This is a genomic window from Parasphingomonas halimpatiens, from assembly GCF_036663795.1.
Classification (GTDB): domain Bacteria; phylum Pseudomonadota; class Alphaproteobacteria; order Sphingomonadales; family Sphingomonadaceae; genus Sphingomonas.
In genome coordinates this window covers 1-41,043 of the sequence record NZ_JAXOJP010000035.1, presented here as the reverse complement: position 1 = coordinate 41,043, position 41,043 = coordinate 1, and the positions used below count along the sequence as shown (strand labels likewise).

Sequence of the window (41,043 nt, the reverse complement as noted above, 5' to 3'; positions counted from 1 at the left end):
CCTATGTTGCCGGCGGGCGGTATCAGTCCAGGCCATCTGCTTCTCCTATCGTCTCGACAACGACGGTGAATCACAACCTACTGATATCGCTCAACCACTTTCCGCTCGGGCTCTTAGCAGAATCGCGATTGTCGGACTGCGCAACGCCACTCCGACCACGGCCCCGATCGCTGCGCCTGCCGTAACAATAATAGCTGTTTTCGCTCCCATTCGTTGCTCCACGCATTTCCCAGGATCATGCACCGCTTATAAGATATCGCTCTCAGCCTGTCGTGTGCGCAGTGCGTCTGGGGCGCCGCCCTTCGGAAAAAGTGCGGCCGGCGGGCGCCGCCCTTGCCAGCTAATCAACCCGGCTGGCTCAATCGCTGATCGACACCGACACCGGCGATCGGGATACGTAGCGCCCTTACAAGCGACGGGGCCGTCCCGATGACGGCCGAATGGCAAATCAGCGCTAGGCCGCCGTCGCACGCCGCCAGTCGACCGTTCGCAAAGCCTGCGGGATCGAGGGTGGACGCTCGTCGCGGCGTCATGCGAGTATGTTGACCGCGCGCGCAGCGACCAGTGCGATGGTCAGCAGAGATACGAACGATTCCGCCATCATCAGAATCTTGGCGCGGGGCGTCAGAGGCATTGTGTCGGTCGGGGAAAATGCCGTGGCGTTGGTGAACGAGAGAAACAGATAGTCAACAAATCCGGGTGACCAATTGCCCGCAAACTTGGCCAGCGTCATTTGCGGGAACAGGAAATCGTCCATTTCCTTGCGGGTCACGCCGCGCGCGGCAGGCCCGCCCCGATCGATGCTCCAGAACCAGAGCGCGAAGATGATCACATTGGTCGCCCAGATGTTGACCGCGTCCAGCAATAGCGTCTGTCCCGACTCACCGGAATGTCCGGCGAGCAGCGCCTTGAGCAGCAGCACGAGCGCCCAGAAGTTCATCAAGGTAATGATCGCCGTCATCACAACGGCGAAGAGACGGATTACGCGGCGTTGACGCGCGATGCTGCGCCAATGATGGTCGGTCGTTGCATCCCGCGCCTGGCCCTGGGTCCAGGCGGTTGCAATGGACAGGGGCGCGAGCAGCGCGAGTTCGAGCGCTGGAGCGAGCCATTGCGGACCAAGCGTGACCTTGTTGATGATCAAAAGCTGCAGCCCAATGATGATCGCCACAGATCCTCGCGCAAGCCAGAAATCGTACCGATGGGTGTGAATTGTGTTGAGTTTCGTACTCATCCTCGGGCAGTCCAGATCAGCCGTGCGTCGCCGCCCGCAAGTCGAACCGTACCGGTGGAAATCTCAAGCGATGGCGCGACGGTCCCGATTGTCGCTGGGGCGTCCCCGAGCACCTGGGCATTTTTCATCGCATTGCTCCAGCCAAATGACACCCGCTAGCGCCAACCAGAGCGTTTACCCTGAAAGCGCCCGCAAAGCGATGGCCGCCCTTCCTTCTCCCATGGCAAATCACTTGGCGTTCGTATTGTAAAGAGTGGTGCTAGCGCCAGTAGCGGGATGGTGCGAACAAGTGCTATTCCGGTCCGCCAATCTTGGCGCTCGGCTTTGAGTCTGCCTGCGCCACTGAATAGCCCGGCAGGTGGTCAGCGGCATTTCCTGTGCGGTCCGCATTGGTCGTCAGCGGGCGGCTATGCCTTATGTTCGGGCCCAAGGGAGGTTCGCGCGTCGTCAACGCCCTATATCGGCGTACAGCATTGCGGCAGCGCCTAACATGACGCCGACGGAGCTGAGACTGAGGATCAATCCGCACCACCGCATCGCCCGTTCGCGCACTGCGCTTGTCTCGCCAGTCCCCCTCATGCGTCCGTGCTACCAGTTGGCTGGCTTGCATTCCAGTTGGATCTGCGCCGAACCGCCACTCGTGGGCGCGCGGATTACGCGGGCCGCAGCGGCTACCGGAGCGTTTGCCTCAGGCCGTGCCAGTCGCGTCCGGGGACCCTGCCGAATGCCGTTACTGCGTCAGGCGAGCGCTCGCCACGGCCTTCTGGAACAGCGTGCCGAGCGCGGTCGAGATGTCGCCGTCGGTCGTCACCTGGTAGAACAGGCCCGGCGAGGCGCAGGCGGTCAACGCCGGCGTGATCAGGTCGGTGGGCGAGAGATAGGGCGTCCGCACATTGGCGATCGACCAGCTGTCCGATGCCGAAGCCGGCAGATATTGCGTGTCGAGGATGGCGATGCGGATGCCGCGATTCTTGATCGCGGTGCACTGGCTGGTCGGGATCGGGCCGATATAGCGCGACCCCCCGCTGAGTTCATCGCGCATGCCGTCGGTGATGATGAACAGCATCGCCTGTGGTGTGTCGCCGCTGTTGTTGGTGCCGAGTCCCGAGACGAGCGGGAGCGTCGCCGATGCGCCGGTAAAGGCGGCGGTATAGTTCGAGCCGGTGTCGTTGTCGCCGACGCCGCAGACGCGACTGTTGTTGGTGCAATAGGTCACCACCTGCGCGTCGCTCACATGCGCGCTGACGTTCGACAGGTTGCTATCGACGCTGTAGCCATTGATCGGCACGGTCGGCCAGAGCTGGCGATAGGTATAGTCGAAGTCCGACAGGCCCATGCGATAGATCGCGTGGTTGTTCTGCGCGGTGGTGGTGGCGAGCGTCGTGAGGTCCTGCACCGCACCCGCGACGAGATCGGTCCGCAGCACGATGTTGGCGTTGCGGGCGACCTGATAATAATCCCAGTAGACGCCGTTGACCCGCGGCGTGCCGCCGGGGTCGCTCGCCGAGGTGCTGCTCTGGTGGCAGGCAAAGGCGCAGCCATTCGTCGCCGCGGTCATCGAGGCAAGCCCGGCGCTGGTCGCGGGCAGGAGCATCGACGGCGACGTGTCGATCATGACGTAGAAGTCGATGTTCGGCGCGACGGCCGAATAGGCGGTCGAGCTGCCGTGGATCGCCAGCGTCGTGAGGCCGAGGATGCCACCGAACGCGTTCTGCGAACTGGCGTGATAGGTCACCGTCGCAGTGCGGCTATAGCTTGCGGTGGTCGCGCTGCTCGACGCCGAGCAGGTCGAGGTCGTGCCGGTGCCGGTCGGCGTCGCGCTGTCGGTGACGGTGATCGCCAGCTGCGCCGGATCGTTGGCGTTGATCGTCAGCCCGGACAGGCCGGTCGACTGGCCGACGAACATGTTCTTCGCAGTCGAGCAGGCGGCGTTGCTCGACTGGTTCATCATCGGCCGCGTCACCGCCGCCAGCGCGGCGGCGTCGGCAGCGGCATTGAGCTTGGTCTGCAACCGCATCGCGCGGCTATAGTCGATCGCCATGCCGGCGGAGAAGGTCAGCGGGATGATCGACAGGCCGACGATCATCAGCACGTTGCCGCGCCTGTCGCGGCGCAGCGCGCCGACGAGCGTGCGGGTGCCGCGCCACAAGCGAAGGGGACTCGCGAGCTGGGTCATGTCATCGTCACCGCAGAGGAAATGCGCGGGCGCATATAGATGGTGTCGCCAAGGCTCAGTGGACCGACCACGCCGAACGACATCGCCGGGACATAGGCATAGGTCACCTCTGCGACGATCGCATAGGTGCCGTTGGTGACCAGATTGGCATTGGCGGTGAAGGTCGCGCCGACCGTATGCGGCGTGACGGCACCGGTCGCCTGGCTCCACACGATCCGCGTCACGCCATTGGTGTCGGTGTAGAGTTCGGAAACGATGATCGTCGCCTTGCTCGTGTCATAGGGTGCCATGATCTGCGCCGAGGCGTTGAGGATCGTCGCCTCGGAGGCGCTGGTCACCGTGGCATATTGCGAGGTGAGATCGGCGACCGAGCGCGCGGTGATCGTCACCTTGCGGTTGCAGCCGACCGCATCCGACACCTGATAGGTACCGAGATAGAGCAGGATGAGAAACGGCGCGGTGAGCGCGAATTCGACCAGCGCGATCCCGCGCTGCTCGCGCCGCAGGCGTTTGAGCGCCCGCACGAGGCTCACGAAAAGGGCTCCGTCTTGGCGACCGAGGTCGCCATCAACAGCCGCTGGCCATTGCCAAGCGTGGCGAGGTTGAAACCGAGCGGGCCGGTCGGCACCTTCCAGATATACATCAGCCGGATGACGACGATGTCGCCAGCATTGCCCGGTGTATAGGCGAAGCTGTTCGAGACATTGCCGTGGCTGTCGAAGGTGATCGTCGGCGCACCCGTGTTGATCGCGCTGAACGAACTCGCACTCCGCACGTCGACCATGAGATTGGCGCAGCTCATGAACGGAGGCAGCGCGTTGCACGCTGCTTGCTTGAACTGGGTCGCGGTATAGCCGCCGCTCTGCGCCTGGCCGGTCATCAGCACGCGCGCGGTCGCCTCGGTCGCGGTTTCGAGCCCCTCCTGCGCGAAATAGACGGTGCTGGTGACGAGGATCGCCATGAGCAGCGCCATCAGCGGCGCGGCGACAAAGGCAAATTCGAGGATCGTGGCGCCGCGCTGGTCGGCGACAAGTGCGCGCACGGAGCGCCATGGACGATATCGCGCGTTGGTCTCCCTGCGATCTGCGTTCTGCCCTCTCATCGCCCTTCAATAGGGCGGCCTGGCTAAATGATAGTTAAAGGCCTAAAGTTTCCATGGCGTTATTTGTAACGCGTTTAGCATTAAATTGTCATGAAATATTTAATAATTGATCTTGGCGATGTAATAATATGACATTTCAATAGCATCCAGTGGCCGCAAAGGCGGTCGTGCCATGCATAATAATTTCAGTTGCGGCGCCTCAGCCAAAATAATAAGGTGCTTTCTTCGGCGTATTTCAGCGACATCGCGCGCCGTTTGTCGATTGAGCCAGAAAAGGAGGCTACCGGGAGAGCCGCAGATGGGGTGACAACATTACTACGTTGGGAAACATATCTCTTAATCGAAATCAAATGTCCCTGTCGATAGCAGGTTATTATATATACTTGACTGACATGGAATTTGACGTTCTCGATGAACTAATAATTAATTCTCCAAATGCGGTCTCAAAGACGAGGCTAGCCAGCTCGCTCTATGTTGGAAGGGCTCAACCAGTATCAAAGACAATCGAAACGGTTATTTGGCGGCTGCGTAAGAAGCTTGCTTTTTCGTGCAATGGCGCCGCGTCCATTGCGACAGATCATTTTGGTGCCGGATACAAGCTGATCGTCTCCGAAGGCTCCAACCTCGACGGCCCACTTGATCAGTCCGATCACCTCCCGCGAAGCTGACCGCCCGCTACAGCGCCGTCGGAGCGTGCGCGTCGGGTCAGCTCCGCTAGCCACCTGTCGCTTGAACTTCAACTGGCCCCGGCTTTTGGAACTGCTCGGTTGAGGCGCTAGGTCGCCAAGGCCTCCATCGTCGAAGATTGGCACCAACGGGCCCGAACGCAATCCGGCTGACGGGCGCCACAAGGTTGCCCGCACGGGTGGAGTGTGGCCATTCACAAAAGAGCTCGTTCTGCCATCGCCTTCTTGAGCATCGCGAAGCAAGGCTCGGTAATGCCGATATCTCCGTTAGGCAGGCGCGTGACGCCAACCTGAAATTTGCGTCATGTTTCCCTGGTGACAGGAGCGGTTCAGGAAACGAGGTGTTCTTGGTGTCGAGGAGATTGCTCGCCGATGCGTATCCACTCAGCGCCCAGTCTGATCCTGGCGACGATCGCGTCCCCCGCGCTGGCGGCCGCACCCGGCGTGAGCGAGGTAGCGTGGGCGAACCGATTGACCTGGGGCGTTTCCGCTGCCCCGATCGAGGGCGCCGCACCCGGTAGCGACCAATGGCTCACTGCGCAGCTCAAGCGCCCGGACGACGCGCTGCCGCCCGGCCCGGCGGCACAGATCGCGGCGATGCAGATCAGTCAACGACAGATAGCCGAGTTGGTCGTCAATGGTGACGCCGCGATCCGCTACGCCAACAAGCTCCCGGACACTGCGCAGAGGGATGCCGCGCGCAAGGCCTACCAGCAATATATGACCAATCTCGCGACTGAGGCGGCGACGCGGTCGTTGCTGCGCGACATCTATGCCCGGGACCAGCTGCGCGAACAGATGACGTGGTTCTGGTTCAACCATTTCAACGTCCAGACGCAGAAGCGCGATATCCGTGCGATGGTCGGCGACTATGAAGACCGGCTTCGCGATCACGCGCTGGGCAGGTTTCGCGATCTGCTCGAAGCGACGCTGCGCCATCCCGCGATGCTCCGCTATCTCGACAACGATCAGAACACGGCGAACCATATCAACGAGAATTACGCCCGCGAGATCATGGAACTGCATTCAATGGGGGTCGGCTCGGGCTATTCTCAACAGGATGTGCAGCAACTTGCGCGGATACTGACCGGGGTCGGCGTGGATCTCAATCACGACGCGCCGAAGCTCAGCCCGGAACGTCAGTCGCTCTACATCCGCGCCGGCCTGTTCGAGTTCAATCCCGACCGGCACGACTTCGGCGACAAGCAGTTCCTGGGTCATGCGATCAAGGGCAGTGGTTTCGGCGAGGTCGAGCAGGCACTCGACCTGATCGCCCGGTCACCCGCGACCGCACATCACGTCTCCGCGCAGATCGCCACCTATTTCATGGGCGATACGCCGCCCGCAGCGCTGATCGATCACATGTCCGCGACGTGGCAGCGGAGCGATGGCGATATGGCCGCAGTCCTGCGGACGATGATTCGCGCACCCGAATTTCGCCAGTCGCTCGGCGGGGCCTTCAAGGATCCGGTGCATTATGCGGTATCGGCCGTACGCGTGATGTACGGCAATCAGGAGATCGTGAACGTCCAGCCGATCCTTGGCTGGCTCAACCGCATGGGAGAGGGCCTCTTCGCGCGCGAAACGCCCGACGGTTACCCGATGGGGTCTGCAGGCTGGGTCGGGCCCGGACAGATGTCGGTGCGGTTCGAGATTGCGCGCCAGATCGGCGGTGGCGCTGCCGGCCTGTTCAGGGCTCCGATCCCGCCAACGGGCGCCAGCATGGCCACCGGTCTCGCGATGGCGGCCGACATGCCTTCGACGATGAACACCGCAAACCCCGGGCCGAGCGTGACGCCGGCAGCTGCCGCACCCCCCGTTCCGGCGCCTCCGCTGCCGCGGTTGCAGAAGGCTGCCTATTACACCGCGATCGCCGCGCTGCTGAACGACCAGACGCGATCCGCGCTGAGCCAGGCGACATCGCCGCAGGATTGGAACGCGCTGTTCCTGTCCTCGCCCGAGTTCATGCGCCGCTGATGTGAACGGAGAAGCTCCATGATTCCCAATCGCCGCGAACTGCTCGCGGGTGCCGCCGCTCTGGCACCGCTCGTCATCGCCGGGCGAGCGTTTGCCGCGCCGCTGGCGGGAAGCCGTTTGCTCGTGGTGTTTCTGCGTGGCGCCTATGATGCGGCCAACATTATTGCTCCGACCGGAAGCGATTTCTATCATCTGTCGCGCCCCACGATCGCGCTCGGCAAGCCGGACCCGACGGACCCGAATGCCCCCCTCGCGCTCGATGCCGATTGGAGCCTGCACCCAGCGCTCAGGGACTCGATCTTTCCGCTGTGGGAGAAGAAGCAGGTCGCTTTCGTGCCGTTCGTCGGGACCGACGATATGAGCCGCAGCCATTTCGAGACCCAGGACACGATTGAACTCGGCCAGTCCATCGGCGCGCACCGTGACTACAATTCGGGTTTCATGGCGCGCCTCGCGACCGCGCTCGGACAGGACAACCCGATCTCGTTCACCGATCAGGTGCCGCTGTGCTTTCGCGGCGGGGCAATGGTTCCCAACGTCTCGCTTAACGCGGTCGGCTCGAGGCCGGCAGTGCCGTCTCGCGATGCCGCCTTGATCTCCGCCATGTACAAGGGCCAGCATATCGGTGCGAGCGACCTCGGCAGCGCCGTTGTCGAGGGTTTCCAGGTCCGCAACGCGGTGTTCAAGACGGTCGCGCAGGAGATGAAGGAAGCCGGCCGCGGTGCGGTGAGTCCCAAGGGCTTCGAACTTTCAGCGCGACGCATCGGGCGCTTGATGCGCGATCAGTTCAATCTCGCCTTCGTGGATGTCGGGGGTTGGGATACGCACGTCAATCAGGGCGGCGCACAGGGCTATCTTGCGAACCATATCGGCGAGCTTGGGCGCGGCCTGGCGGGCTTGGCGGACGAGATCGGGCCAGATGCGTGGCGCAACACCATCGCCGTGGTCGTATCCGAATTCGGGAGAACGTTCCATGAGAATGGCGACAGGGGCACCGATCACGGACACGGCAGCATCTACTGGGTCCTCGGCGGCGGCGTGAACGGCGGACGCATCGCGGGGCCACAGGTCGCACTGTCGCGAGCGTCGCTGAATCAGGGCCGAGACCTACCGGTCCTGACCGACTATCGATCGATGATCGGTGGGCTCGCGGCGCGGCAGTTCGGCTTGGGCGCTGATCGTCTTTCCAGCGTGTTTCCGAACGCCAAGCCAGCGGATCTGTCACTGGTCTGACGGGGCGACAATCGCGGCGTCCCTTTGGAAACCGGACTCAATGCCGGCCGAAGTCGTGCCGCTACGAAAGCGCGAATCAACCTTCAAGATTGAGTGAACGCCCGCCACGATGCCGAATATTCCAAATTCTGAACCTTTGTCGGCTTCACGCGTCAAACGATCGGACCAATCTTCGGTTGTCCGGGAGGGGGAAGCCTCAGGTGGAAACGCCGCAGATATTGTCATTCGTCATCATCGCGGGCGCGATCGTGACGTTCGCGTCGGGCAGGTTTCGCTACGATCTCGTATCGCTGGTCGCCCTGCTGATCGCGATCGCCGTCGGCATCGTGCCCATCAAGAGTGCCTTTTCGGGCTTTACCAGCGATGTCGTCGTCATCATCGCTTCTGCCCTGATCGTCAGCGCTGCGGTCGCCCGATCAGGCCTGCTCGAAGCGGCGTTGACGCCAAGACTGTCACGGCTCAAGTCGTTGCCCCTGGAGGTGCCGGCACTGGCCGGCGCCACAGCTTTGTTGTCGATCATCACCAAGAATGTCGGCGCGCTGACCATCCTGATGCCGACGGCAATCAAACTCGGCCGCTCCGAAGGAAGTTCTGCATCGGCTCTGCTGATGCCAATGTCGTTCATGTCGTTGCTCGGCGGGCTCGTCACGCTGGTCGGCACGTCGACCAACATCATCGTCAGCCAGGTCAGGCAAGACACGCTCGGCAAGCCATTCGGCATGTTCGACTTCGCGCCGGTCGGGCTGGGCCTCACTGCGCTTGGCTTTATCGTCGTCAGTTTCGGCTGGCGCTTGCTTCCGCGCAATCGCCAGGGTCGTGAAAAACTCGAAGAGAGTACGGCAGGCGCTGCCTATGCTACAGAAGCGATCGTTCCGGACGAGCTCCCGAAGGAACTCAGGACCGTCGGCGCCCTCGACCTCGCAAAGGACAGGGTCGAACTCGTTGCGATCGTCCGCAAGAATGGCCGACGTGTGAAGGGGCGCGGTCGGAGCCTCCTCGTACCCGGCGAAATTCTGGTGCTCGAAGGCGACGACGAGGCGCTTGCCAGCCTGTTCGACCGGCTGCCACTGCGACAGGCTCGCTCCGAAAAGGAGATCGAGAAGGACAAGCCCTATGAGGAAGTCAGGTCCATCGAGGCCGTCATCCAGCCAGGTTCACCGCTGGTCGGCACAACGGCGCAGACCCTCCGGCTGCAGGATGAGTTCGGTGTAAAGCTGCTTGCCATCAGTCGCCGCAACGAGCGGATCACGCAGCGTCCTCGCGCGGTGACATTGCGCGCAGGAGACGTCCTGATCCTGCAGGCGGGCGAGCACGCCTTTCCCGACTTCTTTCGCACGCTTTCCTTGCTGCCGCTCGCAGAACGGGCGGTGAAACTCGGCAATTCGCGCCAGCGCTACGGCCCGATCGCCATCCTGTTCACGGCGATCCTGTTGATCGCCTTCAACGTCGTCCCTGTCGTCGCCGGCTTCTTCGGCGCTGCCGTTGTTATCGTAATGATCGGCGCTCTGCCCATGCGCGAAGCATATGCGGCACTTGAGCCGGAAGTACTCATCCTGATCGGTGCGCTCACGCCGATAAGCGAGGCGGTCCAGCATACCGGCGGCACGGCGTTGATCGCCGCTGGACTGTCGCACATGCTGGTCGGGCTATCTCCGCTGCTCGTCCTGGGCGCGCTGCTCGTCATGGCGATGGCCTGCTCCCCGTTCCTGCATAATGCGCCGACCGTCCTCGTCCTGGGCCCGATCGGCGTGCTCGTTGCCAGGCAGCTCCATCTCAACCCGGATCCGTTTCTCATGGCGGTAGCGACCGGGGCGGGATGTGATTTCCTCACGCCGATCGGCCATCAGTGCAATACGCTTGTGATGGGTCCAGGCGGCTATCGGTTCGGTGACTATTGGCGGCTTGGCCTGCCACTCTCGATATTGGTCATCACCGTCGGTGTGCCGCTGATCGCATTCGTCTGGCCGCTCTCAAACTAACGCCTTTTTGCTGCGGTTCACACCCATAATGTCATCATGAACGCGACGCAGGGCGAAGACGGCGCTTGGCGCAGCCTTGAGCCGCGCGCCATCTATCAGCTTCAGAAACAGATCGGCGCGATCTGCCGCCAGGAACTGGCGCTGAAGGTGCGCGAGCTGGGCTACGATATCGATGCGGCCAAGGACTCGATGTTCGAGATCAAGGGCGTGTCCGGCGACGTCATCGCTGCGTTCAGCACGCGCAGTGCCGAGATCGAAGCGGCGCTGGGCGAGCGCGGCACATCGCGCGACGCGGCCAGCGCCGCCGAGAAGCAGATCGCCGCGCTCGATACCCGACAGGCGAAGGTTGCTACCGATCATGCGTCGCTTGTTGCGGACTGGCGTGAGACCGCCAGCCGGGCCGGGTTCGGCTCGGATGCACGGATGGCGATGGTCAGGGACGCCGAGGTCAAGGCGACGAGCGCATACCACCGCGCCGCCATGGGCGCACAGTCGTCGATGGCGGATGTCGCCGTCGCGCGTGCCGCCGACAAGCTTAGCGAGCGGCAATCGGTCTTCTCCATGGCAGCCTTGCAGGAAGAAGCCGGGCGCATTGGCCTTGGCAAGGCATCGCCAGTGAAGTGGCCGCTAAAGCGGGTGCCGTTGACATATTGTGTGCTGACAAGCCCGGTCAGTCCTTCATCCCCCTGGGAGGAACCGTCATAGGCGGCGCTGCGGGATCCCTTGACGAGGATGGCGGGACCACGCTTACGCCCCCAGTCAGGTTGTCGAAAGTATCGATGTCAGCGATGCCGGTAAAACTCCAGGGCCCCGCTTCAGCGAAAGTTGGCGGCGGCGGCCCGACCGTCGCCGCAGGCGGCGTTGCGGCCGACGCAGGCGCCGGTGTCTGGTCCGCTGGCGCCGCTTGCGCGCGAGCGGACGCTGGCATCACACAAATCAGGGCCAGCATAGCCGCAGGCGCACCTGTCCTGAAATCGGCGCATCTGCCGGTTGGCGCGTAACTCATCCGTTCCATGTGGCGAACATTCCGACAGCCGCGGCTAGCATGACGATCGTTGCGATCCAGCCGAGTACTTTGAGCACACGCGGAAGCCGGAAGTGTCCCATTGCCGCCTGATTACTCGACAAGAACATCATCGCGACCATCACCGGCACCGCGACGACCCCATTGATAACGGCACTCCAGAACAAGGCCTTCACCGGATCGATCGGCGTGAAGTTCATCGCGACGCCGATCACCATGGCCACAGCGATCGTGGCGTAGAACGCCTTGGCACGTCCCGGCAGGCGCGCGAGCCCGACATGCCAACCGAATGCCTCTCCAAGCGCATAGGCGGCCGATCCTGCCAGCACGGGCAGAGCAAGCAGGCCGGTGCCGATGATGCCGCTGCCGAAGATCAGGAATGCAAACTGCCCGGCGATCGGCCGCAATGCTTCCGCCGCCTGCGCGGAGGTCTGAATGTCGGTGATGTTATGGGCGTGGAGCGTCGCGGCCGTGGTGAGGATGATGAACAGCGCGACGGCGTTCGAGAGGGCCATGCCCAGCAAGGTGTCGATACGGATGCGCTTGAGTTCGCTGCGGGCCTGTTGCGGCGCGCGCTCAAGCGGTTTTGCGCCGTCGCGTTCCCTGACCTGCTCGACCTCTTCCCCCGCCTGCCAGAAGAATAGGTAAGGGCTGATCGTCGTGCCGAGAATGGCGACGACCACGGTCAGATAACCGCCGCCGCCCGAAACCTGAGGGACGATCAGCCGGTAGGCGACCGTGCTCCACGGAATCTGAACGACGAAGACGACGCCGACATAGGCGAACAAGGAAAGCGTCAGCCATTTGAGCACCGACACGTAGCGCGAATAACGAACGAAGATTTCGAGCAGAAGCGAGACCAGGCCGAACAGCACGACATAGCCGAACTGGGGCCCGCCAATGAGCAATTTGAGTGCCGCCGCCATGGCACCGAGGTCGGCGCCGAGGTTGATCGTGTTCGCGACGACCAGCAACGAGACGATGCCATACAGCAAGGGTGCCGGATAATGCTGCCTGAGGTTTCCAGCGATCCCGCGCCCCGTCACTCGCCCGATGCGCGCACTGATCTCCTGGATCGCGCACATCAGCGGCCAGCTGAACAGCATGACCCAGCCGAGATTATAGCCGAACTGGGCGCCCGCTTGAGAATAGGTAGCGATGCCGCTCGGGTCGTCGTCGGACGCGCCGGTGATCAGACCCGGCCCGAGGATTTCCAGCAATTTCGGCGCCGGTGGCTCCTTGATGTCATCGCGCGCTTCGGGCTGCAGGGCGGAGTCGGTCATGTTCGGCGCCTCGACGAGCGTTGGAGTGATCCTGGCGCACTCCCGACGCGCCGCGTGCGCTCATAAACACCGCTATGGCGAAAAAGTTTGATTGCGGCCGGCGATCAGCAGGAAAATTTCCCCTCCGGGAGTCGAGCGATCCGATATTACTTTGGAATGTCATTGACTTGAAAGCGACCTCGAAGGTCTTGCTGGTCACCGCGGACACACGCCTCTGCAAGCTTCGCAAAGCGGTGCGCGCCCACATCGCGAGCCCGCGATCAGCACCACGGGTCTAGTCTTAATGCCTGCGTCACCTCGGTTTCATCATGATGATGGTCAAGGCCCGGTGGACACCGCCCAGCCATTTGTGCGCCACGGCGAGCAGGATAAGCAGCGATGACATTCTTACGACCCGTCTCGTCGCGGCTTGCGGCGGCGCTCCGCGGCGCATTCTGGGGCGCACTGGTACTCGCCGTCACGATGGCGCTGCTACCGCATCCGCCAGCACTGCCGGTCGACGCCTTCGGTGACAAGTTCGAGCATGTGCTCGCGTTCAGCATCATGGCGCTCCTCGCGGCCTTCGCATATCCGCTCATGCCACTTGCTCGGATCGGCGAGCGCCTTTCGTTTCTTGGCGCTCTGATCGAGGTGTTTCAGTCGATTCCCGCGTTGCACCGAGATTGCGATATCCGGGACTGGATCGCAGATTCGATCGCGATCATCGTGTCGCTCGCTGTCTTGCGCTGGTTGGGTCTGAAATCGCACGTGGGCAGTGGTTCAGACGGACAAGTCCCCGACGCCGACTTTGGCTCAAGACATATGCAGTCACGCCACGATCCGGTGCCGACCGGGGAACGGTCTCGCCGCACTGCGATGGCGCGCGGCATCGCTCAGGGATCGCGGGCGGTCGCGCCGTCCCGTGCGCGACCGACTGAAACGCTTGCAGCGTCGGTATGTCCGCATGGATGTGCCATGGGTGACTGAACGACAGAAAGCTATGACCATTCCAGAATACACAGTTTGGGTCTTCCGCAACGATGGCGGCATGCTCGCGCTCGTCGATGAACCCCTTGGGACCGCGCTCCCGCCACGCCAGGGACCATGGGATTTCGTCAAGCTGGCGAGCCTGTCAGCAACGATGCCGGATGAGCAGCATGCGCTCGCGCTCATCACTGTTCACGGCTATTGCTGTTTTGACGAAACCCCCGACGAAGCGCTGTAAATGCGCGGCGCAATCAGCCGGCAAGCGAGACCGGCGCTACGATCGGTCCGTCGGCAGTGAGTCCGGCGCTCGCGCGGCCTTGGCTGTTGATTTCCACTGAGAGCTGACCCGGGAGGCGCATAATTTCCACTGAGAAGTGACCCATGTTTTGACCTTCCCCCTGGCTGCCTGGTCGGGGGACACTGGAGTGATCGACATGGCTTTATTGAGCGTTATCCGGCGCTGGCATTTCCGCGATCAGATGCCGATCCGAGAGATCGAGCGTCGCACGGCAACCCATGCCCAGCTTCCCCGACGCGCTCAACGCCTGGCTTGAGGCGCAGTGCATCGCGCAATGGGCGCAGATCGAACATGGCGTGCTGCCCGGCAGATCGCGATGACGAGACGGAACAGCCGTCGTTGCGCGCAATTCTCGACGCAGGTCTGATGGGACACGGCCCGATGATGGTGCCGGTAGGGATCTTGTATGACACGCCGGAGAACGCGCTCGCCGAGCTTCGCTATGTTAAACGGGCCGGTCTGCCGGTTCACCAGGTCGAGCTCGGCGAAGAGCCCGATGGCCAGCTTGTCTCGGCGGCGGATTACGGAGGGCTGTTTCTGGAATTCGCACGGCGGATCCATCAAGCCGCACCCGAAATTTCGGTTGGTGGACCAAGCCTCGTCAACGGCATATCGGACACCTGGCTGGACGGTGACGAGGACCAGTCCTGGACCAGCCAATTTTTCAAGTATCTCCATGCGCATCACGGTCTCGACCAACTTGGCTTCTTTTCGTTCGAATTGTTTCCATTCGACAATATGTGCGGCTCGGCGCGCGCGAAACTTCTCCGTGCCAACGGATCGATGAGGGAGCTCTACAAGAGACTGGGTGAAGATGGGGTGCCAACGACCATTCCCTGGGTAATCAGCGAATATGGCTTCTCCGCTTTCGCGGGCCAGGCAATGGTAGAAATGCCCAGCGCACTGCTCAACGCCGACATGGTTGCCGATTTCCTGACGCGAGGGGGCTCGGCGAGCTATCTCTATGGTTACGGACCCAACCGGTTGCTGGATGGTGAGGTACACTGTGCCGGGCGCGGCAACATGATGCTATGGCAGGCCGACGAGAAGGGTGAGGCGCGCTGGCCGATGCCGACCTATTTCGGGGCCCGTATGTTGACCCAGTTTTGGGCCCAGCCAGGTGCGGCGCAGCACCTCCTCTACCGCGCGACCGCAAACGTCCGCGACCGGCATGGTCGCGCGTCGGTCACCGCATATCCGGTGCTTCGCCCCGATGGACGATGGGCGCTGATGCTGATTAATCGCGCGGCGACGCCGATCTCGGCGAAGGTGCATTTTCGCCTTGCAGCGGCGGGCGCGCCAGGTCCGGCTGTCGCGGCCGGACGGCCGGTTGTCGTCGCGCAATATGGGCCAGCGCAATATGCCTGGCGGCCCGGGCATCCCGATGGACATCCCATCCGGGACCGCGCGCCCAAGTCGTTCACCATTCCGAATTGGAACTCTCCCATCACACTACCGGCGGTATCTCTGACGGTCCTGCGCGGCGATGCGAGTACGAACATGGTGATGGCGGCGCGGGAACGAGCTGTGCTGCACTCGCCCCTTGGCTCCGCGTCATCGTCGAGGGCCGCTCCCTGAAGCCAACCATGATGGTGGCTACCACCAGGATGAAAGACGGGGTGCCCTTCGACATTGCGGGAACGACGAACCTGTAGACCGTCGCCGTTCCGGAAAGCATCACCTGGCGCGATGCCGACATCGTCAAAAAGCAATGCTGTCAGCAATTGGCATTGCCGGCCGCGGATAAGCGGCTCGAGCGGGGCTCGGCTCGTGCCTCTGTCAGGGGAACCTATCGCCGTGCCAAGCGTGTAGAGTTGATGGGCGCTGAATTCGGTGCTGCGAGGAGCATCCATACAATGCGCGGTTTCATCACTGGCGTCGTCACCGTCGTCATTGTCGGGCTGATTGCCGCATATTTGCTGCTGCGGAGCGGCGTGATTCCCGCCAATGCCGATGCCAAGCCCGGCGGCTTGGAACTCTGGGCCGCGAATACCTCGCTGAGCGCGACACTGCGAAGAGTGGCGCCGAAAGGACCTAACCCGGTGGCGTTGACCGACGCCAATCTGATCGAAGGTGTCACGCTATACGGTCAGCACTGTGCGATATGCCACGGCACAGCAGCTGGCGACGCCACGTCATCGCCCGTAGCCAAAGGGCTTTATCCCGCGCCGCCGCAACTCGCGACAGAGGGTGTCGAGGATGATGCGGAAGGTGTTTCGTACTGGAAGATCAAGCACGGAATCCGGCTCACCGGTATGCCGTCCTGGGCCACGACGCTCAACGACCGACAAATCTGGACGATCGCTCTCTTCTTGAAGCACATGGACAAGCTACCCGCTGGTCCACAAGCTGTCTGGAAGCAGGTGAAGAAATAGCCGATCACGTCGATTGCAAACTTTGTAAACTGCGCAATCACCATCCATGCCCATGACAATCCGTGAAGGCGTGAATGCCTGTAGGATAACGTCATCCACCCAGTTTTGACGAGCTTTCGCCAGTGACGGCATCGCTCCATTTATCGCTGATCCGAAATGCCGCCACGCATTACTTGCCGTCATTCCCTTAAGATCCTGGGGGATTAGCGCGCGCCTCGCGCGGCTGGTCGCCGCGCGACCCTTCACTATGGCGCGGCGCTGCGGCCGCGCCACCGAGCCCGTCCTGGGTGCGGTCTCGGCCTGAGGTAACGATCAGCTGGCGCGGGTCAGCAAGTCGCTGCCCCCAAAGGAGCGGGCTGTTGTCGTGCACTGGCGACGCAGGCTTACGCCAGAGTCCGGCGCCTTATATGGGCCCGCGGGCTCGCCGACGGAGACAGGCTCCGCGCGGGGAGCCCCTCTTTGTGAGTGGCGGCTGGCGCCGCCGGGGGTGAAGGCGCCGCGCTGACGCGCGGCGGCGTTGTTTTGGCCTCTCCCGGTCAAGCGCGGGTGGGCGGCGCTCGTCCTGGGACCGCCGCGGGCGGCGGCAACCCCGGCTGCGCCGGGGTGCTCCACTTGCGTTCCGCCCCTGCGGGTGCCGCCGTCCGCTGTGGCGGTCCCTTGTCCTTCGCTGCTGCCGCCCACCCCCGCTTGTCCGGGGAGGCCATGGTGGTTGGGGCGGTGGATGGAGGGACAGCCATGCGCAAGACCCGCAAAGTCCGCGCGTCCGGCCCGGACGGCGCCGCGCGATCGAATGTCTATGACGAGGTAACGACCCGCATCATCGCCGAACTGGAAGGCGGGCGCGTGCCCTGGGTGCAGCCATGGGGCCGCAGCGGCGGGGCAGGGGCCGCCATGCCGCGCAACGCGGTGACCGCGCGGCCCTATTCGGGGATCAACGTGCTGCTCTTGTGGGGCGCGGTGATCGAGGGCGGTTACCCGTCGCAAGGGTGGCTGACCTTCCGGCGGGCCCAGGAGGCCGGGGGCTGCGTCCGCAAGGGCGAGCGCGGCGTGTGCGTCGTCTATGCCGACCGGTTCACGCCCGGCGCCGAGCGCGAGCGCGCGCGGGAGACGGGCGAGGAAGCGCGCGTGGTGCCGTTCCTCAAGCGCTTCACCGTGTTCAACGTCGCGCAGTGCGAGGGCTTGCGCACCGGGCTTGCCACCGACCCGGCACCCTTGCCCGAGCGCGAGGTGATCCCCGTCGCCGAACAGGTGATCGCCGCCTCGGGGGTGGATTTCCGGATCGGTGGCGACGAGGCCTTTTACGCGCCGGAGCCGGACTTCGTGCAGGTCCCGCCACAGCCCGCTTTCTATGACCAGATCAACTGGTACCGCACCGCGCTGCATGAGTTGACCCATAATGCCGCGATCCGGATTATGCCGCGCGCCGTCGAAATGGCGCGGTTTGCAGCATGATCGCGCCAAGCCCATTCGGCATAATCTTCCTCGCTCCAACAACATGGAGCACGAAGATCATGCCTGAATATCTGGAAACCTGCGTCGGTCCGTACCTGGACTCGTTCGCCAAGAGCTTTGCCGCTGCCAATTACAAGGCGGCCACCATCACGACCTACCGTTCGATCATCAGGAAGCTTGGCCAGGTGATGGACGCGGAAGGGATCGAGCCTTCCGCCTTGACGCTCGATCAGGCCGAACGGCTGGGAAGGATGGTACCGCGAAAGCAGGGCCAGACGATCTGTCCGCACAATCTTGCGCGGCGGTTCGCTGAGCATCTGGTCGATATCGGCGTGGCGCAGCCGGTGCCGCTGACCGAAGCGCAGATCGCGCGTTCCGCTTTGTTGGCGGACTTCGAGACTTATCTCGTCAAACAGCGCGGCCTCAGTTCGCGCACCATCCCGCACACGATGGGCTTCGCGCGCCGCTTCCTCGATTATCGCTTCGGCGAGTTGGTGATCGATCCGGGCCGCCTGCGTCCCGCTGACGCAATCGGCTTCATGGAGCATGTGCTGGCCAGCGCGCGTCGCGACAAGACGGTGGCGACCCATGTCCGCATCTTCCTTCAATATCTGTTCGGATGCGGGGCCACGGCGACCAACTTGGCGTTGAGCGTGCCGAAGACGGCGAAGCGCTGGCGCGCGCGACTGCCGCGCCATCTGTCGCCCGATGGCGTCGATGCCGTGCTCGCCTCTGTCCGCGACAATCAACGGCACGGTGGGCGGGACTATGCAATGCTGCTGCTCATGGCTCGGCTCGGCCTGCGCGCGGCCGAGGTCATCGCGATCCAGCTCGACGATATCGACTGGCGTGCGGGCGAACTGCTGGTGCGCGGCAAGGGCAAGCTGCACGACCGCCTGCCGATCACCGTGGAGGTCGGCGACGCGCTGAGCGGCTATCTTCGTGAGGAACGAGGGCCGGCGACCTGCCGCACGCTGTTCGTCACCCATCGCGCGCCGCATCGACCGTTCAAGGATGGGCAGATCGTCAACGCCATCCTCAAGGAGGCTTTGAAGGCGACCGGGCAAAAGCCGGTGACGCCCTATGTGGGATCGCATCTGCTGCGTCATAGCCTCGCCACCCAGCTGGTGAACGCGGGCGCATCGCTCGACGAGGTGGGCGACGTGTTGCGGCACCGCTCGCGGATATCGACGATGATATACGCTCGGCTCGACATTGATGGACTGCGGTCGATCGCGCAGCCCTGGCCGGTTGCGGGAGGTACGTTATGAGCCTCACCCTCCAGCTCGACCGCTATCTGCGCGTCCGGCGTAGCCTCGGCTACGACCTTGGCACCAGTGAGCGCATCCTCCGCCGCTTCGCCCGGTTCGCCGATCGCGAAGGCGCCGCTCGCATTGACACGGCGCTGTTCCTGCGCTGGCACGCCACGCTGGCCGAGGCCTGCTCCTCGACCCGAGTGGCGAGGCTCAGCGTCGTGCGCCTGTTCGCGCAGTGGCTGAGCAGCTTCGATCCGGCGCATGAAGTGCCGCCGCGAGGTCTGCTGCCAGGCGCCTACAAGCGGGCGCGTCCGCATATTTACACCGATGCCGAGATCGGAGCGATCATCGCGGCGGCCAAGGCGTTGCCGTCGATATACGGCCTGCGCGGGCTGACCTGTTCGACGTTGTTCGGGCTCATTGCGGTCACTGGCCTGAGGATCAGCGAGGCGCTGGCGCTCAATCGCGACGACCTCGACACCGACCATGGCGTCATGCGCGTGCGACAAGGCAAGCTCGGCAGAGAGCGCTTGCTGCCGCTCGACCAGAGCGTCGTTGCGCAGCTGGTGGACTATGTTGCGGAGCGCGACCGGCTGATCGGCCAACCGGCCAAGCCGCTGTTCGTGACCGACAAGGCCACGCGCCTCACTGACTGCTCCGCCCGGTACAACTTCGCGCAGGCCTGTCAGCAGATCGGCCTGCGGACCCATCAGCCATACGGCAAGCATGAGCGTGGACCGCGCGTCCACGATCTTCGGCACAGCTTCGCGGTGAAGACGATGATCGACTGGTACCGCGCCGGAACAGACCCGGCGCGCGAGATGATCCGGCTGACGACCTATCTGGGCCATAGCAATCCCTCCAACACATACTGGTATCTGGAAGCGGTGCCGGAACTGCTCGATCTGGCGATGGTGCGGGCCACCAGCGGCGCGGAGGCGACCCAATGAGCGCCGCCACCTTGCCGGCGCTGGTCCAGCGCTTCTTCACCGACCGGCTGTGCGTTCAGATGGAGGCGAGCCGCCATACGGTCGCGGGCTATCGCGATACGTTCCGGCTGCTGTTGCGGTATGCGAGTGCCCGACACGGCAAGCCGCCGGTCAAGCTGACGATCGAGGACATCGACGCCGATCTGGTCGCCGACTTCCTCGTCCACACCGAGACGGCGCGCGGTAACAGCGCGCGCAGCCGGAACACCCGGCTCGCCGCGATCCGATCGTTCTTCCGCTACGTCGCGATGAGCGATCCGACCTGGCTGCTGCACTGCCAGCGCATCCTCGCCATGCCCAACAAGCGCTATGTGAAGCGCGCGGTGACGTTCCTCGACGGCGACGAGATCGCGGCGTTGCTGGCAGCGCCCGACCGCACGACATGGGCGGGACGGCGTGACCACGCGCTGCTCCTGCTCGCGGTGCAGACCGGCCTGCGGGCCTCCGAACTGGTCGGCCTCAAGTGCGGCGACGTTGTGCTCGGGAGCGGTGCGCACGTCCGCTGCATGGGCAAGGGGCGGAAGGAACGCGCCACGCCGCTGCGTCGCGAGACGGCCAAGCTGCTGGCGGCGTGGATCGGCGCCGACAAGGATGAGAGCAGGCCGCTGTTCCCGTCGATCCGCGGCGAACGGCTGAGCCGCGATGCTCTTGAGCATCTGGTCCGCAAGCACTGCCTGACGGCAGCGCGAGCATGCCCGAGCATCGGCTCCAGGCGGGTCACACCGCATACGCTTCGCCACAGCACGGCGATGGACCTGCTCCACCACGGCGTCGATCCTGCGGTGATCGCGCTCTGGCTGGGTCACGAAAACGTCGAAACCACCCAGATCTACATCCACGCCGACATGCGGATGAAGGAAAAGGCACTCGCTCGCGTCGCCGCCTCCGCCACACCGTCGAGCCGGTTCCGGCCGGACGATCAGCTCCTCGCGTTCCTGGAAGGGCTCTGATTATGCCGAACAGCCGCATGGCCGACGCCAGGAAAACCAACCTCCAGCGGAGGCCATGCGGCATAATCCGGATCGCGGCATTATGGACATTATGCCGATATCGGCATAAGACCCATGCCACCGGTCACGCGTCGCGGCTCGACCGGCACCTGACCACCGCCTTCGGCACCAAGGATTATGCCCGCGAGGAACTGGTGGCCGAAATGGGATCGGCCTTCCTCTGCGCCTCGCTCGGTATCGCGCCGACCGTGCGTCATGCCGATTACCTCGCCTCGTGGCTGGCGGTACTGCGCGAGGACAACAGAGCGATCTTCCGGGCGGCGAGCGCTGCGAGCAAGGCCGCCGACTGGCTGCTCGCGCGCCACGACGCGCTGCACGGCTTTGGCGCGCCCGCGCGGGAGGCGGCGCGATGAGCGAGCTTCTCACCCCCGAGCTTCGCGCGGCGCTGCGGGCCAATGCGCGCGCCCATTGCGATGCGGTCGCCAACGGGCGCGCAGAACCAGACCCGGCACCGGTGGTGCGGCTGTTCAACCCGTGCGGCGCCGCGACCTGGCTCGCGACCGAACTCGCCGAGGACGGCGATACGTTGTTCGGATTGGCGGACCTCGGCTTCGGCTGCCCCGAACTGGGCGTGTTCAGCCTGTCGGAGATTGCGGGCGTCAGGCTGCCGTTCGGCCTGTCGATCGAGCGCGATCAGGCATTCCGGGGGCACTTCCCGCTGTCGGCCTATGCCGAGGCGGCGCGCAAGACCGGCAGCATCATGGCCGCGGAGCGGCTGATGCACGCGGTGCTGCTGCACATCGAGAAGAGCAAGCTTCCCTACCCGTCCGACGAGGGCGGCGCGGGCTGACGTGACGGCCGTTCGCCGCCGATCAGCCGGTCCGCCCACGCTTCACATCATCGACGGACCGGCTCTCCTAGAGGGAGATACTCATGAAACTGCAATTCATCCCGCTCGACAAGCTGATTGTCAGCAAGAGCAACATCCGCTGGGGCCGCAAAGCCCCCGACGTGTCGGACATCCTGCCGACCGTGCGCCGGCGCGGCGTGATCCAGCCCGTGCTGGTACGCCCCAATTGTGCGCCGGACGGGTTCGAGATCGTCGCCGGGCGTCGCCGCTACGCCGCCGCCTGTATCGTCGCCGACGAGCGGCGCGCGGGCGGGGAGGAGGTCGAGCCGCTGCCCTGCGCCATCCTCGACGCCGGTGACGATGCCGCCGCGATCGAAGCGTCACTGATCGAGAACATGGCGCGGCTCGATGCCGATGAGGTGACCCAGTGGGAGAGCTTTACCCGGCTCGTGAAGGAAGGTCGCACGCCGGAGGATATCGGCCTCACCTTCGGGCTGCCCGACCTGACGGTGAAACGCGTCCTGGCGCTCGGCAATCTGCTGCCGCGCATCCGTGACCTCTATCGCCGCGACAAGGTGGACCGGGTCACCGTGCGGCATCTGACCCTCGCCTCCAAGACCCAGCAAAAGGCGTGGCTGGCGCTGGCCGACGATGCCAACGCGCACGCGCCGACCGGGCATCAGGTGAAGGCGTGGCTGTTCGGCGGGCAGTCGATCCCCGTCGGCCATGCGCTGTTCGACTGGCAGGCGAGTGGGCTTGCCACCATCGCCGACCTGTTCGGTGAGGAGCGCTATTTTGCCGACAGCGACGCCTTCTGGACCGCGCAGAATGAAGCGATCGAGGCACGGCGGCTGGCATTCATCGCCGATGGCTGGGCCAACGCCGTGATCGTGCCGCCTTCGGAGCACTTCCACGCCTGGGAATATGAAAAGGCGGGCAGGAAGAAGGGCGGGCGGGTCTATATCGACGTGCGCGCGAACGGCGAGGTGACGTTCCACGAGGGGCTCGTCAGCCGCAAGGAAGCGGCGCGCCTCGCCAAGGGTGACGATCCGGCGAGCGACCGGAAGCCGGCACGGGCCGAGGTCACCGCGACGCTCCAGACCTATATCGATCTCCACCGTCATGCCGCCGTCCGCGCGGCGTTGTGCGCGCAGCCGGGGACCGCGTTGCGGCTGATGGTCGCCCATGCCGTTGCAGGTTCGCATCTGTGGCGGGTGTCGGTCGAGCCGCAGGCGGCGCCGAACGATGCGGTGCGCGAGAGCGTCGAGAACAGCATCGGCGAGGCGCGGTTCGACGAGCGCCGCCGCGCGGTGCTGGCGGTTCTCGGGTTCGACGAGGACGCGCCGACCGTGACCGGCGGCGCGAGCGGCGAGGGCGGTGTGGTGCGCCTGTTCCACCGGCTGCTCGACCTGCCCGATACGGTGGTGCTGGAGGTGATCGCGGTCGTCATGGGCGAGACGCTCGCCAGCGGCAGCGCGGCGGTCGACGCGGTCGGGCTGCATGTCGGGATCGACATGGCGGACTGGTGGACGGCGGACGACGCGGTGTTCGATCTCATCCGCGACCGGGAGGTGCTGGTCGACGTGGTCGGCGAGGTCGCCGGCCGCACCATTGCCGAGGCCAATAAGGCTGAGAAGACCAAGGTGCTGAAAGGCATCGTGCGCGGTCATCTCGACGGCAGGGGCGGGCGCGACAAGGTGGAGCGCTGGGTGCCGCGCTGGATGGCGTTCCCGCCTTCCGCCTATACGGCGCGCGGCGGGGTCGGTTCGGTCGCGGCCCATGCACGGGCGCTGGCGGCGGCTCAGCCGGACCCCGGAGCGAGCAACGATAATGAGCCGCTGTCCGACGATGCTGCGCCTACGGCGCCGGCGCCGATCCTTCCCGCGCCGGACCGTGATGGCGAGGGCGAAGGCGATAGCGACCCGAGACCTTTGGCGTCCTGAACGGGGCGGGCGCCGCTCCCACGGCGCCCGCTCACTCCTCTGCGGCCCGCTCGAAATCCGGCCGCGCGCCGCCGCCGTCCCGGTGGCGCCGCGCGGGAAAAAGGAACGGTGACATGGAAAATTCCCGACCCTCTCGACGCATGCTGAAACGGTTGCGCCGCGCGCTCGACACGATGCCGGCCGGCCCGCGCGCGGTGTTCGACCTGCACCGGTTCGAGGACCGCGATTATGCCCAGATCGCCGATCAACTCGGCATCGGCATGGACGAGGTCGAACGTGCTATCGCCGATGCCATGCTGCATCTTCACCGCGAAGCCGGGTCGCCGGATGCGGTCGAGCGATTATGGGCTTGGCTTCGCGCGCTGTTCGGGCGATTCTGCCGCCGATGAAGCGTAACCTGGACCATCTGCCCGAAGGCAAACGGCGCGAGCTGGAACTCGTCGTCGAGGTGATCCGTGACGGGTTCGCCGCCGCGATCAGGCATCGCACGCAACCCAGGTTCCGTCAGGGCAAGCTGCTGAAGATCATCCTGTTCGGCAGCTTTGCGCGCGGCGACTGGGTCGAGGATCCGGTCGGGCGCTACTTCTCCGATTACGATCTGCTGGTCGTGGTCGATCATGAAGACCTGACCGATGTCCCGGAATTCTGGCTCAAGACCGAGGATCGGTTGCTCGAGCTGCTCGCCGAGGGGACGCGGCTGCGAACCCCGGTCAGCCTCGTCTACCACAACCTCGACGACGTGAACGAGAAGCTGCGGTTGGGGCGCTATTTCTTTATCGATATCCTGCGCGACGGGGTCGTCCTGTTCGAAGAACCGGACCATCCTTTTGTCGAACCGCAACCGTTATCGGCCGAGGAGGCCCTCCGCGAGACGCAGGAATATTTCGAAGAGACGCTGGAGAGCGCCGGGGGTTTAATCAGGAATGCAGGGTACGCGTTGCGCGATGGCGACAACAAGCTGGCGGCATTCCTGTTTCACCAAGCGACCGAGCGGCTGTACCAGTGCCTTTTTCTCGTCCGCACTTTGTATGCGCCAAAGACCCACAATCTCAATCGGTTACGCTCGCTGGCCGAGGACATGGAACCGAGGCTGAAGCAGGTCTGGCCATCGACCAACAAGGCCGAGCGACAGGCCTATGCCCGGTTGCGCGAGGCTTACATCAAGGCGCGCTACTCGCGCGAATATCGCATCACCGCCGAACAGCTGACCTGGCTGGGTGAGCGGGTAGGGTTGCTCAAGGCGGTCGTCGAAACCGCCTGCGTCGAGCGTCTCAATGTCCTTTCGGAAGCAGCCTGACCCCGGGCGACGACGACCGGCAGCCAACGCCACTCCTTCACGAAACAGACCGTCTCCGGCCTCGATCGCCTGTGACCTATGGCCGGCAGGTCCCCCCGAAACCATCGCGGGCGCACTATTTTCCCCTGACCTGGCGGTCATTCCGCGCGGAGCAAAATAGCACGCCGCTTCCGGTCCTCCGCTGATCGCTTCGGCCTGACGGTTCTGCGTCCCTTGTTCCGTCCACCTGGTCGGCGCGTCGGCGCGGGAACGGTCCTGCGTCGCAAGACAGGAGTGAAACATCATGGCTGCCATCGGATATGTGACCAAGGGTTCGGACGGCTCGTTCAAGGGCCAGTTGAAGACGCTCAGCATCAATGCCGGGATCGAGATCGTCGCCAACACGGCCAAGACCACCGACACCCAGCCGGATTACCGTGTTCTGTCGGACGGCGTCGAAATCGGCGCGGGCTGGCTGCGCCGCGCTGAGACCTCTGGCCGCGACTATGTGTCGCTGAGCCTTGCGGCGCCCGAGTTCGGGCCGCGCCGGCTCTACGCCAATCTCGGCCGTGCCGCCGGCGAAGCCGAGGACCGGTTCGCGGTCATCTGGAACCCCGCCGACTGAGCGGGTGAAGCTGGCCCGGCACCGCCGCGCGGTGCCGGGACACGCGGATTCCGAACGGTCGGTGCTCCAACAGGAACTTCGGCATCGAGCCTTGGCGTGAAGGAGTGAGGCCCTTCAATGTCTCGTTAACCATCTATTAGGGCGCCGCTGCGACCTTGCGGATCGTGAAGCCCGAGGGAGAGCGACGATGCCCGCGACGATGACGACCGAGATTTGCACCGGCGATGTTGCAAAGCGGCCGATGTTCATCGCCGCAAAGCTCTTCACCACCGCCGGCAAGATGATGGTCACCGTCCTGGACATATCGTCCGAAGCCATTGTTGCGACCACGGACACGCCGCCGCCGCTGGACAGCATCGTTGTCGTGGCGCGGGCTGGCGTGCGGGTACCGGCGGTCCTCGACTGGATCGACGGTCACCGGTTGGGTCTGCGGCTCGATGAGCCTCTGGAGACCTGTAGGGTCGATCAGTTCGTCGGTGCGGCGCGTCCGGCGATATCCTTCGCCGCGCCGCTTCGGGATGCCGCTTAGTCACCGGATTCTGCGCGAGTTCTCGTTGGGCCGCTCGCCAGCGCCATGATGAAAATGATTCGAGGTCGCTGATCGACGGGCCGATCAGCTTGACGCCCGGCTGTCCTACCGGGCCACAGGGAGGCCTGAAGTCTCCTAATTGCGAGCGTGTCGAACCTGACTGAGGTTGGTGGGCTCGTCTCGGATCGTCCAAGCATGGCGGCTGGCGGCACGGCTGTGCAAGGCCGGCGGCCCCTCCAATTTTGCTGCAAGCCGGAAGGCTGCTGCGCAGCCGAGTCTGTTCGTTTTCCCGCGCAACAAAATCGGTTCCTCCACCGCCGCTTGCGCGGTGCCGGCGCTGAAGCGCCGTCAGCCCTGACAGCCGCGCCGCCAGCCGCCGTCGATTGGCTGTCTTCGATGATGAGGACGTCAAGCGTGGAGGTTCACATGGGCATGTTTCAGTCGGTCGGCGCAGCATCGGATCGCGTGATGGCGGCGTTGGTCGCAGGGCTCGAACTCGAGTTCGGAACGCGCGCAGCGGAAGGCATGGCGCAGCGATTTCTGGCGGCGGAAGAGTGCGATTTTCACTGGGATGCGCGTGTGTCGGAGCGGTGGCTCGGCACATATGAGTGCGTCGATGGGCAGGAACTGGAGCTCGATCGGGTCGCAATTCTCGGGCGGATCGATGGTCACTGGTTCGTCGCGGAGATGATCGTCGATGGCGATGGCCGGGCACACGGCATGATCGCGAAGCGTGCATTTTCGACGGGAAATGCAGCGCGGAAGGCGTTCGCGGCGCGGCGTTGAACGGCGCGATAGTCATAGCCGGAATGCGATGTCGGACAGGCATCGTATCCCGGCTTCTTTTTTGTCCTCGGCTCTTCGGTGCAGAGGTTGGCGGGCAAAGACGAAGGGTTGCTGGATGGTGGGCAGACCGGCCGCTTTTAGTGTGACCGGGCGGTGGGCGGACGGGCTGTTTTGAGGCGATCCCGGGTGGAAAACGGCCTGTCCGCTTTGGGGCTATGGCTTGAGGTAACCGGACATTCGTTGTCGCGCCTCAGGGCGTCGGCTTCGCGCCCCTAACGGGTCATTCCGACGTGACTTTGACAATCGTGATAGCTGCCTTGGGCTCAGGGTCTACATCTTGCCTTTTGATGTATCGTGGTCGCGGTGGAAGAGCCGAGGCGCATACGGGGCGTCACACCCAGCGCGCGTCGCCGATCGCCATTTGTCACTGGCGCTTCCCAGCTCCCTCATGGGTGGATAACAGCGCCACAGCCTAACGCATGGGTTGGCATTGCGGGTTCGAAGGTGTCGTGCTTATCGACGCCGCAAGCACATTGCAGACGGCGCCGCGTAGCGGCCAGCCCCCCCGACCCGCTAGACCCACGCGCGTCGATCCCGATCCCATGTGCCGCGTGCTTCATCGGGCCGGGCAAGCATCGTGATGACGGGGTCAAAAAAGCCGCGAAGCTCGGCTTGCAACTCTTCGAAGGCGGGTGGCTTGATAACCGGCGCGGTACGCCGCAGGAAGCCCGTCCAATAGCCGCGGTCGGCGACGCGGGCAGCAAATTCCGCTGCGAGGCCTATTGGTGTCCTTTCCGGCAGCGGTGTTGCGCGCCGGTGCAGCGTCCCGGTGACGGCTTCGACCACGGGTGACATCTCGAAGGAGAATGTCCGGGTTGCGATCCACAGATCGTAGAAATCTTTCACCCTGCTGTTTATCATGCCGATGCTGATCATGGCCTCGAATTTCTCGGCGATTACCGTCTCCGGCGGATACATGAGAACTCTGGCGGCTGGCATGTCGTCAAATAGCGTGGGAAATATCTGGAGCTTCGGCGCCGGGTGGACGTGGTCACCAAAGCCGATGTCGACGCGCACGATGGCGGTCGCCTTCGCCAGCAGCGCTTTGAGCGAGAGCTGAACGCCGCGATAGGTCTCGGCCTCGCGGACCGGATCGATCGATATGGTGGCCGGGTCGAAGACAATCCCGTCCGGCGCCACCTCCGCGGCGCAGATTGCGCGAAACAGCTCGGCAATCGCCTCCGAGCTGGGGTCACCGCCGCCGAGCAGATCGAGATCGCCGGTCGGCCGAATGGCCTGTTCAGACCAGGTGGCGAACAACATCGCGCCCTTCAGCATATAGCGTTCCGCGGCTTCGGTCCGGGATAGCCGGTAGAGGAGCCGCTCGATCGCATAGCGAACGAGGAGGCGCTGGAAGTCGTCGCCGTGCGCGCGCGCGTGATCGAGGAGTCGTCGACGAACGGCGGGCGCGATGTCCTCGCCGACGCTCATTGCATCGCCTCGATGAGCGGCGCCATGCGCGTCGCCACCCGATCGATCCTCGCATAGTGCAGAAGCGCGTCCGGGGTTGACAGGCGCTGCCGCAGGGCATCGCGGAGCGCCTCGACGGCGACGTCTTCCCCGACATGCCGGCGATGCTTGAAGCAATCCGCGATCGTCTTGGCGATCCCGTAGATTGGCACATCGACCCCTTCGATCGAGACGCGCTCAATACCGGCCGTCAGCACATCACCGGTGGCGCGCACGATTTCCAGCCTGACCTGCCGGAGCCGCGGCATTCGCGCCTTGTGCGCGATGGTCATCCACACCGCCCCGGGCAGTTGCGTCGTCAGGCCGTGATGACGAAGCGCGCTGATCAGGCTGATCACGCCGCCCGGCACGAGGCGCGATGCTTCAGCAAGGTCATGGCTTGCATGCTCGCCCATCCGATCCGGTTCCTGATACAGCCCGCGCGCCAGCCGCACGAGGTCGCCGGCGTCGGTCATGCGGCGAAGATAAGTGCGTGGGACAGCGACCGTCGCGAAATCGCGCGCGCGCGCCATGCCCTGGCGTCGGACGAGTTCGAGGGCGCGATCGCGGTGGGTCATATAAAATAGCTGCCTTTTGTTACCTTATGTCGGCGTAATTTATCATTTGCCGACAAAAAGTAACAGTTTGTAATTTGTAACTGACATCATATAATTCATATGACCATGGTTGAGCAAGCTGCCCCCAACGACCTCACGCCGCGCCATGTGCGCGCAGCCCGAGCCCTGCTTGCCTGGTCGCAGCAGGATTTGGCCAAGGCTGCCAACGTCGCCACCTCGACGATCGCCGATTTCGAACGCGGGCAGCGAACGCCGGTCGCGAACAACGCGCAGGCGATCCGCAAGGCACTGGAGGAAAATGACATCCGCTTCCTCCCGACGGGCGCCGTAATAGGGCCGGATATCCCTGTGATAGGCCCGCAGGCCAAAACCGGTATGCCGATCCGATGGGTGACGGGCGAGGATCTGTCGAACTGGGCCAACATGAACGACGCCGTTCACAGCCTGCCCACACTCATCTCTCATCTCATACAGTCGACCACCGGGGCAAGCATCCGAGTCGAATTCCGGGCCGATGAAGGTGTGCGATATGGCGGCTGGGACGGTCTCAGCCGGAGCAGCGCGGCGACCGCCTATGTGCCGCAGGGCGACGCCGGCTGGGAACTCGGGACGCAGCGCACCGCTATCGCGGGCAAGGCGAACGAGGACTATCGGAAGCGCAGCGACGACCCCTCTCCCCTCGACCCCGCCAACACGACCTTTATGTTCGTCACTCCGCGCCACTGGAAGGACAAGGCGAAATGGGAGAAGGCTCGCAGGCAGGAAGGACGCTGGCGCGATGTGCGCGTCTACGATGCCGACGATCTCGTTCACTGGATCGAGCTGACACCAGCGGTCGGACTTTGGCTCGCCACACGGCTGCGCAAATTTCAGGAAGGCATGCAGACCCTCGAGCAGGCCTGGGAAGAATGGTCGCGCGCGACGGCGCGGCCGCTGTCAGCGGACCTCGTGCTGAGCGACCGCGATCGCGAGGAGGCCGAGGTTCTGCAATGGCTGCGCGGCGAGCCGTCGGTCCTGTCGCTGCAGGCGACGACCGCGGAAGAGGTCGTCGCCTTCTTCCATGCAACGCTCGGTGAGCTGCCGGACGATGTCGCTGCGCGATATCGCACACGCTGCATCGTCACGCTGACGCACCAGGCGGCACGCGCCCTGGCGGAGGCCTCGGGCCCATTGATCATCGTCATGACCGATCCGCACCCCGGGCTCGCCAAAACGCTCGCCGCGAAAGGTCATTTTGTCCTCCAGGCTTATGACGAGCGGGTCCTTGCGCAGGGTGAAATGCGCGCCTTGGCGCGCCCTTCGCGTGCGGGCATAGCGCGGGCGCTCGAGCAAAGCGGCACGCCGCGCGCGCGCGCCGAGACCCTGGCACGCGACAGCGCGCGCAATCTCGCGGTGCTGCGTCGCCTGATGCCCAGTGCACCGGACACCCTGCCCTCATGGGCAACCGAAAAGCCGCCGCAAGCACTGATCGCTGCCCTCCTCGCTGGAGGCTGGGAGGAGGAGAACGAAGCCGACAAGGCCCAGCTCGAACAGCTTGCCGAGCAGCCATATGACGAGCTCATCGCTGTCCTGATGCCCTATGTCGGGGCGTTCGACAGCCCGCTTCAGAAAGCCGGCTCCGCCTGGCGGGTTGCTTCGCCGGCCGACGCTTGGGTTTTGCTTGCCCGGTACTTTGCGCCGGCCGATATCCGCCGATTCGAAGCCGTGGCGCGCACCGTACTTTCGACGAGCGACCCCCGATTCGACCTACCGCCTGACAGACGCTGGCTCGCGGCAATAGAAGGTGTGCGCCGCGAATATTCGGGCCTGTTGCGCCACGGTGTCGGACAGGTCCTCATTCAACTGGCGCTTTGGGGCGGCAACGCGGCTGCGGTGCCAGATGCCGGCCGGCGCGCAGAAGCGATCGTCGCCGAGCTGCTCGGGAAGGCCGACCAGCAACGCTGGTGGTCGCTGTCGCGGGACTTCCGGCTGCTTGCCGAGGCCGCTCCGAATGCGTTTCTGTCCGCCATTGAGGAAAGTCTTGATGCCAATGATCCGGCGATCGCCATCCTGTTCGGCACCGACGAGGGCGGGCTGCACGGAGCCGAGTATCTTTCCGACCTGATGTGGGCGCTTGAGGCGCTCGCCTGGTCACCCCAGCTGCTGCCGCGCGTATCGCACGTTCTTGCGCGCCTAGACGCGCTTGACACCAAGCCACGACGCTGGGCCAATGGGCCGGCGCACAGCCTTCGCGAAATCAACCTGCTGTGGATCCCGCAGACCTATGCGACGCTCGATCAGCGGCTGCGCGCGCTTGACGCGATGCGCCGCCAAGAGCCCGACACGGCATGGAAGATCATGCTGGGCATCCTGCCCAGCGGACACGACAGCGCCATGCCCACTTCGCACCCGCGCTGGCGCGATTTCACCGTCGACCAGGAAGAGGACATCACCTTCGGGCTGATCGCTCGCGGCGCGACCGAGCTCACGCGGCGGCTCGTCGCGGATGTCGGAATCAGCAGCACGAGGTGGATCTCGCTGCTCGACCGCCTCAATGATCTGGCGCCCGATGGAAACGCGGCGATCGATGCCCTCGAGCACCTTCCCGCAATGCTCGCAGACAATGCTGAGCGCATGACGCTGTGGGACAAGTTGCGGCGGCTACTGCATCACCATCGCCAGTTCGCCACCTCGGACTGGGCGCTGCCGGCCGAGGTTCTCGATCGTATCGAGGCGGTCTACGAACAACTCGCGCCGGCCGATCCGGTCGAGCGCATCGCATGGCTCTTCGGTGCCGGCGTAGCACTGGCGCGGCCAACCGGGGGCTGGGAGTCGGAGGATCGCGACATCGACAGTGCGCGGCGCGCAGCCGCGGGGACCCTGTATGATGCCAGCGGTATCCCCGCCATCCTGCAGCTCGGGCGTGCGGCGACCTATCCTGGCTTCGTCGGCAAGGCGCTGTACGAGAACGGCCTCGACGCGGCGCAGCTAGATGCCCTGATCGAAGCCTCGCTGCGAAGTGGCGATGCGAGCGAGCGCGGTGTGGCGCTCGGCCTCATCGTGAACGCGCTCCACGAGCATGGTGAAGACTGGGTCGCCCCACTGATCGAACGGATGCAGCGGGAGAACTGGGGCGAGGACGCAGTGATGACTGTCTTCAGGGCGCTCCCGAGCCGTACATCGACTTGGAACCGTGCCGCGGCGCTCGGCCAGAGGATCGAGGATATGTATTGGGCGCAGATCCCGACCTTCTGGCTCGGCGAGGAGGATGACGCCGCATTCGCGATCCAGAAGCTGATCGCCGCCGGCCGCGCCAAAGAGGCACTAGGTCTGGCTGACCATGCCAAGAAGAAGGTACCGACCATTCTGCTGATAAAGGTGTTGCGCCAGGCGGCCAACCAATGGCCGGGCGACGGTGCCGAAAACAACGATGTGGTGATGTTCCAACACCATGTCGCCGAGATTTTCTCGGCACTCGACGAGCGGGACGACGTCGACGAGAAAGAGTTCGCGCGGCTCGAATGGGAGTATCTCGCCCTGCTCGAGCATTCGCAGCGGCCCGCAAAGGTGCTTATCAAGGCACTGTCGGAGCAGCCGGCGCTGTTCGTCGATATGCTCAAGGCGGTGTTTAAGCCCAGCGAAGACAGTGGGGTCGTCGAACCGGAACCCGATAACCAGGATCAGGTTCGGGCGATGGCCCATCAGGCATATCGACTGCTCGGCCTTTGGGACCGACTGCCCGGCACGCGGGATGATGGCGGCATCGATGGCGAACTCCTCAATGGATGGATCGAAGAAGCGCGCAAGCTCGCCATAGCCGCCGGCCGGGCGGATATGGCAGATAGCCGTATCGGCACAATGCTATCGGCGTCCCCGCTCGGCGGAGACGGCAACTGGCCGGCCGAGCCAGTGCGCGATGCGCTGGATCACTACCACAGCGCTGCGATGCTCGATGGGTTCAGTATCGGGAAGAGCAATCGGCGCGGCGTGACGATGCGGATGCCCGGCGATGGCGGGAGGCTGGAACGTCTTGAGGCAGCACAATATCGGCGGTGGGCCGAGGCAATAATTTACGACCATCCCTACACCGCCAAAGCGCTAACACAACTGGCTGAAAGCTATGACGACAGGGCGCGACGAGAGGACGAAGAAGCTGAACAGCGCGACTGGCAATATTGATGCGTGAGGGGACTAGGTGCTGCCGTCACTTGTTTTACCGCATCTCCTGCAAACAGCCCGATTGTTCGGGGCGTTGGGCCAGATGGGCCTGGCACTCGCAAAAGCAGCTCCAAGGATTGGGGGCCTTTTTGGGGGCACTTTCTCAAAGCGGTAAACTTAACTGGCTGATTTATCATGACAAGATCAAAGAAGTTGGATGCCCACCGCCCGCACCATCTCAAGGCATGGTTGGAAGTTTGAAGCGTGCGTGACGAAGGTGCTGGCCGCTCAGCTCGCTCGCCGCGCATGCCGTATCTTTGGGCGGTGCATGACGACGACCTGCAACGGCTCGATGCGGCGGCGCGCCTGCGTCGCCTGCAGCCACGCGCGGGCCGCGATTTCTCCTCCAACGACTATCTCGGCCTCGCAACCTCGCCGCGCCTGCGCGACGCCGTCGCGGCGGCGCTGGCGCGCGGTGTCGCGGTCGGCTCGGGCGGTTCGCGGCTGCTGCGCGGCAACGACCCCGAGCATGAGGCGCTGGAGGCCGAAGCGGCGGCGTTCTTCGGCAGCGAGACCGCCTTGTTCTTCTCCAGCGGTTATGCCGCCAACACCGCGCTGCTCGCGACGCTGCCGCAACGCGGCGATCTCGTCGTGCATGATGCGCTGGTCCATGCCAGCGCGCATGAGGGGCTGCGGCACGGCCGCGCCGGCTCTGTCGCGACACCGCACAACGATGTCGATGCGATCGACGATGCGATCGGCGCGTGGCGGCGCGGCGGCGCGACCGGGCGCGCATGGATCGCGGTCGAGAGCCTCTACAGCATGGACGGCGACCGCGCGCCGCTCGCCGAGCTGGCGGTGGTCGCCGCGCGCCACGAGGCGATGTTGCTGATCGACGAGGCGCACGCCACCGGCGTGTTCGGCGATCGCGGACGCGGCCTCGCCGCCGATCTCGAAGGTCACGACAATGTCATCACGCTGCGCACCTGCGGCAAGGCGCTGGGCTGCGAGGGCGCGCTGCTGTGCGGCCCGCGCGTGGCGCGCGATTTCCTCGTCAATCGCGCGCGCGGCTTCATCTTCTCGACCGCGCCGTCGCCGCTCATTGCCAGCGCGGTGCGCGAGAGCCTGCGCATCCTCGCCGATGAACCCGCACGGCGCGCGCGGCTGGCCGACCTGTTCGCCTTTGCCGAGCGCGCGCTCGCGCCGTGCGGCGTCGCTGCGACCGGCACGCAGATTCTGCCACTCGTCGTTGGCGAGGATGCACCGACCATGGCGCTCGCCGCCGCGCTCCAGGCCGCCGGCTTCGACATTCGCGGCATTCGCCCGCCGACCGTGCCGCCCGGCACCGCGCGGCTGCGCATCGCGCTCACCCTCAACGTCGACGAGGCCGCCATCACCGCTCTTGCCGACACGCTCATGGCGCTGCCGCGATGACCGGCCCGACCCTCGTCGTCACCGGCACCAACACCGATGTCGGCAAAACCGTCTTCGCCGCCGCGCTCGCCGGCGCGCTGGGCGCTTCCTACTGGAAGCCGGTCCAGGCCGGGCTCGACCCCGGCAGCGATGCCCAGCGCGTCGCCACGCTGTCGGGCCTGCCCGCGGCGCGCATCCTGCCCGAGGCTTATCGTCTGACCACCCCCTGCTCGCCGCACCGCGCCGCCGCGCTCGATGGCGTGACGATCGATCCCGCCCGCCTCGCGCTGCCCGACGTCGGAGGGCCGCTGGTGGTCGAGGGGGCGGGCGGCGTGCTGGTCCCGGTCACCGACGATCTGCTCTTCGCCGATCTGTTCGCCCGCTGGGCTGCACCCGTCATCCTCGTCGCCCGCACCGCGCTCGGCACGATCAACCACAGCCTCTTGTCGATCGAGGCGCTGCGCCACCGCGCCGTGCCGATCCACGGCATCGCCTTTATCGGCGACGCACAGCCCGACAGCGAGGCGATCATCGTCCGGCTCGGCCGCGTCAGGTCGCTCGGCCGCCTGCCGCACCTTGCGCAGCTCGACGCCGACACGCTCGCCGCCGCCTTCGCCACGCATTTCGACCTGGCCGATTTCCGATGAGCGGCTCGCCGATCTGGCATCCCTTCACCCAGCATGGCCTTGGCGAGCCGATCCCGCTCGTCACCCATGCCGCGGGCGCCGCGCTCCACACCGCCGACGGCCGGCGCATCATCGATGGCATCTCGTCCTGGTGGGTGACGACGCACGGCCATTGCCACCCGCGCATCATGGCGGCGATCGCCGAGCAGAGCGCGAAGCTCGACCAGATCATCTTCGCCGGCTGGACGCACGAGCCCGCCGAAACGCTGGCGCGCGGGCTCACTGCGCTCCTGCCCCCGGCGCTGTCGCGCGTGTTCTTCTCGGACTCGGGCTCGACCGCGGTCGAGGTCGCGCTCAAGATGGCGCTCGGCTTCTGGGCCAATCGTGGGGAGCCGCGCCACCGTATCCTGGTGCTGGAACACAGCTATCATGGCGACACGATCGGCGCGATGTCGGTCGGCGCGCGCGGCGTGTTCAACCGGCCCTATGCCCCGTTGCTGTTCGATGTCGGCACCTTGCCCTTTCCCGCGCCGGGCGCGGAACAGGCCACGCTCGATGCGCTCGAGGTCGCGTGCCGCGCTGCCCCCGCCGCGCTGATCGTCGAGCCGCTGATCCTCGGCGCCGGCGGCATGCTGATCTACCCGCCGCACATCCTCGCCGCGATGCGCGAGATCTGCGCGCGCCACGACGTCCTGTTCATCGCCGATGAGGTGATGACCGGTTGGGGCCGCACCGGCACCTTGCTGGCGTGCGAACAGGCCGGCACGGTCCCTGACATATTGTGCCTGTCCAAGGGCCTCACCGGCGGTGCGGTGCCGCTCGCCGTGACCATGGCGAGCGAGCCGATCTACGCCGCGCATCTCTCCGACGATCGCGCCCGCATGTTCTTCCACTCGTCGAGCTACACCGCCAACCCGATCGCCTGCGCCGCCGCCAACGCCAATCTCGCCATCTGGCGCGAAGAACCCGTTCTGGCCCGCGTCGCCGATCTCGCGACGCGCCAGCGTGATCGGCTGGCGGCACTCGCTACGCTGCCCAGCGTGGCCAACGCCCGCGCGCTTGGCACGATCGTCGCGCTCGACCTCGAAGATACGGCCGGCAGCGGCTACCTCTCGACGCTAGGCCCGCGCTTGCTCGCGCATTTCCGCGACCGCGACCTGCTGCTCCGCCCGCTCGGCAACACCGTTTATGTCATGCCGCCCTATTGCATCGACGACAGCGATCTCGACCGCCTTTACGACGGCATCGCCGAGGCGGTCGAGATGGTTGTGAGGGCAGGGGTGTAGCCCCTCACTCCCCCGGTGTCGGCGGGCGCTTTTTCCAGAAGCCGCCTTTCGCGCCCATTTCCCGCCCATCCGCGAACAGCCGGCGCATGAAGGCGGTGTCGAAGGATTTGTGGTCGTCGCCGGGATAATCGCGCGCGATATAACTCAGGTTGAAATCGACCCCATGCGCCACGGCGTAGAGATAACTCACATCGATCGACCCCGACAGCGAACTGCGCAGGTTGAGGCTGAAGGATTGCGACGCGATCGGAATCGTCTTGGGGCTGACGAGGTGGAACGCCCCGTTCAGCTTGTTGTTGACGATCACATAGAGGTGCAGTCGCGGCACCAGCGGCGTCGCGCGCCGGGCGACGATCGCGGCATTGGGCAGCGTCAGGATCTGCGCCGTGGTGCCGCCATCGACATGCATCTCGCTGATCGTGCGCCCGCCTGCCTGTGCCGTGATCATCACCGGCGGGAACAGCGCGGGGATCGACGATGAGGCCAGCAGGATCTGGCGGAACAGCGCATAGCGCCCTGGTGCCCGGCTCGCCGCGATCGCGCCCATGTTCCAGATCACCATGCGCTGCGCATCGAGATTGGCGGTGCCGACGAACAGCCGCCGCCCGCGCGCCTGCTCGCGCGCAACCCGGTCGATCAGCGCATCGGTCATTGTCGCCGCGATCATCCGCGCCAGCGGCGCGGTGCTCGCCGCGCTCGCCGCGGTCGGGATCGCCAGCGGAAAGCGCAGCTTGTAGATGTTGCGCGCCGATATCGTCGTGTAGAGCCGCTCCAGCGTCTTATCCTGGTCGGCGCCGAGAAAGGCGAACGGCGCGATCAGCGCGCCGGTGCTCACCCCGGTGACGATCGCGAAGTCGGGTCGCGTGCCCGATTGGGTCCAGCCGTTGAGCAGCCCCGCGCCATAGGCGCCATTGTCCGATCCGCCCGACAGCGCCAGCATGCTCGTCTCGCCATCGGCGCGCGCGAACGCCGGCGCCATCCGCTCCCCCGCATCGGGCGAATCCGCCCAGAAGCGCGCATCGGGAATCCCCGGAATCACCGCCTCGGCCTGCTCGCGCTGGGGGGAAGGGCGCGCGTTCGATCGTGGTGCACCCCGACAGGGCGACGGCGAGCGCGATGGCGGTGAGGGTAGTTTTCATTACGCCCGCGTTAGCGTGGTCGGGCACGCGCGACCAGCGCACACAAGCGGGATCTGGAAAGCGTACCGATCGGTATTCGCGAATCGGAGGGCAAGCACGCGGACCGCTCGATTGAAACGACCGGGCAGGCGGGCTACCCCACCACCATGCTGGACATCCATCGCATGTCGCCGGGCGAAGTCGACGCCTTTGCGTCGATCTGGGTTCCCTGGCTGGAGAGCATGGGCCGAACTCCGGAAGCCGAAGATTTCGCGATCATGCGCGACCCCGCCAGCTATTATTGCGGCACGGGCGGCGAAGTGTTCTTCGCCACGCTCGACGCCGCGCCGGTCGGGGCGGTGGCGGTCAAGGGCCCGGGCGACAGCGGCTTCGAATTCTGCAAGCTGGTGGTGACCGAAGCCGCCCGGGGCCACGGCGCGGGCCGTGCGTTTGTCGAAAAATGCCTCGCTTATGCGGCATCGAAAGGCGGCCCGGCGCTGTATCTCCAGTCTTTCAAGGCGCTCGACGCCGCGCTCGGCCTCTATCGCCGCATGGGTTTCCGCGACGCCGCGCCGCCACCCGAAATGACGGTGCTCGCCCGCACCGAGGTGATCATGGCGATGAACACGTAACCCATTCTTTGGGCGCAGGCGGAAATACCAAATCATGCATTCATTGCGGCGCGTTTAGCCACGCATTCGATTTCTTGCTTGGCACGCGGTTCAAAATCTGCAATTATTTATAATAAATATTGAACAGGAAATGATACATTTGAAAGTTTTAGGTCAAAAATGTTCCCATAGGAAATATCTAAACATTCAGTAACCATTCCACCCGGATGAAATGTCAGATAATCCCACATATTTTCTTCGCTATATTTTCTAAAATCTGCGATTACTGTATCGCTTCCCGTTTGATCGGCAAAAAATCCCGCAGCGCGCACTAATGTATTATCGTCGACATTAAAATTCGACTGAAAACCCGCGCTGGTGAGCATGCCTTTCTCGGTATGATCTATATCAATACCGATTCTAGCGGACGAAGGCATCGAATCAATCCAGAATTTATCTTCGGTAACGATGCTATATTTATCAATTTGAAAAAAATCAAAAGTAATATGAAATATTAAAGCATCGTCTATAAATTTTCTAAAAAATAACTCGAATAAGTCATATTCCATATCAAACCTATTTTTTTTGGAGTGTACAAAATATTTCAATGATATTGCGGGATGTAACGGTTAGTAAGTTACCAAAATTTCGTGCAGCCGACGTTGTATTTCGCGCGCACAATACGACCTATTCAGCTGGGCCGGAGCTTACTCCGATCAGGGATACATCATTCCTATCGTGTCGCGTAACCACCGTACGCCGTTGGTGGGAGGCCGGTCGAAAGGCAGCGCCCGACAATGGCAGTATCCTATCGTGGGCCGGGCAACCGTGTCGCCGGTCAATCGAGGTGGCAACCGTCCTTTGCCAGCTGCTCCTTGATCCACGTTGCGACGTCGTAGCCGAAAATCTTCAATCCCGTGATCTTGGCATTTTCGATCGTCAGCCCGGCGAGGTTCACGTCCGCCAAGGTCGCCCCGGCAAGGTTCACGTTGGTCAGCGTCGCGCCCCCAAGGTTCACGTCATCAAAGATCGCTTTTTCGAGCGAGCAGTTCTTGAAGGTGGCGCCGTTCATGCGCTGGTTCGAGAAATTCATCTTCCGCCTCCCCATGCTCACCGCGCCTTTTGCGCCGCGCCGCGTTCGCAAGAAAAATGTTATCGTGGGATATTGTCGGGACCCGATATTATGCCATGCGGCAATCGCGGTAAAGCGGCGTAGCCCGCGATCGAGCTCCGGATAATATCGCTATTGTGCCCGCGCGTTACTGACGATGATCCATCCCCGGCACCGCTCATCGCGAAGGCCATTTCCAGCCCGGACATGCGCTTTGCGATGCGATCGTCTCGCCCAGCTGCTTCTCCAGTTCGATCGAGGTGCTTTCGGCATATTGCTCCAGGGCAGCCACCAATCTGGAGGCATGCGACACGACGATGATCTGGCATCGCTCCGACGCCTTGGTGAGCAGTCGCGCGAGCGGATCGAGCAGGTCGGGATGCAGGCTCGCTTCGGGCTCGTTGAGGATCATCAGCTCGGGCGGGCGCGGCGAGAGCAGGGCGGCGGTCAACAACAAATAGCGCAGCGTTCCGTCCGAAAGCTCGGCGGCGAGCAAGGGGCGCAGCAGGCCGCGCTGCTGCATCTCCAGCTCGAACCGATCACCGACCGACAAGGTCGCGCCGTCAAAGGCATCGGCGATGGCATCTTCCAGCGTATCGGCATCGCCGATCTCGATGATGGTCTGGATCGCCGCCCCGATGTCCGATCCGTCGCCGGCCAGCACGGGCGTGAAGGTCCCCACCTGGGGTCGCCGCGCCGGCGCGTCGCGGTCGGTGCGCAGATCGTCGTAGAAGCGCCACGCGCGCATGCGTTCGCGCAGCAGCAGCAGTTCCAGCCCGTCGGTCACATCGGCGCAATGCGTCATCATGCTGTCGAAGGCGGGCAGATCGCTGAAACTCTCGCGCCATTCGCCCGTCGCGCTGCTGCGCACGCGGACGCGCTGGCCATGCCGATCCGCCACCACGTTCGCCCGTCCGAGGACGGCGCCGGTCCACACCACCTCGACCTTGATTTCGGGGTCGTGGCCGAACCGCGTGCGCGACGGGATCGGCAGGCCGAGATCGATGGCATAGCCGAAATCCTCGGACGCGAAGCCCAGCCTGAGGCTGACCGGCCCGCTTCTCACCGTCCCCTCGACGCGCTGCGCACCGCTGCGCATCTCGCGGCTGAACTTCTCCGGACCCGCCCATAGGGTGGAGGCCAGGCCTCCTTCGGCGGCCAGCGAGGCAATGGCCCGGCCCTGCGCCACATCGGACAGCAACCGGAGCGCGCGATAAAGGCTCGACTTTCCGCTGCCATTCGGCCCCGTAATGACATTGAGCCGCCCCAGCGCGAGCGTCACGTCGCGCAGCGAGCGGTATCCCGAGACGACGAGGCTGGTGATCACGGCGCCGGTGCTAAACCGTCAAGCGACTGCTCGCCACCTTTTCCCCCGCCAGCGGATCGCATCGTTGCCGACTGCCTTTGCCCGAACCATCGATAGATGAAACCAGCGTGATAGCCGACCGGCCGATTTTGCGCGGGAAAGCTTCCCGGCGGCAACCACCCCGAACCGATGCTGCCTGATAGCGGTCGTCGGCTATGCGGGCAAAAATTAACGACGTGCGGATAAGAGCCCGAGCGGAAAGTGGTTGAGCGATATCAGTAGGTTGTGATTCACCGTCGTTGTCGAGACGATAGGAGAAGCAGATGGCCTGGACTGATACCGCCCGCCGGCAACATAGG

At 64.3% G+C, this 41,043-nt stretch carries 35 protein-coding genes and 3 pseudogenes; 26 read left to right on the top strand and 12 right to left on the bottom strand.

Translation table 11 applies throughout. The features are described 5' to 3' along the window. Window positions 1-529: 529 nt before the first annotated feature. From U1839_RS22625 to U1839_RS22610, 4 genes are all read right to left on the bottom strand, one after another. Complete coding sequence (locus U1839_RS22625; RefSeq protein ID WP_332805840.1) at window positions 530-1,171, bottom strand: hypothetical protein; 642 nt, start codon at window positions 1,169-1,171, stop codon at window positions 530-532. Window positions 1,172-1,964: 793 nt separating this feature from the next. Next, window positions 1,965-3,410, bottom strand: coding sequence for a TadE/TadG family type IV pilus assembly protein (locus U1839_RS22620; RefSeq protein WP_332805839.1), 1,446 nt, complete (start codon window positions 3,408-3,410; stop codon window positions 1,965-1,967). Beyond that, window positions 3,407-3,943: a TadE/TadG family type IV pilus assembly protein gene (locus tag U1839_RS22615; RefSeq protein ID WP_332805838.1), complete on the bottom strand. Its 537-nt coding sequence runs from the start codon at window positions 3,941-3,943 to the stop codon at window positions 3,407-3,409. Before U1839_RS22615 ends, U1839_RS22620 begins: the two co-directional genes overlap by 4 nt. Continuing rightward, entirely contained in the window at window positions 3,940-4,452 is a 513-nt protein-coding gene (locus U1839_RS22610; RefSeq protein ID WP_332805837.1) for a TadE/TadG family type IV pilus assembly protein, read from the bottom strand. Before U1839_RS22610 ends, U1839_RS22615 begins: the two co-directional genes overlap by 4 nt. A gap of 410 nt (window positions 4,453-4,862) precedes the next feature. Here U1839_RS22610 and U1839_RS22605 point away from each other — a divergent pair, with 410 nt between their 5' ends. From U1839_RS22605 to mobF, 5 genes and pseudogenes are all read left to right on the top strand, one after another. Next, window positions 4,863-5,180 (top strand): winged helix-turn-helix domain-containing protein, encoded by a 318-nt coding sequence (locus tag U1839_RS22605; protein ID WP_332805836.1) that lies wholly within the window; start codon window positions 4,863-4,865, stop codon window positions 5,178-5,180. A gap of 390 nt (window positions 5,181-5,570) precedes the next feature. Then, on the top strand, window positions 5,571-7,175 hold the full coding sequence (locus U1839_RS22600; protein ID WP_332805835.1) for a DUF1800 domain-containing protein: 1,605 nt from the start codon (window positions 5,571-5,573) through the stop codon (window positions 7,173-7,175). 18 nt (window positions 7,176-7,193) lie between these two features. Continuing rightward, window positions 7,194-8,408 (top strand): DUF1501 domain-containing protein, encoded by a 1,215-nt coding sequence (locus U1839_RS22595; protein ID WP_332805834.1) that lies wholly within the window; start codon window positions 7,194-7,196, stop codon window positions 8,406-8,408. A gap of 89 nt (window positions 8,409-8,497) precedes the next feature. Beyond that, a complete protein-coding gene (locus tag U1839_RS22590) occupies window positions 8,498-10,387 on the top strand; it encodes an SLC13 family permease (RefSeq protein WP_332805833.1) in 1,890 nt (629 codons plus the stop codon). A 27-nt stretch (window positions 10,388-10,414) separates the two neighbouring features. Further along, a pseudogene (gene mobF, locus U1839_RS22585) lies at window positions 10,415-11,092 on the top strand (MobF family relaxase); the annotation flags it as partial. A gap of 297 nt (window positions 11,093-11,389) precedes the next feature. Here the strand turns inward: mobF and U1839_RS22580 are convergent. Next, the gene (locus U1839_RS22580; protein ID WP_332805831.1) at window positions 11,390-12,694 is read right to left on the bottom strand and encodes an NRAMP family divalent metal transporter; all 1,305 of its coding nucleotides are present in this window, start codon (window positions 12,692-12,694) and stop codon (window positions 11,390-11,392) included. A gap of 378 nt (window positions 12,695-13,072) precedes the next feature. Between U1839_RS22580 and U1839_RS22575 the strand changes: the two genes are divergently transcribed. The 16 genes and pseudogenes from U1839_RS22575 to U1839_RS22500 all read left to right on the top strand — a co-directional run bounded on the left by U1839_RS22575 (window position 13,073) and on the right by U1839_RS22500 (window position 26,989). Beyond that, window positions 13,073-13,660: a VanZ family protein gene (locus tag U1839_RS22575; RefSeq protein WP_332805830.1), complete on the top strand. Its 588-nt coding sequence runs from the start codon at window positions 13,073-13,075 to the stop codon at window positions 13,658-13,660. A gap of 13 nt (window positions 13,661-13,673) precedes the next feature. Beyond that, on the top strand, window positions 13,674-13,898 hold the full coding sequence (locus U1839_RS22570) for a hypothetical protein (RefSeq protein WP_332805829.1): 225 nt from the start codon (window positions 13,674-13,676) through the stop codon (window positions 13,896-13,898). A gap of 399 nt (window positions 13,899-14,297) precedes the next feature. Further along, a complete protein-coding gene (locus U1839_RS22565) occupies window positions 14,298-15,536 on the top strand; it encodes a hypothetical protein (RefSeq protein ID WP_332805828.1) in 1,239 nt (412 codons plus the stop codon). A gap of 278 nt (window positions 15,537-15,814) precedes the next feature. Continuing rightward, window positions 15,815-16,333, top strand: a complete 519-nt coding sequence (locus U1839_RS22560; RefSeq protein WP_332805827.1) for a c-type cytochrome — start codon at window positions 15,815-15,817, stop codon at window positions 16,331-16,333. A 735-nt stretch (window positions 16,334-17,068) separates the two neighbouring features. Further along, window positions 17,069-17,728, top strand: a pseudogene (locus tag U1839_RS22555) (ArdC family protein); the annotation flags it as partial. A 116-nt stretch (window positions 17,729-17,844) separates the two neighbouring features. Continuing rightward, window positions 17,845-19,056 (top strand): tyrosine-type recombinase/integrase, encoded by a 1,212-nt coding sequence (locus U1839_RS22550; protein WP_332805826.1) that lies wholly within the window; start codon window positions 17,845-17,847, stop codon window positions 19,054-19,056. Continuing rightward, window positions 19,053-19,991, top strand: coding sequence for a tyrosine-type recombinase/integrase (locus tag U1839_RS22545; RefSeq protein WP_332805825.1), 939 nt, complete (start codon window positions 19,053-19,055; stop codon window positions 19,989-19,991). Before U1839_RS22550 ends, U1839_RS22545 begins: the two co-directional genes overlap by 4 nt. Next, window positions 19,988-20,980 (top strand): tyrosine-type recombinase/integrase, encoded by a 993-nt coding sequence (locus U1839_RS22540; RefSeq protein WP_332805824.1) that lies wholly within the window; start codon window positions 19,988-19,990, stop codon window positions 20,978-20,980. The genes U1839_RS22545 and U1839_RS22540 overlap by 4 nt, the downstream gene beginning before the upstream one ends. A 110-nt stretch (window positions 20,981-21,090) precedes the next feature. Then, window positions 21,091-21,393 (top strand): annotated as a pseudogene (locus U1839_RS22535) (zincin-like metallopeptidase domain-containing protein); the annotation flags it as partial. After that, complete coding sequence (locus U1839_RS22530; protein WP_332805823.1) at window positions 21,390-21,830, top strand: DUF2958 domain-containing protein; 441 nt, start codon at window positions 21,390-21,392, stop codon at window positions 21,828-21,830. The pseudogene U1839_RS22535 and the gene U1839_RS22530, both read left to right, overlap by 4 nt. A gap of 83 nt (window positions 21,831-21,913) precedes the next feature. After that, window positions 21,914-23,773 carry a ParB/RepB/Spo0J family partition protein gene (locus U1839_RS22525; RefSeq protein ID WP_332805822.1) on the top strand — a complete coding sequence of 620 codons (1,860 nt, stop codon included), beginning with the start codon at window positions 21,914-21,916 and terminating at the stop codon, window positions 23,771-23,773. Window positions 23,774-23,913: 140 nt separating this feature from the next. Further along, the gene (locus U1839_RS22520) at window positions 23,914-24,162 is read left to right on the top strand and encodes a sigma factor-like helix-turn-helix DNA-binding protein (RefSeq protein ID WP_332805821.1); all 249 of its coding nucleotides are present in this window, start codon (window positions 23,914-23,916) and stop codon (window positions 24,160-24,162) included. Further along, window positions 24,159-25,070: a HEPN domain-containing protein gene (locus U1839_RS22515; RefSeq protein ID WP_332805820.1), complete on the top strand. Its 912-nt coding sequence runs from the start codon at window positions 24,159-24,161 to the stop codon at window positions 25,068-25,070. The genes U1839_RS22520 and U1839_RS22515 overlap by 4 nt, the downstream gene beginning before the upstream one ends. Window positions 25,071-25,353: 283 nt before the next feature. Further along, the gene (locus U1839_RS22510; RefSeq protein ID WP_332805819.1) at window positions 25,354-25,674 is read left to right on the top strand and encodes a DUF736 domain-containing protein; all 321 of its coding nucleotides are present in this window, start codon (window positions 25,354-25,356) and stop codon (window positions 25,672-25,674) included. Between the two features lie 187 nt (window positions 25,675-25,861). Further along, window positions 25,862-26,203, top strand: coding sequence for a hypothetical protein (locus U1839_RS22505; RefSeq protein WP_332805818.1), 342 nt, complete (start codon window positions 25,862-25,864; stop codon window positions 26,201-26,203). Window positions 26,204-26,398: 195 nt separating this feature from the next. Then, the gene (locus tag U1839_RS22500) at window positions 26,399-26,989 is read left to right on the top strand and encodes a hypothetical protein (RefSeq protein WP_332805817.1); all 591 of its coding nucleotides are present in this window, start codon (window positions 26,399-26,401) and stop codon (window positions 26,987-26,989) included. A gap of 573 nt (window positions 26,990-27,562) precedes the next feature. On the opposite strand, the gene U1839_RS22495 is transcribed toward U1839_RS22500, so the two are convergent. Both U1839_RS22495 and U1839_RS22490 read right to left on the bottom strand, forming a co-directional pair. Next, on the bottom strand, window positions 27,563-28,480 hold the full coding sequence (locus U1839_RS22495) for a nucleotidyl transferase AbiEii/AbiGii toxin family protein (RefSeq protein ID WP_332805816.1): 918 nt from the start codon (window positions 28,478-28,480) through the stop codon (window positions 27,563-27,565). Further along, window positions 28,477-29,076: a type IV toxin-antitoxin system AbiEi family antitoxin domain-containing protein gene (locus tag U1839_RS22490; RefSeq protein WP_332805815.1), complete on the bottom strand. Its 600-nt coding sequence runs from the start codon at window positions 29,074-29,076 to the stop codon at window positions 28,477-28,479. The genes U1839_RS22495 and U1839_RS22490 overlap by 4 nt, the downstream gene beginning before the upstream one ends. A 99-nt stretch (window positions 29,077-29,175) precedes the next feature. On the opposite strand from U1839_RS22490, the gene U1839_RS22485 reads away from it, so the two are divergent. The 4 genes from U1839_RS22485 (at window position 29,176) to U1839_RS22470 (ending at window position 36,538) form a co-directional block, all read left to right on the top strand. Further along, window positions 29,176-33,234, top strand: coding sequence for a helix-turn-helix domain-containing protein (locus tag U1839_RS22485; RefSeq protein WP_332805814.1), 4,059 nt, complete (start codon window positions 29,176-29,178; stop codon window positions 33,232-33,234). 285 nt (window positions 33,235-33,519) lie between these two features. Beyond that, window positions 33,520-34,647, top strand: a complete 1,128-nt coding sequence (locus U1839_RS22480) for an 8-amino-7-oxononanoate synthase (protein WP_332805813.1) — start codon at window positions 33,520-33,522, stop codon at window positions 34,645-34,647. Continuing rightward, window positions 34,644-35,273 carry a dethiobiotin synthase gene (bioD, locus tag U1839_RS22475; protein WP_332805812.1) on the top strand — a complete coding sequence of 210 codons (630 nt, stop codon included), beginning with the start codon at window positions 34,644-34,646 and terminating at the stop codon, window positions 35,271-35,273. Before U1839_RS22480 ends, bioD begins: the two co-directional genes overlap by 4 nt. After that, complete coding sequence (locus U1839_RS22470) at window positions 35,270-36,538, top strand: adenosylmethionine--8-amino-7-oxononanoate transaminase (protein WP_332805811.1); 1,269 nt, start codon at window positions 35,270-35,272, stop codon at window positions 36,536-36,538. Before bioD ends, U1839_RS22470 begins: the two co-directional genes overlap by 4 nt. A 4-nt stretch (window positions 36,539-36,542) precedes the next feature. Here U1839_RS22470 and U1839_RS22465 read toward each other — a convergent pair whose 3' ends face one another. Then, window positions 36,543-37,577 (bottom strand): patatin-like phospholipase family protein, encoded by a 1,035-nt coding sequence (locus U1839_RS22465; protein WP_332805810.1) that lies wholly within the window; start codon window positions 37,575-37,577, stop codon window positions 36,543-36,545. Between the two features lie 246 nt (window positions 37,578-37,823). Between U1839_RS22465 and U1839_RS22460 the strand changes: the two genes are divergently transcribed. Then, window positions 37,824-38,288, top strand: coding sequence for a GNAT family N-acetyltransferase (locus U1839_RS22460; RefSeq protein WP_332805809.1), 465 nt, complete (start codon window positions 37,824-37,826; stop codon window positions 38,286-38,288). Window positions 38,289-38,395: 107 nt separating this feature from the next. Here the strand turns inward: U1839_RS22460 and U1839_RS22455 are convergent, their stop codons facing one another. The 4 genes from U1839_RS22455 to U1839_RS22440 form a co-directional block, all read right to left on the bottom strand. Beyond that, entirely contained in the window at window positions 38,396-38,836 is a 441-nt protein-coding gene (locus U1839_RS22455) for a hypothetical protein (protein WP_332805808.1), read from the bottom strand. 269 nt (window positions 38,837-39,105) lie between these two features. Continuing rightward, window positions 39,106-39,360 carry a pentapeptide repeat-containing protein gene (locus tag U1839_RS22450; protein WP_332805841.1) on the bottom strand — a complete coding sequence of 85 codons (255 nt, stop codon included), beginning with the start codon at window positions 39,358-39,360 and terminating at the stop codon, window positions 39,106-39,108. A gap of 196 nt (window positions 39,361-39,556) precedes the next feature. Beyond that, entirely contained in the window at window positions 39,557-40,705 is a 1,149-nt protein-coding gene (locus U1839_RS22445) for an AAA family ATPase (RefSeq protein WP_332805807.1), read from the bottom strand. A gap of 10 nt (window positions 40,706-40,715) precedes the next feature. Then, window positions 40,716-41,043, bottom strand: a 328-nt coding sequence (locus U1839_RS22440; protein ID WP_332805806.1) for a hypothetical protein, incomplete at its 5' end; no start/stop codon positions are given.

Bases quoted from the DNA above. Each gene is read 5' to 3' on its own strand.
- U1839_RS22620 (WP_332805839.1), bottom strand. From the start codon at position 3,410: ATGACCCAGCTCGCGAGTCCCCTTCGCTTGTGGCGCGGCACCCGCACG.
- U1839_RS22605 (WP_332805836.1), top strand. From the start codon at position 4,863: ATGTCCCTGTCGATAGCAGGTTATTATATATACTTGACTGACATGGAA.
- U1839_RS22600 (WP_332805835.1), top strand. From the start codon at position 5,571: ATGCGTATCCACTCAGCGCCCAGTCTGATCCTGGCGACGATCGCGTCC.
- U1839_RS22595 (WP_332805834.1), top strand. From the start codon at position 7,194: ATGATTCCCAATCGCCGCGAACTGCTCGCGGGTGCCGCCGCTCTGGCA.
- U1839_RS22580 (WP_332805831.1), bottom strand. From the start codon at position 12,694: ATGACCGACTCCGCCCTGCAGCCCGAAGCGCGCGATGACATCAAGGAG.
- U1839_RS22575 (WP_332805830.1), top strand. From the start codon at position 13,073: ATGACATTCTTACGACCCGTCTCGTCGCGGCTTGCGGCGGCGCTCCGC.
- U1839_RS22570 (WP_332805829.1), top strand. From the start codon at position 13,674: ATGACCATTCCAGAATACACAGTTTGGGTCTTCCGCAACGATGGCGGC.
- U1839_RS22560 (WP_332805827.1), top strand. From the start codon at position 15,815: ATGCGCGGTTTCATCACTGGCGTCGTCACCGTCGTCATTGTCGGGCTG.
- U1839_RS22550 (WP_332805826.1), top strand. From the start codon at position 17,845: ATGCCTGAATATCTGGAAACCTGCGTCGGTCCGTACCTGGACTCGTTC.
- U1839_RS22545 (WP_332805825.1), top strand. From the start codon at position 19,053: ATGAGCCTCACCCTCCAGCTCGACCGCTATCTGCGCGTCCGGCGTAGC.
- U1839_RS22540 (WP_332805824.1), top strand. From the start codon at position 19,988: ATGAGCGCCGCCACCTTGCCGGCGCTGGTCCAGCGCTTCTTCACCGAC.
- U1839_RS22530 (WP_332805823.1), top strand. From the start codon at position 21,390: ATGAGCGAGCTTCTCACCCCCGAGCTTCGCGCGGCGCTGCGGGCCAAT.
- U1839_RS22525 (WP_332805822.1), top strand. From the start codon at position 21,914: ATGAAACTGCAATTCATCCCGCTCGACAAGCTGATTGTCAGCAAGAGC.
- U1839_RS22520 (WP_332805821.1), top strand. From the start codon at position 23,914: ATGCTGAAACGGTTGCGCCGCGCGCTCGACACGATGCCGGCCGGCCCG.
- U1839_RS22515 (WP_332805820.1), top strand. From the start codon at position 24,159: ATGAAGCGTAACCTGGACCATCTGCCCGAAGGCAAACGGCGCGAGCTG.
- U1839_RS22510 (WP_332805819.1), top strand. From the start codon at position 25,354: ATGGCTGCCATCGGATATGTGACCAAGGGTTCGGACGGCTCGTTCAAG.
- U1839_RS22505 (WP_332805818.1), top strand. From the start codon at position 25,862: ATGCCCGCGACGATGACGACCGAGATTTGCACCGGCGATGTTGCAAAG.
- U1839_RS22500 (WP_332805817.1), top strand. From the start codon at position 26,399: ATGGCGGCTGGCGGCACGGCTGTGCAAGGCCGGCGGCCCCTCCAATTT.
- U1839_RS22495 (WP_332805816.1), bottom strand. From the start codon at position 28,480: ATGAGCGTCGGCGAGGACATCGCGCCCGCCGTTCGTCGACGACTCCTC.
- U1839_RS22490 (WP_332805815.1), bottom strand. From the start codon at position 29,076: ATGACCCACCGCGATCGCGCCCTCGAACTCGTCCGACGCCAGGGCATG.
- U1839_RS22485 (WP_332805814.1), top strand. From the start codon at position 29,176: ATGACCATGGTTGAGCAAGCTGCCCCCAACGACCTCACGCCGCGCCAT.
- U1839_RS22480 (WP_332805813.1), top strand. From the start codon at position 33,520: ATGCCGTATCTTTGGGCGGTGCATGACGACGACCTGCAACGGCTCGAT.
- bioD (WP_332805812.1), top strand. From the start codon at position 34,644: ATGACCGGCCCGACCCTCGTCGTCACCGGCACCAACACCGATGTCGGC.
- U1839_RS22470 (WP_332805811.1), top strand. From the start codon at position 35,270: ATGAGCGGCTCGCCGATCTGGCATCCCTTCACCCAGCATGGCCTTGGC.
- U1839_RS22460 (WP_332805809.1), top strand. From the start codon at position 37,824: ATGCTGGACATCCATCGCATGTCGCCGGGCGAAGTCGACGCCTTTGCG.
- U1839_RS22455 (WP_332805808.1), bottom strand. From the start codon at position 38,836: ATGGAATATGACTTATTCGAGTTATTTTTTAGAAAATTTATAGACGAT.
- U1839_RS22450 (WP_332805841.1), bottom strand. From the start codon at position 39,360: ATGAATTTCTCGAACCAGCGCATGAACGGCGCCACCTTCAAGAACTGC.